59 protein-coding genes (2 of these 59 running past the window's edge) are annotated in these 53,260 nt (G+C 65.2%); 22 read left to right on the top strand and 37 right to left on the bottom strand.

Features of this window, described 5'->3' with window-relative positions; genetic code table 11:
• The 5 genes in view from ACLBKT_RS17135 to ACLBKT_RS17115 are tightly spaced (at most 38 nt apart) and all read left to right on the top strand, a layout consistent with a single transcriptional unit that may run on beyond the window.
• Window positions 1-1,060: the 3' portion of a thiolase family protein gene (locus ACLBKT_RS17135; protein ID WP_410184190.1), read on the top strand. The gene continues 95 nt to the left of window position 1, outside the view; only the last 1,060 of its 1,155 coding nucleotides appear in the window; the start codon falls outside the window, past its left edge; it ends in the stop codon at window positions 1,058-1,060.
• Window positions 1,057-1,827, top strand: coding sequence for an SDR family NAD(P)-dependent oxidoreductase (locus tag ACLBKT_RS17130; RefSeq protein ID WP_410184189.1), 771 nt, complete (start codon window positions 1,057-1,059; stop codon window positions 1,825-1,827). The genes ACLBKT_RS17135 and ACLBKT_RS17130 overlap by 4 nt, the downstream gene beginning before the upstream one ends.
• A 2-nt stretch (window positions 1,828-1,829) precedes the next feature.
• Complete coding sequence (locus ACLBKT_RS17125; protein WP_410184188.1) at window positions 1,830-2,585, top strand: ThuA domain-containing protein; 756 nt, start codon at window positions 1,830-1,832, stop codon at window positions 2,583-2,585.
• 38 nt (window positions 2,586-2,623) lie between these two features.
• Window positions 2,624-3,832 carry an acyl-CoA dehydrogenase family protein gene (locus ACLBKT_RS17120; protein WP_410184187.1) on the top strand — a complete coding sequence of 403 codons (1,209 nt, stop codon included), beginning with the start codon at window positions 2,624-2,626 and terminating at the stop codon, window positions 3,830-3,832.
• Window positions 3,833-3,843: 11 nt separating this feature from the next.
• On the top strand, window positions 3,844-4,746 hold the full coding sequence (locus tag ACLBKT_RS17115) for an SDR family oxidoreductase (RefSeq protein ID WP_410184186.1): 903 nt from the start codon (window positions 3,844-3,846) through the stop codon (window positions 4,744-4,746).
• On the opposite strand, the gene kynU is transcribed toward ACLBKT_RS17115, so the two are convergent.
• From kynU to dksA, 6 genes are all read right to left on the bottom strand, one after another.
• Window positions 4,743-5,966 carry a kynureninase gene (gene kynU / locus ACLBKT_RS17110; RefSeq protein ID WP_410184185.1) on the bottom strand — a complete coding sequence of 408 codons (1,224 nt, stop codon included), beginning with the start codon at window positions 5,964-5,966 and terminating at the stop codon, window positions 4,743-4,745. The genes ACLBKT_RS17115 and kynU overlap by 4 nt on opposite strands.
• Entirely contained in the window at window positions 5,963-6,754 is a 792-nt protein-coding gene (locus ACLBKT_RS17105; protein WP_410184184.1) for a tryptophan 2,3-dioxygenase, read from the bottom strand. Before ACLBKT_RS17105 ends, kynU begins: the two co-directional genes overlap by 4 nt.
• A 42-nt stretch (window positions 6,755-6,796) precedes the next feature.
• Window positions 6,797-7,225 (bottom strand): DUF4112 domain-containing protein, encoded by a 429-nt coding sequence (locus tag ACLBKT_RS17100; protein ID WP_410184183.1) that lies wholly within the window; start codon window positions 7,223-7,225, stop codon window positions 6,797-6,799.
• 5 nt (window positions 7,226-7,230) lie between these two features.
• Window positions 7,231-8,694, bottom strand: a complete 1,464-nt coding sequence (locus ACLBKT_RS17095) for an ABC transporter substrate-binding protein (RefSeq protein WP_410184182.1) — start codon at window positions 8,692-8,694, stop codon at window positions 7,231-7,233.
• A 77-nt stretch (window positions 8,695-8,771) separates the two neighbouring features.
• Window positions 8,772-9,149 carry a PilZ domain-containing protein gene (locus ACLBKT_RS17090; protein WP_410184181.1) on the bottom strand — a complete coding sequence of 126 codons (378 nt, stop codon included), beginning with the start codon at window positions 9,147-9,149 and terminating at the stop codon, window positions 8,772-8,774.
• 189 nt (window positions 9,150-9,338) lie between these two features.
• Entirely contained in the window at window positions 9,339-9,797 is a 459-nt protein-coding gene (gene dksA / locus ACLBKT_RS17085) for an RNA polymerase-binding protein DksA (RefSeq protein WP_410184180.1), read from the bottom strand.
• Window positions 9,798-10,075: 278 nt separating this feature from the next.
• Here dksA and ACLBKT_RS17080 point away from each other — a divergent pair, with 278 nt between their 5' ends.
• Window positions 10,076-10,420 (top strand): hypothetical protein, encoded by a 345-nt coding sequence (locus ACLBKT_RS17080; RefSeq protein ID WP_410184179.1) that lies wholly within the window; start codon window positions 10,076-10,078, stop codon window positions 10,418-10,420.
• A 6-nt stretch (window positions 10,421-10,426) separates the two neighbouring features.
• Here the strand turns inward: ACLBKT_RS17080 and ACLBKT_RS17075 are convergent, their stop codons facing one another.
• The 5 genes from ACLBKT_RS17075 to ACLBKT_RS17055 are packed head-to-tail and all read right to left on the bottom strand — an operon-like array spanning window position 10,427 to window position 13,602.
• Complete coding sequence (locus tag ACLBKT_RS17075) at window positions 10,427-11,566, bottom strand: GNAT family N-acetyltransferase (protein WP_410184178.1); 1,140 nt, start codon at window positions 11,564-11,566, stop codon at window positions 10,427-10,429.
• Entirely contained in the window at window positions 11,563-12,291 is a 729-nt protein-coding gene (locus tag ACLBKT_RS17070; protein ID WP_410184177.1) for a glycerophosphodiester phosphodiesterase family protein, read from the bottom strand. The genes ACLBKT_RS17075 and ACLBKT_RS17070 overlap by 4 nt, the downstream gene beginning before the upstream one ends.
• Window positions 12,288-12,746, bottom strand: coding sequence for a RidA family protein (locus ACLBKT_RS17065; RefSeq protein ID WP_410184176.1), 459 nt, complete (start codon window positions 12,744-12,746; stop codon window positions 12,288-12,290). Before ACLBKT_RS17065 ends, ACLBKT_RS17070 begins: the two co-directional genes overlap by 4 nt.
• Window positions 12,743-13,372 (bottom strand): HAD family hydrolase, encoded by a 630-nt coding sequence (locus tag ACLBKT_RS17060; RefSeq protein ID WP_410184175.1) that lies wholly within the window; start codon window positions 13,370-13,372, stop codon window positions 12,743-12,745. The genes ACLBKT_RS17065 and ACLBKT_RS17060 overlap by 4 nt, the downstream gene beginning before the upstream one ends.
• Window positions 13,369-13,602, bottom strand: coding sequence for a DUF3572 family protein (locus ACLBKT_RS17055; RefSeq protein WP_410184210.1), 234 nt, complete (start codon window positions 13,600-13,602; stop codon window positions 13,369-13,371). The genes ACLBKT_RS17060 and ACLBKT_RS17055 overlap by 4 nt, the downstream gene beginning before the upstream one ends.
• Before the next feature lie 96 nt (window positions 13,603-13,698).
• On the opposite strand from ACLBKT_RS17055, the gene ACLBKT_RS17050 reads away from it, so the two are divergent.
• On the top strand, window positions 13,699-14,061 hold the full coding sequence (locus ACLBKT_RS17050) for a response regulator (RefSeq protein WP_410184209.1): 363 nt from the start codon (window positions 13,699-13,701) through the stop codon (window positions 14,059-14,061).
• Window positions 14,062-14,064: 3 nt separating this feature from the next.
• Here ACLBKT_RS17050 and ACLBKT_RS17045 read toward each other — a convergent pair whose 3' ends face one another.
• The 3 genes from ACLBKT_RS17045 to ACLBKT_RS17035 all read right to left on the bottom strand — a co-directional run bounded on the left by ACLBKT_RS17045 (window position 14,065) and on the right by ACLBKT_RS17035 (window position 17,164).
• The gene (locus ACLBKT_RS17045; RefSeq protein WP_410184174.1) at window positions 14,065-14,862 is read right to left on the bottom strand and encodes a sugar phosphate isomerase/epimerase family protein; all 798 of its coding nucleotides are present in this window, start codon (window positions 14,860-14,862) and stop codon (window positions 14,065-14,067) included.
• Entirely contained in the window at window positions 14,862-15,614 is a 753-nt protein-coding gene (locus tag ACLBKT_RS17040) for an SDR family NAD(P)-dependent oxidoreductase (protein ID WP_410184173.1), read from the bottom strand. Before ACLBKT_RS17040 ends, ACLBKT_RS17045 begins: the two co-directional genes overlap by 1 nt.
• A 125-nt stretch (window positions 15,615-15,739) precedes the next feature.
• Window positions 15,740-17,164 (bottom strand): aromatic ring-hydroxylating oxygenase subunit alpha, encoded by a 1,425-nt coding sequence (locus ACLBKT_RS17035; protein ID WP_410184172.1) that lies wholly within the window; start codon window positions 17,162-17,164, stop codon window positions 15,740-15,742.
• Window positions 17,165-17,284: 120 nt separating this feature from the next.
• On the opposite strand from ACLBKT_RS17035, the gene ACLBKT_RS17030 reads away from it, so the two are divergent.
• A complete protein-coding gene (locus ACLBKT_RS17030; protein ID WP_410184171.1) occupies window positions 17,285-17,821 on the top strand; it encodes a VOC family protein in 537 nt (178 codons plus the stop codon).
• A 138-nt stretch (window positions 17,822-17,959) separates the two neighbouring features.
• Here the strand turns inward: ACLBKT_RS17030 and ACLBKT_RS17025 are convergent, their stop codons facing one another.
• Entirely contained in the window at window positions 17,960-18,769 is an 810-nt protein-coding gene (locus tag ACLBKT_RS17025) for a helix-turn-helix transcriptional regulator (RefSeq protein WP_410184170.1), read from the bottom strand.
• Window positions 18,770-18,902: 133 nt separating this feature from the next.
• On the opposite strand from ACLBKT_RS17025, the gene ACLBKT_RS17020 reads away from it, so the two are divergent.
• A complete protein-coding gene (locus ACLBKT_RS17020; protein ID WP_410184169.1) occupies window positions 18,903-20,522 on the top strand; it encodes an AMP-binding protein in 1,620 nt (539 codons plus the stop codon).
• Between the two features lie 15 nt (window positions 20,523-20,537).
• On the opposite strand, the gene ACLBKT_RS17015 is transcribed toward ACLBKT_RS17020, so the two are convergent.
• A complete protein-coding gene (locus tag ACLBKT_RS17015) occupies window positions 20,538-21,113 on the bottom strand; it encodes a Pycsar system effector family protein (RefSeq protein ID WP_410184168.1) in 576 nt (191 codons plus the stop codon).
• A gap of 136 nt (window positions 21,114-21,249) precedes the next feature.
• Here ACLBKT_RS17015 and ACLBKT_RS17010 point away from each other — a divergent pair, with 136 nt between their 5' ends.
• From ACLBKT_RS17010 to ACLBKT_RS17000, 3 genes are all read left to right on the top strand, one after another.
• A complete protein-coding gene (locus tag ACLBKT_RS17010) occupies window positions 21,250-21,492 on the top strand; it encodes an acyl carrier protein (protein ID WP_410184167.1) in 243 nt (80 codons plus the stop codon).
• A gap of 2 nt (window positions 21,493-21,494) precedes the next feature.
• Window positions 21,495-22,733: a serine palmitoyltransferase gene (spt, locus tag ACLBKT_RS17005; RefSeq protein WP_410184166.1), complete on the top strand. Its 1,239-nt coding sequence runs from the start codon at window positions 21,495-21,497 to the stop codon at window positions 22,731-22,733.
• Between the two features lie 68 nt (window positions 22,734-22,801).
• Entirely contained in the window at window positions 22,802-23,788 is a 987-nt protein-coding gene (locus tag ACLBKT_RS17000; protein ID WP_410184165.1) for a GSU2403 family nucleotidyltransferase fold protein, read from the top strand.
• A gap of 8 nt (window positions 23,789-23,796) precedes the next feature.
• Here the strand turns inward: ACLBKT_RS17000 and ACLBKT_RS16995 are convergent, their stop codons facing one another.
• Window positions 23,797-24,069 carry an usg protein gene (locus tag ACLBKT_RS16995; protein WP_410184164.1) on the bottom strand — a complete coding sequence of 91 codons (273 nt, stop codon included), beginning with the start codon at window positions 24,067-24,069 and terminating at the stop codon, window positions 23,797-23,799.
• Window positions 24,070-24,331: 262 nt separating this feature from the next.
• On the opposite strand from ACLBKT_RS16995, the gene ACLBKT_RS16990 reads away from it, so the two are divergent.
• From ACLBKT_RS16990 to ACLBKT_RS16970, 5 genes are all read left to right on the top strand, one after another.
• Window positions 24,332-24,802, top strand: coding sequence for a hypothetical protein (locus ACLBKT_RS16990; protein ID WP_410184163.1), 471 nt, complete (start codon window positions 24,332-24,334; stop codon window positions 24,800-24,802).
• Entirely contained in the window at window positions 24,799-25,374 is a 576-nt protein-coding gene (locus ACLBKT_RS16985; protein ID WP_410184162.1) for a terminase large subunit domain-containing protein, read from the top strand. The genes ACLBKT_RS16990 and ACLBKT_RS16985 overlap by 4 nt, the downstream gene beginning before the upstream one ends.
• A complete protein-coding gene (locus ACLBKT_RS16980) occupies window positions 25,319-25,447 on the top strand; it encodes a DUF2793 domain-containing protein (RefSeq protein ID WP_410184161.1) in 129 nt (42 codons plus the stop codon). Before ACLBKT_RS16985 ends, ACLBKT_RS16980 begins: the two co-directional genes overlap by 56 nt.
• A 45-nt stretch (window positions 25,448-25,492) precedes the next feature.
• On the top strand, window positions 25,493-25,666 hold the full coding sequence (locus ACLBKT_RS16975; protein ID WP_410184160.1) for a hypothetical protein: 174 nt from the start codon (window positions 25,493-25,495) through the stop codon (window positions 25,664-25,666).
• Between the two features lie 168 nt (window positions 25,667-25,834).
• A complete protein-coding gene (locus tag ACLBKT_RS16970) occupies window positions 25,835-26,971 on the top strand; it encodes an OmpA family protein (RefSeq protein WP_410184159.1) in 1,137 nt (378 codons plus the stop codon).
• A gap of 327 nt (window positions 26,972-27,298) precedes the next feature.
• Here ACLBKT_RS16970 and ACLBKT_RS16965 read toward each other — a convergent pair whose 3' ends face one another.
• From ACLBKT_RS16965 to ACLBKT_RS16935, 7 genes are all read right to left on the bottom strand, one after another.
• Window positions 27,299-28,855, bottom strand: coding sequence for a spinster family MFS transporter (locus tag ACLBKT_RS16965; RefSeq protein WP_410184158.1), 1,557 nt, complete (start codon window positions 28,853-28,855; stop codon window positions 27,299-27,301).
• Window positions 28,856-28,909: 54 nt separating this feature from the next.
• On the bottom strand, window positions 28,910-29,608 hold the full coding sequence (gene queC, locus ACLBKT_RS16960; protein ID WP_410184157.1) for a 7-cyano-7-deazaguanine synthase QueC: 699 nt from the start codon (window positions 29,606-29,608) through the stop codon (window positions 28,910-28,912).
• Window positions 29,609-29,654: 46 nt separating this feature from the next.
• Window positions 29,655-30,074, bottom strand: a complete 420-nt coding sequence (locus tag ACLBKT_RS16955) for a DUF3617 domain-containing protein (protein WP_410184156.1) — start codon at window positions 30,072-30,074, stop codon at window positions 29,655-29,657.
• Window positions 30,075-30,160: 86 nt separating this feature from the next.
• Window positions 30,161-31,060 carry an Hsp33 family molecular chaperone HslO gene (locus tag ACLBKT_RS16950; RefSeq protein WP_410184155.1) on the bottom strand — a complete coding sequence of 300 codons (900 nt, stop codon included), beginning with the start codon at window positions 31,058-31,060 and terminating at the stop codon, window positions 30,161-30,163.
• Between the two features lie 54 nt (window positions 31,061-31,114).
• Complete coding sequence (argF, locus tag ACLBKT_RS16945; protein ID WP_410184154.1) at window positions 31,115-32,065, bottom strand: ornithine carbamoyltransferase; 951 nt, start codon at window positions 32,063-32,065, stop codon at window positions 31,115-31,117.
• On the bottom strand, window positions 32,062-33,261 hold the full coding sequence (locus ACLBKT_RS16940; RefSeq protein ID WP_410184153.1) for an aspartate aminotransferase family protein: 1,200 nt from the start codon (window positions 33,259-33,261) through the stop codon (window positions 32,062-32,064). The genes argF and ACLBKT_RS16940 overlap by 4 nt, the downstream gene beginning before the upstream one ends.
• Before the next feature lie 134 nt (window positions 33,262-33,395).
• Window positions 33,396-34,163, bottom strand: coding sequence for a cold-shock protein (locus ACLBKT_RS16935; RefSeq protein WP_410184152.1), 768 nt, complete (start codon window positions 34,161-34,163; stop codon window positions 33,396-33,398).
• 269 nt (window positions 34,164-34,432) lie between these two features.
• Between ACLBKT_RS16935 and ACLBKT_RS16930 the strand changes: the two genes are divergently transcribed.
• Genes ACLBKT_RS16930 through ACLBKT_RS16915 form a run of 4 tightly spaced genes read left to right on the top strand, consistent with a single transcriptional unit; the run spans window position 34,433 to window position 37,866 of the window.
• The gene (locus tag ACLBKT_RS16930; RefSeq protein WP_301751089.1) at window positions 34,433-34,864 is read left to right on the top strand and encodes a TIGR01244 family sulfur transferase; all 432 of its coding nucleotides are present in this window, start codon (window positions 34,433-34,435) and stop codon (window positions 34,862-34,864) included.
• A 13-nt stretch (window positions 34,865-34,877) separates the two neighbouring features.
• Window positions 34,878-35,297, top strand: coding sequence for a hypothetical protein (locus ACLBKT_RS16925; protein ID WP_410184151.1), 420 nt, complete (start codon window positions 34,878-34,880; stop codon window positions 35,295-35,297).
• Complete coding sequence (locus ACLBKT_RS16920; RefSeq protein ID WP_410184150.1) at window positions 35,290-36,252, top strand: sterol desaturase family protein; 963 nt, start codon at window positions 35,290-35,292, stop codon at window positions 36,250-36,252. Before ACLBKT_RS16925 ends, ACLBKT_RS16920 begins: the two co-directional genes overlap by 8 nt.
• A gap of 24 nt (window positions 36,253-36,276) precedes the next feature.
• A complete protein-coding gene (locus tag ACLBKT_RS16915) occupies window positions 36,277-37,866 on the top strand; it encodes a GMC family oxidoreductase (RefSeq protein ID WP_410184149.1) in 1,590 nt (529 codons plus the stop codon).
• 285 nt (window positions 37,867-38,151) lie between these two features.
• Here ACLBKT_RS16915 and ACLBKT_RS16910 read toward each other — a convergent pair whose 3' ends face one another.
• The 12 genes from ACLBKT_RS16910 to ACLBKT_RS16855 form a co-directional block, all read right to left on the bottom strand.
• A complete protein-coding gene (locus ACLBKT_RS16910) occupies window positions 38,152-39,588 on the bottom strand; it encodes an ammonium transporter (protein WP_410184148.1) in 1,437 nt (478 codons plus the stop codon).
• Between the two features lie 13 nt (window positions 39,589-39,601).
• Complete coding sequence (locus tag ACLBKT_RS16905) at window positions 39,602-39,940, bottom strand: P-II family nitrogen regulator (protein WP_066531788.1); 339 nt, start codon at window positions 39,938-39,940, stop codon at window positions 39,602-39,604.
• A 186-nt stretch (window positions 39,941-40,126) separates the two neighbouring features.
• Window positions 40,127-40,702, bottom strand: coding sequence for a pyridoxamine 5'-phosphate oxidase family protein (locus ACLBKT_RS16900; RefSeq protein ID WP_410184147.1), 576 nt, complete (start codon window positions 40,700-40,702; stop codon window positions 40,127-40,129).
• A gap of 15 nt (window positions 40,703-40,717) precedes the next feature.
• Entirely contained in the window at window positions 40,718-41,587 is an 870-nt protein-coding gene (locus tag ACLBKT_RS16895; RefSeq protein ID WP_410184146.1) for an alpha/beta fold hydrolase, read from the bottom strand.
• A gap of 152 nt (window positions 41,588-41,739) precedes the next feature.
• A complete protein-coding gene (locus tag ACLBKT_RS16890; protein ID WP_410184145.1) occupies window positions 41,740-43,260 on the bottom strand; it encodes a peptide chain release factor 3 in 1,521 nt (506 codons plus the stop codon).
• Window positions 43,257-44,009 (bottom strand): SDR family NAD(P)-dependent oxidoreductase, encoded by a 753-nt coding sequence (locus ACLBKT_RS16885; RefSeq protein WP_410184144.1) that lies wholly within the window; start codon window positions 44,007-44,009, stop codon window positions 43,257-43,259. The genes ACLBKT_RS16890 and ACLBKT_RS16885 overlap by 4 nt, the downstream gene beginning before the upstream one ends.
• Window positions 44,006-46,393 carry a phenylalanine--tRNA ligase subunit beta gene (gene pheT / locus ACLBKT_RS16880; protein WP_410184143.1) on the bottom strand — a complete coding sequence of 796 codons (2,388 nt, stop codon included), beginning with the start codon at window positions 46,391-46,393 and terminating at the stop codon, window positions 44,006-44,008. Before pheT ends, ACLBKT_RS16885 begins: the two co-directional genes overlap by 4 nt.
• Window positions 46,390-47,490 carry a phenylalanine--tRNA ligase subunit alpha gene (pheS, locus tag ACLBKT_RS16875; RefSeq protein ID WP_410184142.1) on the bottom strand — a complete coding sequence of 367 codons (1,101 nt, stop codon included), beginning with the start codon at window positions 47,488-47,490 and terminating at the stop codon, window positions 46,390-46,392. The genes pheT and pheS overlap by 4 nt, the downstream gene beginning before the upstream one ends.
• Window positions 47,491-47,631: 141 nt before the next feature.
• Window positions 47,632-48,552 carry a helix-turn-helix domain-containing protein gene (locus tag ACLBKT_RS16870; protein WP_410184141.1) on the bottom strand — a complete coding sequence of 307 codons (921 nt, stop codon included), beginning with the start codon at window positions 48,550-48,552 and terminating at the stop codon, window positions 47,632-47,634.
• Between the two features lie 147 nt (window positions 48,553-48,699).
• Window positions 48,700-49,059 carry a 50S ribosomal protein L20 gene (gene rplT / locus ACLBKT_RS16865; RefSeq protein WP_160759675.1) on the bottom strand — a complete coding sequence of 120 codons (360 nt, stop codon included), beginning with the start codon at window positions 49,057-49,059 and terminating at the stop codon, window positions 48,700-48,702.
• Window positions 49,060-49,107: 48 nt separating this feature from the next.
• Window positions 49,108-49,311 carry a 50S ribosomal protein L35 gene (gene rpmI, locus ACLBKT_RS16860; RefSeq protein WP_026092007.1) on the bottom strand — a complete coding sequence of 68 codons (204 nt, stop codon included), beginning with the start codon at window positions 49,309-49,311 and terminating at the stop codon, window positions 49,108-49,110.
• A 146-nt stretch (window positions 49,312-49,457) separates the two neighbouring features.
• A complete protein-coding gene (locus tag ACLBKT_RS16855) occupies window positions 49,458-51,740 on the bottom strand; it encodes a DUF305 domain-containing protein (protein ID WP_410184140.1) in 2,283 nt (760 codons plus the stop codon).
• A 260-nt stretch (window positions 51,741-52,000) separates the two neighbouring features.
• Here ACLBKT_RS16855 and ACLBKT_RS16850 point away from each other — a divergent pair, with 260 nt between their 5' ends.
• Window positions 52,001-53,032 carry a serine hydrolase gene (locus tag ACLBKT_RS16850; RefSeq protein ID WP_410184139.1) on the top strand — a complete coding sequence of 344 codons (1,032 nt, stop codon included), beginning with the start codon at window positions 52,001-52,003 and terminating at the stop codon, window positions 53,030-53,032.
• Between the two features lie 102 nt (window positions 53,033-53,134).
• Here ACLBKT_RS16850 and ACLBKT_RS16845 read toward each other — a convergent pair whose 3' ends face one another.
• Window positions 53,135-53,260, bottom strand: the end of a protein-coding gene (locus tag ACLBKT_RS16845) for a hypothetical protein (RefSeq protein WP_410184138.1). It continues 162 nt past the right edge of the window; 126 of the gene's 288 nt are visible here — the last part of the coding sequence; its start codon lies beyond the right edge, outside the window; it ends in the stop codon at window positions 53,135-53,137.

Raw genomic sequence — 53,260 nt, 5'->3', positions numbered from 1 at the left:
CGAGGCGCTGGCCGATGCCGGGCTGGAATGGCCCGATATCGAATGCGCCTATGGCGGCAGTGCGGCGGCGGGCAATGCCGACATCATGGTCAACGAGCTGGGGCTGACCTCGCTCCCCTTCACCAATGTCGCCAATGGCTGCGCCACGGGCGGCAGCGCGCTCGCTGCCTCGCAGCAGGCCATCGCGTCGGGCATGTATGACCTCGCGCTGGCGGTCGGCTTCGACAAGCACCCGCGCGGTGCATTCAACGCCAAGCCTTCCGACTATGGCCTCCCCGAATGGTACGGCCAGACGGGCATGATGCTGACGACGCAGTTCTTCGCATTGAAGATCCAGCGCTACATGCAGCTGCACGGCATCAGCCGCACGACGCTCGGGCGCGTGGCCGAGAAGGCCTTCCGCAACGGCACGATCACGCCCCATGCGTGGCGGCGCAGTCCGGTCGATCTCGACACGATCATGAACGCGCCGATGATCAACGATCCGCTGACCAAATACATGTTCTGCTCGCCCGCCGAGGGTGCGGTGGCGCTGATCCTCGCTTCGGAAAAGAAGATGAAGGAACTGGGCGCTGACGGGGTGAAAATCCGCGCGGTCTCGGTCAAGACCCGCCCACCGAACTCCTTCGAGGTGTTCCAGGCTGGCATCAGCATCGAGGAAGGCGGAAAGCCCACCGTTCTCGCCTCGCAAGCCGCCTTCGAGAAGGCCGGGATCGGCCCCGAGGACATTTCGGTCGCCCAGCTCCAGGACACCGAGAGCGGCGCGGAAATCATGCACATGGCCGAGAACGGCTTCTGCAAGGATGGCGAGCAGGAGGAATGGCTCGCCAATGGCTGGACCGAGATCGGGGGCGGGAAGCTGCCGGTGAACACCGACGGCGGGTGCCTCGCCTGCGGGGAGCCGATCGGCGCCTCGGGCCTCAGGCAGGTCTACGAGAACGTCACCCAGCTGCGCGGCCGCGCGGGTGAGCGGCAGGTGCCCGGCAAGGTGCGCTTCGGTTACTCCCACGTCTACGGCGCGCCGGGGCTTTCGGGCGTCGCCATTCTGGAACGCGAATGAGCCGGATGGGGGGCAAGGTCGCGCTGGTCTCGGGCGGCGCGGAGGGGATCGGAGCTGCGGTCGCGCGGCTGATCGTGGCCGAGGGCGGCAGCGTGATGCTCGGCGATGTGCAGCTGGACAAGGCGCAGGAGCTCGCCGCCGAGCTGGGCGAGCGCGCGGCGGCCTGCCTGCTTGATGTGCGTGACGTGCACCAATGGGAAGCTGCCGTTTCCGCCACGCGCGGCCAGTTCGGCAAGCTCACCGTGCTGTGCAACATCGCGGGCATCTCCGAACCTGGCAATGTGCCCGACGGCGATCTCGACGTGTGGCACCGCACCATCGACATCAACCTCCACGGCCCGTTTTACGGGATGCGCGCCGCGATCCCGGCGATGGAGGCGAGCGGCGAGGCCTGCGCCATCGTCAACATTGGCTCGATGATCGCGCTGCGCCCGGCGAGCTTCGTCGCGGCCTACTCAGCATCGAAGACGGGGCTTCGGGGCCTCACGCAGTCGGTGGCTCTTGATCTGGCGGAAAGGGGCCTGCCGATCCGGGTCAACATGGTCCACCCCGGCGCGATCCGCACGCCGATGTACAACCGCTACAAATTTTCCGGTGCCGATACGCCGGAGAACATCGAGACAAATTTTGCCGCCACCCACCCGATGAACCGCATCGGCGAGCCCGAGGAGGTCGCCCGCGCGGTCGTGTTCCTGGCCAGCGATGATGCGAGTTTCACCACGGGCTGCGACTTTACCGTCGATGGCGGCGGCAGCATCAGGAGCTAAGCATGGCACAGCAACCCGCCACCCGCATCGACGCGCATTTCATCGCCGCGGGCAAGTATCACGATATCGACTTCCCGCGGATCGAGATCCTCAAGCTGCTGGCCGAACATCCCCATATCCGCACCACGGTCGCCTGCGACTATTCGGGGCTTGAGCGGCTCGACCAGTGCCGCTTCCTCATCACCTATACCTGCGATCTGATGCCCACCCCTGAACAAGCCGCGCAGATCAAGGCGTGGATGGAACAGGGCGGCAAGTGGATGGCGCTGCACGGCACCAATTCAATTCTGGTCTTCACCGCCGATGGTCTGGTGGACGCGCCCGATGACCGGCCCGATGTGATGGCAATGCTCGGCACGCAGTTCGTCGCGCACCCGCCGATCGGCAAGTTCCCGGTCGAGGTTGTGAACCCCGATCACGAGCTGACCAAGGGGATCGCAAACTTCGAAGTGGTGGACGAGCTGTACCTCTCCAAAACCACCGCCCCCATCGAAACCCTGATGCAGACGACCTTCGAAGGCGAGGCGACGGGCTTCACGCAGAGCCAATGGGACAAGACCACCGTACCTATCCTTTATACGAGGGATATCGGCGAAGGGCAGATCGTTTACAACGCGCTGGGCCATTGCCGTGGGCATTATGACCTGCCCGGCATGGCCGATTTCTATCCGCACAAGGAAATGTGCGCGTGGAATTATGATGTTTATTATGATTTGCTGCGGCGTACGATACTCTGGGCGATGCGCGACGGGGCCTGAGCGGCTGGACTGATTACGAGAAGTGGGACTGGACTGACATGGATATGGACTTCTCTCCCGAGGACATCGCCTTCCGCGAAGAGGTGCGGGCGTTTCTCAGGGACAACCTGCCCGCGCGACTGCGCGACGGGGCCCGCCGTACGCCGGGTGTCTTCGTTGAGCCCGATATCGGGATGGAATGGCACCGCATCCTCTACCGCCAGGGCTGGGTTGCCCCGCACTGGCCCAAGGAGGACGGCGGAACGGGCTGGACGCCCACGCAGAAATTCATCTTCGAAAAGGAATGCGCGCTGGCGGGCGCGCCGTCGCTGGCGATCCTCGGCCTGCGGCTGGTCGGCCCGGTGATCTGCGAATTCGGCACGCCCGAACAGAAGGCCCGCTTCCTCCCCGGCATTCTGTCGGGCGACGACTACTGGTGCCAGGGCTATTCCGAGCCCGGCAGCGGCTCCGACCTCGCCAGCCTGAAAACCGCGGCGCGGCTCGATGGTGATGAATATGTCATCAACGGATCGAAGATCTGGACCACCCATGCCCACCACGCCGACTGGATCTTCGCCCTCGTCCGCACCGATGCCACGGTGAAGAAGCAGGCCGGGATCAGCTTCCTGCTCGTGCCGATGGACCAGCCGGGGGTCTCGGTCACCCCGATCCATTCGATGTCGGGCGATCACGAAGTCAACGCGGTGTTCTTCACCGATGCCCGCACGCCGGCCGAAAACCGCATCGGCGAAGAGGGACAGGGCTGGAGCATCGCCAAGTTCCTGCTGGAAAACGAGCGCGGCGGATCGTGCTATGCCCCGCGTCTGCTCCAGAGCATCGACCGGCTGGAAAACCTCGCGCAAACCCAGCCGTCGGGCGTCAACGGCGCGCTCGCGCATGATCCGCGCTTCCGCGACCGACTGGCCCGCGTGCGGCTGGAGGCCGAGGCGCTGGAGATCACCGAACTGCGCATCCTCGCCGAACTCGCCAAGGGCCGCGCGCCGGGACCGCAGACGTCGCTGGTGAAGCTGCTTGGCTCGAACATCGGCCAGCAGGTCGATGTGCTGCGTCTGGAGCTGCTCGGGCCGGATGCGCTGCAACTGCCGCTGGAGCGCCCGCTCTACGGCAATGAAGCGCCCGAACCGGTCGGCAGCGAATATGCCCAGACCGCGATGGGCCGCTACCTCAACAACCGCGCTGCGACGATCTTTGGCGGCTCGGACGAGGTGCAGAAGAACATCATCGCCAAGACCGTTCTCGGTCTCTGAGAGGACTGAAAATGGACGCTTCGAAACTGATGTTCCGCGACGGCTTGATGGCGGGCGAGCGCATTCTCGTGACCGGCGGGGGCACGGGCCTCGGGCGCGAGATGGCGGAAGCCTTCCTCAAGCTCGGCGCCACGGTCTATATCTGCGGCCGCCGCCAGAACAAGCTGGATGAGACGGCGGCGGAGCTGACCGCGCTGAATGGCGGCAAGATCGTCGGCATGGCCTGCGACATCCGCGATGCCGATGCGATCCACGCGATGGTCGACGCGATCTGGGCCGATGGCGGCGCGCTCACCGGTGTGGTCAACAATGCCGCGGGCAATTTCATCAGCCGCACCGAAGACCTCTCGGTCAACGGCTTCAACGCCATCGCCGACATCGTGATGCGCGGCACATTCTACGTCACGCTCGACATCGGCAAGCGGCTGATTGCGGAGAAGAAGCGCGCGAGCTTCCTCTCGATCCTCACCACCTGGGTGTGGTCAGGCAGCGCCTTTGTGGTGCCGAGCGCCATGAGCAAGACTGCGATCAACGCCATGACCCAGAGTCTGGCGACCGAATGGGGCCGCTACGGCCTGCGCTTCAACGCCATCGCCCCCGGCCTCTTCCCGACCAAGGGCATGAGCGCGCGGCTGCATCCGGGCGGCGCGGGCGGCAATTCGGGGAACAACCTCAATCCCATGGGCCGCGCGGGCGAGATGCACGAGCTCGCCAATCTCGCCGTGTTCCTGATGGGGCCGGGCGCGGAATATGTGAACGGCCAGACCATCGCCATCGACGGCGCGGGCTTCCAGGCCAATGGCGGGACGTTCTACCCCATGCTCAGCGCGCTTGGCGATGCCGAGTGGGAACAGATGCGCACAATGATCAAGGGCACCAACGAGAAGGACAAAGCCGACCGAACGGTAGGTTAAGTCACGGCTGCCCGCTGGTTGAATTCCGGCCGCTGCCACTCGCCGCTCGCCAGCACCTCGGCGAGGTGGCGGGCGGCGGCAGCCATATCCGCAAAACTCAGATAGGCGGGCGCGAAGCCCAGCCGCAGCACGTCGGGCGCGCGGAAATCGCCGATCACGCCGCGCGCGATCAGTGCCTGGCAGATCGCATAGGCTTCGGGGTGGCGGAAGGAGAGCTGGCTCCCCCGGTCACTGGCGCGCGGCGGGCTGACCAGCTCGATCTCCACGCCATGCGCCATCAGGCTTTCGAGGAAGAACTCCGACAGCGCCTGCGACTTGCCATAAAGCCGGTCGACGCCGATTTCCGCGATCAGATCGACCCCCACTTCCAGCGCCGCCAACCCCAGCACCGGGGGCGTGCCGCATTGCAGCCGCTCGATACCGGGGGCGCCCGCGTAGTCGTCGGAGAAGGCGAAGGGCGCGGCGTGGCCGAACCAGCCGCTGAGCGGCTGCTGCAACTCCGCCTGATGGCGCTCGGCCACGAAGGCAAAGGCGGGTGCGCCGGGGCCGCCGCACAGGTATTTGTAGCCGCAGCCGACCGCGAAATCCGCGCCCACGCCGTTGAGGTCCACCGGCAGCGCGCCGGTCGAATGCGACAGATCCCACAGCACCAGCGCGCCCGCGTCATGCGCGGCGCGGGTGAGTGCGGCCATGTCGTGCAGCGCGCCGGTCTTGTAATGCGCGTGGGTGAGCATCAGCAGGGCGACATCGCCGTCGAGCGCCGTAGTGAGCTTGTCGCGCTCTGCCAACCGCCGCTCGGCGAGGCCCTGCGCCTCCAATCCGGCGATCATGTAGAGATCGGTCGGGAAGTTGCCCGGCTCGGACAGCACCACCTTGCGCCCGGGGCGCATCTGGAGCGCGGCGGCGATCAGCTTGAACAGGTTCACCGAGGTCGAATCGCAGGCGATCACCTCGTGCGGCGCGGCACCGATCAGCGGCGCGATCTTGCCGCCGATGCGGGCCGCCATGTCGAACCAGCTGGCGGTGTTCCACGAGCGGATCAGCCCCTCGCCCCACTCGCCTTCGATCACCGCCTGCAAGCGCGCGGGCGTTGCCCGTGGCAGGGCACCGAGCGAGTTGCCGTCGAGATAGATCACCCCCTCGGGCAGCGTGAACCGCTCGCGGAACCCCGCCAGCGGATCGGCGGCGTCGAAGTCGGCCGCGCGCGTTTCGGGGGTCATATCGCGGTCCTGACGCTGAGCAATTCGGGGAAGAAAGCCTGCTTCAGCACCCCCTCGAGATAGGGCACGCCGGGTGTGCCGCCGGTGCCGCGCTTGAAGCCGATGATGCGCTCGACGGTCTTGAGATGCCCGAAGCGCCAACGCTGGAAGTGGTATTCGAGGTCGACCAGCTTCTCGGCCAATTCATAGAGATCCCAGTGCGCCTGCGGATCGCGGTAGATCGCCGCCCATGCTGCCTCAACACTGGGGTCGGCCACATAGGGCGCGGACGGGTCACGCTCCAGCACGGCGGCGTCGATGGCGAGGCCCCTCCGCGCCAGCAACCGGATCGCCGCGTCATAGAGGCTGGCGCGGCCGCGCTCCGCCTCCAGCCGCTCGGCCCAGTCAGCGTTCGACTTGTGCAGGCGCACATGCTTCCCGTCGCGCCCGCCGAGCATGAATTCCATCATCCGATACTGCGCCGACTGGAACCCGCTCGAAGCGCCCAGATGCGGGCGGATCGCGGAGTAATCGTGCGGGGTCATGGTGCTGAGCACGTCCCAGCTCTGAATCAGCTGCTGCTGTGCCCGCGCGACCCGCGCGAGCATCTTGAAGGCGGGCCTGAGATCATCGGCCTCGATGCATTCGCGCGCGGCGGTCAGTTCATGCAGGCACAGCTTCAGCCACAGCTCGCTTGCCTGATGAACGATGATGAACAGCAGCTCGTCATGCGCATCGGACGCGGGGTGCTGGGCGGCGAGGATGCGGCCAAGGTCGAGATAGCTCGCATAGGTAACGTCAGCGCTCATGGCTGCGCTCCTAGCGCGCCCGTTGCCCCGAGGGAACTCCCGCTAGATCCGGGCCTCGATCACGCGGGTTTCCGGGTGGTGCTTGTCGATGTGCTTGAGGATGATCCTGAGGTTCTTGGTGTTTGAGCGGAACACAAGGTCCGCCGCGTCGCCCACCAGCGGGATCGCGCCAATCGCGGTGTCGAACAACACGTTCGCGCCCATCCGCGCCAGCTTCCATTTGGGCAAGCCAAGATTGCGCGCTTCCCAGATGATATAGGCGCCCATCGCGGTGGTCACGATCTCGCCCAGCACCGGCACCAGGCCGATCAGCGCATCCAGCCCGACCGGCATGTTGACGCCGGGGATGGTGAAACTGCGTTCGAGCAGCCTTTCCATCGCCACCACCCGCGCGCGCACCGATGCGGGATCGGTGCCGGTGGGCAGGGTGAAGGTCATCGGCTCGGGGCGGCGGGGCTGCTGCATTTCCATGCCCCTTAAGTGGTGGGCTCTGACAGCGGGAACAAGGGGTGCATCCCCCACACGTTGGGCAGGTAATTGCGGATTGTCCCGCGCACCAGCGACCAGCGCACGGGCGCGCCGAGCGGGATGTAGACCTCCCGTTCGACGAGTGCTGCATGGGCTTCGATGAGCAACTGTTCGCGCGCGGCGGCATCACGCTCGGTCAGGGACTGCCGGACGAGCTCGTCGGCCTTGGGTGCGCACAGGCCGGCATTGAGACCGCAATTGAACTGGTTGAGATACCAGCGCGCCGAGGTGTAGCGCGCCAGCGTGTCGCGCAGCTCCAGGTCGGCGGCCTCGCCCTTGCCGGCCCGGCGCACCGACACGCCAATCTCGCCCCAGGCCGATGCCAGTTCGCGCAGCAGGAGATCGCCCCCCGGCCCGGACGGCAGGGCAAGGCGCACGGTTGCCTCGCGCCCCGGCCCGACCCATGCGCTGACCCGCGCGGCGGCGGCGCGGCGGCGCGCCTCGATCGAAGCGCCGTTCCAGCGATCTTCGGGATAGGGGGCGTCGGTGAAGATTTCGGCGGGCACCACCCAGCTGCTTTCACGCCAGCCAGCGAGCCCGAAACTGCGGATCAGCGCCGTCCGGTCAATCGCCATCGACAGGGCTTCGCGCCGGGCGGGATCGGCGAGGAACCCGGTCTCCCGCCGCACCACCAGCCCCAGCAGGCCAAGCGCCGGGTCGACCTGGATCGTCCCGCGCGAGAGCGGCCCGACTTCGGCCAACGGGAAATCGACCAAGGTTCCGCCAAGTACCAGATCGACATCACCACCCGCGAACGCCGCCACGGCATTGCGCGCCGAGAGCGCCCGCACTTCGACCGGGCGGGCGATGTCCTCCCAATCCTCGCGCGCGGGCAGGCCGCGGGATTCGGGCGGAAGCGCCGTGAGCCGGGCGATCATGCTTTCCTCGTCGCGCGACATGGCCATCGGCCCTGCTCCGGTGCCGCCCCGCACCAGCCCGAGTTCGGGCTGGGCCAGCAGACGCAGGAAATCGGGCATGGGCGAGGAGAGCCGCACCTCGATGACCCGCCCGGTCATCGCCCGGATGTCGCGCACCTTGGCCAGATCGAGCCCCAGCGAGGTGCCGCGCAGCCTGGCGAGCCCGGCGCGCAATTGTTCGCGGACGTCAGCCGCAGTGATCTCGTCACCACCCGGCCAGGTGCTGTCGCGCAAGCGAAAGATATAGCTGAGGCCGTCCTCGGTCACGATCCAGCGTTCGGCGATGGCCGGAACCACTTGCCCCCCCGGATCAAGCGCAACCAGCCCTTCGCGGGTGGCAGCGTGCATGTGCTGCGCGGCCGGGGAAAGGCGCACGCCTTGTTCGAACGGATCGTCAGGCGTGCCGATCACCGCCACGGCGACCGGCCCGCCACCACCCGCCGGGCCGCAAGACCATGTCGCCAAGGCAGCAATCAGAGGAAACCAGAATCGCATCGCAGCCTGCCTAGCAGGTTGCAACGCGGCGGTCAGCTTGTGGTGGAACAGGCAGCGGGGCAAAGCCCGCAAGGCGTTCAGATCTTGCGCAGCGTGGTCGGCGCGGGCGGCGGCGGGGCCCGGTGGCTCCACAAGGGCTTGACGATGGCGGCCTCGTGACCTTCGGTGGACTGGAGCGGACGGCGCGCCTTCTGGGAATCAATTTCCTCATCGAATGCGACCCCGAAGCGATTGTCTTGCACCCAGGCAACGGTGCCGTTCACCGCGCCGACATTGCGCAAATCGACCACGACGCGGTGCCCGCGCTGAACGCGCAGCTGGCCTTCGCCCATCATCCCGCCATCCGAAAGGTTCCGCACCCGCACACGGTGGGTCTCCGCGCTTTGCTCGACCCGAATTTCGGCCAGCAAAAACAGGCTGTCGCGTGCGACACTGCGTGTCTCAACTCCTGTCATCTTAAGGATCGCCTCCTCAGCGGAATATCAATCAAGCAGATCAGATGGCGCAGCCTACGCTGCCACGCCACCATGCGCCACTGCTGGTGCGGCAGTCACAGTTAACGCGAGGTAAATTTTGGCCTTGGGAACCGTGGCTTGTGCTGATGCGTCCCAGCCCGGCACAGGGTTCCGAAGGGAGATTACCGCTCAATCGTCGCGCGAGATCTTTTCGCGCCGTTCGTGCGCTTCCTGCGCCTCGACCGTCATGGTCGCGACCGGCCGCGCGATCAACCGGCGCAGCCCGATCGGATCGCCGGTGACTTCGCAATAGCCATACTCGCCCGAGTCGATCCGGCGCAGCGCGGCGTCGATCTTGGAGACCAGCTTGCGCTGCCGGTCACGGGTGCGCAGTTCGATGCCCCAGTCGGTTTCGCTCGAGGCGCGGTCGGTGAGGTCGGCTTCGCGGATCGGGCCATCCTGCAAGGATTGCAGTGTTTGCCCGGCCGCAGAGTGGATGGAACGTTTCCATTCGAGCAGCAGCATCCTGAAATAGGTCTGCTGGCGCTCATTCATATATTCCTCGTCCTCGCTCGGGACGTAGTCCGGAGCCAGAAGGCGCTTGGCCTTTTCGAGGACATCGATGTCGTCAGACGCGGAAATTGGCATCAAGCTCTCTCATCCCGTGAGCCGCTGGGAAGACCTTCGCGTCCTGACGCCCTGAATTTTTTCATTGGCTCACTTGGTCCCAGCAAGCTGAAGCAATGCGCGCCCTATAGGCAAGGCCCCGAGACCGCACAAGCGGGTTTGGGAATGAAGTGGGGGCAAAAGCCGTGCCGCGACAAAGTGCAAGCGGCGTTAACTAATTTTTGACCATAACAGCCGCACTTCTTGTCGCACGGAAGGTCGCTTGGGGGCGATCTGGTGAGAGTGACGGGGACCAAATCATGACAATCATCGCAATCAGCGCGAAGGCTTCACGGAGTAACGAAGCGCTGCGGCACGCAGACAATGCGAGCGAGACCATGCTGGGCGCATGGCTGGCTGCGGCGAACCGGGGCCAAGTGGCGGCCTGCTTCGATCTGGGCGTGGCCTTCTCGACCGGCAGCAACGGCGCGACCTGCGATCTGATCGAGGCGCACAAGTGGTTCAATCTGGCTGCTGCACGCGGACATGAAGATGCCGCCCATTGCCGCGCCGATATCTCCGACGAGATGACCGCCCGCGAAATCGCCGAAGCCCAGCGCCGCGCGCGCCAGTGGCTCGCCGAAGGTCGCCAGCGCGCTGCGTAAGGCGGGTTAGTCGCCCTTCCTGAACGGCGTGCGGCTGCCGAGGTAGAGCTGATCGCTCGCCACGCCTGCCCGCTCGCGTTCGAGGAAGTCGGCGACCGCGCTGCGGAAGCCGGGATCGGCAATCCAGTGGGCTGACAGCGTCTGCACCGGCTCATACCCGCGCGCCAGCTTGTGTCCGCCTTGCGCGCCAGCCTCGACCCGCGCGAGGCCCCGGGCAATCGCAATGTCGATCGCCTGATAGTAACACAGCTCGAAATGCAGGAAGCGCACCTCGCGGGTGCAGCCCCAATAGCGCCCGTAAAGCGCGTCCTTGCCCACGAAATTGAGCGCCCCCGCAATCGCCGCGTCGCCATGATAGGCGAGGATCAGCACAATCCGGCTGCCCATGCGCTCGCCCAGCAGGCTGAAGGCCTCGCGGGTGAGATAGGGGCTGCCCCATTTGCGCGCGCCGGTATCCTGATAGAACACCCAGAAGGCGTCCCAATGCTCCTCGCGGATATCGGGGCCGGTGAGGTGCCGGATGGTCAGGCCCTCCACCGCCGCTGCGCGTTCCTTGCGCAAATCCTTGCGCTTGCGCGATGACAGCGCGGCGAGGAAGTCGTCGAAGGTCGCATAGCCCCGGTTGAACCAGTGGAACTGGATATCCGCGCGCGGCAACCATCCCGCTTCTTCAAACAGCGGCAATTGCTCGGGCGTGATGAATGTCGCGTGGGCCGAGGACATTCTGTTCTGGAGACACACCGCCTCCGCCCCCTTCAGCAGATGCGGGGCGAGGCTCGGGTCCGACAGCAGCAGGCGCGGACCGGTCGCCGGCGTGAAGGGGGCGGCGATCTGGAGCTTGGGGTAATAGCGCCCGCCCGCCCGGTGCCAGGCGTCCGCCCAGCTGTGGTCGAACACATATTCGCCCTGGCTGTGCCCCTTGGCGTAGGATGGCAGAGCGGCGAGCAGCTGGCCCGCATCATCCGTGATCGCAATCGGCGCAGGTTCCCACCCGGTGCCCGGGCCGACGCTGCCCGAATCCTCCATCGCGGTCAGGAATTCGTGGCTGACAAAGGGATTGTCGGTGCCGCCCAGCGCGTTCCAAGCGTCGCGGTCGAAGCTGCCGACAGAGGATGCGATGCGGACGGTGAGTTCGGAGGTGCTCACGCCAGCCCCGCCCCTTCGGCGATCAACGCATCCGCATGGACAAGTCCCGCCGCGCGCGTTTCGGGCGAATTGACGGTCCAGGTGAGCACGGGCAGCCCGCCCGCGCGCAGATCGGCAACCCAGCGGCTCGGCAGAGCGTTGATATGATAGGCGAGGAAATCGGGCTGGGCGATTCGCAGCGCCAGCTTGCGCCGCCAGGGTGTCTGGGTCTCGCCGCGCTCGTCCTCACGCATGACCAATCCGGCGCAGATGTGCGGCGCGCGCTTGCGAAGCCAGCGGGCGACACGCGGATCGAAGCTCATGACCGCCACCGGGCCGGGATAGGTTTCCAGCAGCCGGGCAACCGCCGTGCACGTCGCGTCGACATCATGACCGCGCTGCGATTTGATCTCGATCAGCAAGGGCACCCGGCCTGCAATCACGCCGAGAAACGTCGCCAGCCGCACAGGATGCTGATCCGTGCCGAGCAAGCTGAGCACCTCAAGCGCGTCAGCCGCGCGGCTCGCGACCATGCCGTCAGTGCCGGTCAGCCGCTCCAGCGCCCAATCGTGGAACACCATCGGCACATTGTCCGCGGACATCTGGATATCGCATTCGATCCCCAGGCCCGCCGCCATCGCGCCTTCCGCAGCCGCCAGCGAGTTTTCCGGCACGCCGTCCCGGTGCAACCCGCGGTGGGCATATTCCCACCCGGTCAACCATGCGGGAGCGCGCCCTGCCGTCATGCCTTGAGGGCGATAACCGCATCAACCTCGACCGCAGCGCCGCGCGGCAGAGCAGGGACGCCGACGGCTGCGCGGGCGTGCTGCCCGGCGCCGCCGAACACCTGCTCCATCAGATCCGACGCGCCATTGGCGACTTCGGGCTGGTCGGTGAAATCGGCGGTGCAATTGATGAAGGCACCCAGCTTGACGATCCGCTCGACCTGCTCAAGCAGGCCAGCCGCTTCCAACTGGGCGACGATCATCAAACCACAGGCACGGGCAGCAGCCTGACCATCGGCAACGCTGACATCGTCACCCAACCGGCCCTTGACCACCACGCCATCGACGAATGGGAGCTGTCCCGAAACATAGGCCATGCCGCCATGCACCACCACCGGCACATAGCTGGCAACAGGGGCTGCGGCCTTGGGCAAGGTGATGCCGAGTTCGGCAAGGCGTGCGCGGGTGGTTGTCATGTCGTTGTATCCTCCAGTCGATCCAGTAGCCACGGCAGGGCCTCTTCCCAGCGGTCAATCCGGGCTTCGGCGTGGCCTGATTTGTGCGCGCAATCAATCGCATGGGCAATCATCGGTTCGCCGCACAAGTGCAGCCGCGTAACATGCGGCGTGATCTCGGCAACCGAGGCATGGTGCTGCGCCAGATCGTCGATGAACAGCGCACGGGTCGGCGCATATTCATCAATGATCGCCTTCAGGGCCGGGCCTTTGGGGCCCTGATTGGTGAAAACGCGGGCGTTGATGCCGACCTTGGCGAGCTGCGCGGCGCGGGCATCGCGGTGGGCATCAACCAGATTGGTCAGAATGACGATATCGGCCTTCTCGGCAAGGGTGTTGATCCCCTCCACTGCGCCGGCAATCGGCATCTGGCTGTCCATCTCGTTGTCGAAGAAACTGCGCAGCATCTTCCAGATATCGGGCGGAGCGAGCAGTTCGCCACTTTCCTTCCAGCGCAAAGCCTCGGCGAAATTGTGGCCTTCGAGGTGGAAGCTCACGCCCTGCGATGCCTCCAGCCAATCCTTGAACGGGGCGACCATGTGCAGCAGCACTTCGTCGCAATCGGAGATAATCAGCGGGCGTGTCATGCTTGCAAAGCGTCCTTGGCGGCGACCAGTTCCTCAGGCGTGACAGCCAGAGCTTCGGCCGCGCGGATCAGATCGGGTTCGTGATTGGCGAGAAATTCGAGCGCGGAGGCAAGGATCATCGGATCGCCCAGCCCTGCCCGCAGAGAATCGGGATCAAGGCCGGTCAATTCAAGATAGCGCGCCGCCCTGTCCTCGCAGTCCAGCACCCAACCAAGCGCCGCCAGCGCCAGTGTCTGCGGGTTGACCGGCTCGGATGAGGGGCGAAGCGGGATTGTCCTGTCCTTCGGGCAAGGTTAATCGTAAAGGGGATGAATGCGGGGCGAGCAGTGACAAAGCGGATCATGGTTGTCGAGGATAATGACCTCAACCGGAAATTGTTCTGCGATGTGCTGCGCGCCAACGGCTTTGAGGTCGAGCCGGTGGCCGACGGCAATCTGGTGCTGCAAACCGCGCGCGATACCGCGCCCGATCTCATCATCATGGACATTCAGCTCGGCGGCATTTCCGGCGTCGATCTGATCGAAGCGGCCAAGCGCGATCGCAGACTTGCGGGCATTCCGGTGCTGGCGGTGACGGCCTTCGCCGCGAAGGGCGACGAGGAGCGGATTCGCGCTGCGGGCGCGGAGGGCTATCTCTCCAAGCCGGTCTCGATCGGGCCGTTCATGAGCGCCGTCAACGCGCTGGTCTGACCATTACCCCCGCGCAGCAAGCCAAGCGCGGCTGGTGCGGGCGCATTCGCGGGCGCGTTCATTGAGGTCCGGGAAAGCATCGCGCAGCGCGGCTGACCGTTCCTCGATGGCCATCGGCAGGTGATCGGGCAACGCATCGACCATCGCGGCGAGCGGCAATCCGCCGTGGCCCAGCGGCATCCGGCGGTTGATCGCATCATCAATGATCGCGTCAAAACTGGTGAGGTCCGGGCCGTCCGCTGGCGCGTCGCAGGGCTGGCAGTAGCTCAGCCATTCGCGCGGGATCGCTGCAAGGTCTGCGGCGGTTCCGCCCGAGCGCGACCAGTGCAGCGTGTCGACCAGCAAGGCCTTGGCCTCACCCTCGACCGCTTCGAGAACGGCGCGGGCCATGTGGATCGTCTTCACTTCGGTGAAGATGCCGAATTCGAGATTGACGCGCACGTCGGTGCCCTTGGCCGCGTCGACCATCGCCTGAAACTTGGCGGTGGTGGCGGCCATGTCGGGGTCGCTGGACACGCACAGCAGGTTCCTGGCACCGATTTCAGCGGCGATATGGACCAATTCGGTCAGCCACGGATCGGGCGCTCCGGGCATGATCCAGGCGACTTCGAGGTCGAGCAGTTCGACGCCCGCATCCCTCGCCTGTGCGCGGATCGCGCGGGTGGTGGCGGAAGTCCAGGCCTCGCGCTCGGCCCACATCCCGCCGAAGTCGAAATCGCTGGCGGCAGCGGCTTCGATCAGCTGCGCCGGGCTAGCTTCCGGCATGATCCCGGCGGCAAGCGAGATCAGGCGGCGGGCCATTAGAGCGTCTGGCCGTCGTCGAGCACGAAATCGGTGCCGGTGACAAACTCGGAAGCGTCCGAGCACAGGAACAGCATCATCGCGTCGAGCCCCTCTTCGCCCATCAAGCGGCGCTTGGGGAATTTCGCGATCTGCTTCTTGCCGGGTTCGGTATCGAACCAGACATCATTGATCGCGGTGCGGATGTATCCGGGGGAGACGGTGTTGACGTTGATCCCGGCCCGCGCCCATTCGCGCGCCAGGGTGCGGCCCGCCTGCACCACGCCGGCCTTGCTGGCGGCATAGGCGACGAGGCCGGGAGATGGTTCGGTCGCGGTGATCGAGGCGATCAGCACGATCCGCCCGTTGGGGACGCCCTGCGCCATCATCCGCTTGGCGCCCTCGCGCGCGGTCAGGATTGCGCCTTTCAGGTTGATCGCGAGGGTCTGCTCTATGTCCTCTTCCGAGATAGTGGTGGCCATCCCCGCGCCGTCCACTCCGGCATTGGCGATGACGGTGTCGACCGGGCCGAACGCTGCTTCGGCTGCGTCGAACCCGGCGATGATGTCGGCTTCCCGCGCGACATCCATCTGAACGGCAGAGGCTGCCGGGCCGATTTCGGCGGCGAGCGCGGCGAGCCGATCCGCCCGCCGCGCGCCCAGCGCCACATTCGCGCCGCTCGCCGCAAGGATGCGCCCGAAGCGGGTGCCGAGGCCCGAGGACGCGCCGGTGATGAGGGCCGTGCGCCCGGAGAGGTCGAAGGAGAAGCTCATGGGTCTTTCAGTCTTTCGTCATTGCGAGGAGCGAAGCGACGCGGCAATCCATGACCGAACCGTGCCGTCTGCGGAACCCTCGGTCCATGGATTGCTTCGCCTTCGGCTCGCAATGACGAAGGGGGCTACTTAACAGTCGGCAACTCTCCGTTCACATACTTCATCAGCGTCGTCTGGAAATGCCGCACGCGGCTGTCCTGATAATGACCGAGCTCCATCAGCCCGTCCTTCATCGCCTTCATGCCTTCCTGCACATAGGGCAGGTTCGCCATGTCCTGATCGAACACCTGTGCAAGGCCAGCGCCCATCACGTCGGTCGCCCAGGCGAAGGGTTCGTCATCGGGGATCTTCGTCATTGCCACCGCACGCGGGCGCGGTTGGCCCTTGGGGGTGGGGAACAGCAGGCGGATTTCCATGGTGCACCAGTCCGGCGTGTCGCCCGGCAGCCAGCGGTACACCAGCGTCGGCAGGAAGCCGATCCATGGCGAGAAATTGGGGAAGATGTTGTAGGTGAAATTGTCGAGGATCTCGGTGTCCGAGGCGTCCGAATAGTCATAGCCATACTGCTCGGCAAAGCCCTTGCGGCCCGCATCGGCGAGCACCTTGCGCGCGCCCAGCGGATCGTCGGCGACGTAGGCATCGTCGGTGCCGCTGGCGTTGAAGCGGCGGTTGGTGCTGGCATCGCTGCCGCCCGAAAACTCGTTCATCTTCTCGAGCACGTAGTCCGAATTCTTGCCCTTCACGTGCGGGCTGAGCACGCCCGAGGGAGTGATCGCGCGGTTGAAGTGATCGCCGATCAGATCGTAACGGGTGTTGGCATCGCCAAGGAAGGGCAAAAGCTGCGGGTGGGTGGTGATCGAGTGCCAGGCTTCCATGAAAGCTTCGGCGGTCGCCTTCCAGTTGGCGGGAATCCGCTTGTGCACCCACATGCCGGTATAGCGGTTGGCGAAGTCATACTTCTCGTAATGCGAGGCGGCCGGGCCAAGCCAGGTCTTGAAATCGGGCAAGGCATGGTTCTCGGTGATCATCACGAAGCCCTGCCACAGCTCGACGCGGGCCTGCGGCAGGTCCATGTCCTTGCCTTCGAGGTGCTTGAAGTCCCACGCGCAGGGGATTTCCTTCAAGGACCCGTCATTGCGCCAGGTGAAGCCGTGGAACGGGCAGCGCAGCTGCACCGACTGGCCGCTCTCGGTGCGCAGCTTGCGGCCGCGGTGGAGGCAGGCGTTGTAGAAGGCCTTCACCCCGCCGTCCTTCTGGCGGATCAGCAGGAAGCTCTTGCCGGCGATGTCGAACACCACGGTGTCGCCCGCGTCCGGCATTTCGTCCTCGCGCGCGGCGAAGAGCCAGACATTGGGCCACATCTTCTCGCGCTCCAGACGGGCGAAGTCCTCCGAGATATAGGGCGCCACCGACAGCGGCTCGTCCCCCATTTCGATCGTGGTTTCCTCGAACAGGTAATCGGGCGGACGCCGCGTGTCGCCGTTGAGCATGTCGGTGTAGCTGATCCCCGGGCAGCGATCAGCGCGGGCAATATCCTTGATCTCGTTCATCGGCCTTCGATGTCCTTTCGGGGGTGTCCCCGTCCTCATCCTCGCACTTTGTGCAGTGTCTCGTGCAGGGAATATCACACAGTCTCGGCGAGGGGTCACCCTAGCGGATTGGAGAGGAAAATGGCTTTGCCGGGAAAGATCGCCGCGCTGGGCGACATCATGCAGCTGGCTTTCGTGCCGGAGGATTTCGATGCGGCGGTGGCGCATTGGACGCAGGTGATGGGCGTCGGGCCGTTCTTCATCATCGAGGGTATCCACCTCGATGGCATGAAATATCGCGGCCAACCGACTGATGCGGTGTTCGATCTGGCGCTGGCCTATTGGGGCGACCTGCAGATTGAGCTGATCCGTCCGCGTGACGAGCACCCGTCGATCTATCGCGGCGAATATGGGTCGACCGGCAACGGGTTGCACCATGTGTGCATTCTCGTCGACGACATTGCCGAAGCGCGCCGGGTTTGCGACGAGGCGGGCGCGGAAGTGGTGATCGAGGGCAATTTCGGCACCAGTCAGGTGATCTATGTCGATGCCGGGGGCGGGCCGGGGACGCTGGTGGAGATTCTCCAGCAGGCGAAGGATGGCCCGGACCTGTTCGGGATGATCAAGGCGGCGGGTGTGGGCTGGGATGGCAGCGAGCCGCTCAGGAAACTGGGATAAGTGGGGACGGCTCGGGCATCGGGAACGCCCCTCCCCGCCCCGGGCTTGACCCGGGGTCCCGCTCTCTTGCTTCCTAAGTGAACCGCTGAAGAAGGAATAGCTGGGCCCCGGGTCAAGCCCGGGGCGGGGGAATGAAAATCAGTCGCTGGCTCCAAGATACCCCAGCTGACCCGCCTTGAAGATCGTCTGTGCGCGGTTCACCGAGTCGAGCTTCTCGCCCGCGCGGTGGATGTGGTAGCGGATCGTGGCGTGCGACCGGTTGAGGATCATGCTGATCTCCTTGTCGGTCTTGCCGATCGCGGCCCAGCGCAGGCATTCCACCTCGCGCTTCGACAGCACGCAGTCCGACGGGATGCGCCGCTTGGTGCGGTTGGCCTGCACATAGCCCGCAACGAAGCAGCGGGTGACCATCGCGAACAGCGCGCCATATTCGGCGAATTCAGCCGAGAGATCCTCCTTCTCGCGTTCCATCGAAATGAAGCTGCTCGCCGAAATCTGGCCGAACGGCAGATGCACCGGCACCACGATGGCAGCCTTGCACAAGGAGCGCTTTTCGAAGTCGTTGAGGTCGATCTCGGCGAGATAATGATTGCGCCAGCGGGTGTTGAAGCCATGCTGGTTCACCCAGAAGGGCTCGCTTTCATAGCGGCAGGCGCGCGGCAGGGGTGAATGGAGAGCCAGGCGGTGATCCTCCCACCAGCGCGCGCCGTCATCCAGCCAGCGGAAGATGTCGGCATTGAGGATCGTGCCGTCGGCATCGACCATCGGTTCCTTGGAGGAAATGTCATCGCACACTGCGATCTGCATCCCCCGCTCCTGCGCGATGCGCGCGAGGTTCTGCGCAGCATCATGAATATCCTCGGGGCAGGTGATGGTGACGGAATCGAGCAGCCGTTCAAGCGACTCGCGGCCTTGCGGCGTGCGCAGTTCGACAACATTAGTAGCCATTGTCAGGCCTTGCTCCTCTCATTGTTTTCTGATTCGGGACACTAGCGCAATTTCTGCGTTTGTCCTCATTATTTACGTAGGGGAAACGACCGGCCGGCGGGGCTAGCGAAAGTGACAAAGGAGAGTGCAGTTCATGGCTTTTGCGGGCGCGAATTTCGGGTTGGTCCTGAAAGCTTTGGCAGCGGCAGTCCCACCCGACCGGCCTGCGCTGGTTCACGGCGCGCGGGTGGTAAGCTGGGGTGATTTCGATGCCGTGACCGACCGGATCGCCGTCGGGCTGAGAGCACGCGGATTGCAGTGCGGTGACATCGCCGGGCAGATGCTGCGCAACACGCCGGACTATATGCTCGCCTATTTCGGCTGCGTGAAAGCGGGGCTGGTGCCGGTCAATGTGAATTACCACTACAAGGCCCGTGAGCTCGCCGACATATTCTCGCGCTTCGGGCTGAAGGCGCTGTTTACCGAGAGCGACTTTGCCGGTTCCGCTGCCGACGCGATGCCCGAGGGCGCTTTAACCGTGGACGTCGGCAGCGATGCCTGGGCTGACCTGTGCGCCGGCGATATCCCCGCAGGCTTCGCCATCCACGATGATCCCGAAGCCCTGTTCCTGACCGCGACCGGCGGGACGACCGGAATGCCCAAGGCGGTCATGTGGCCGATGGATCAGGCCTGGGGCGCGTTCAATATCGGGGTATGGCAGCGCCCGCCCGGCACGCCGCCACTGGTGACGACGAGCCTTGATGAACAGGTGGCTGAAGCTGCCCGGATCGGCCCGGATCATCCGGCGAGCACTTCGCCGATGCTGCTGCTCTCCCCGCTGATGCACGGCGCAGGACAGTTCACCGCGGTGATCCACCTGCTCAAGGGCGGTACGTTGGCGCTGCTGCCGGGCCCCAAGTTCGATGCCGATCTGGCGCTGGACGAAATCCAGCGCATTGGTGCGCGGGGGATTTTCATCGTCGGCGATGCTTTCGCCATGCCTCTGGCCGACCGGTTGGATGCGCGGGGCGATGGTGCGGAGGTGCTGGCGAGCCTGCGCTCGATCACCTCGTCAGGCGCTGTGTTCTCGCCCGCGGTGAAAGCCCGTCTGATCGCGCATCATCCCTCGCTGATGATCGTCGACGCCTTGGGTTCGTCGGAAAGCTCGGGCACGGGCATCGTCATCACCACGGCCGCCGGATCGAGCGGCGGGGGCAAGTTCCAGCCGCTGCCCGGGCGCGAGACCAAACTGTTCGACGAGAACCTCAAGGAAATCCCGCGCGGCACCGAAGGCGTCGGCATCGTCGCACGCACCGGCCCGTTGCCGCTGGGTTATCTCGGCGAGGACGAGAAAAACCGCCAGACCTTCCCCGAGATCGGCGGCCAGCGCTGGCTGATGACCGGCGACCGCGCGCGCTGGGCATCGGACGGCACACTCGAATTCATCGGCCGCGACAACATGTGCATCAACACTGGCGGCGAGAAGGTCTTTCCCGAGGAGGTCGAAGCCGTGCTGCTCGAGCACCCTCAGGTGCAGGACGTGCGCGTCGTCAGCCTGCCCGATGCGCGGTTCGGGCGCAAAGTGGTGGCGGTGGTCCAGCCCGAAGGCGACGCCGAGGGCCTGCGTGAGGCGCTGGATGCCCATGCCCGCGCCGGGCTGGCTGGCTACAAGATCCCACGGCTCTACCTGCTGACCGACACCTCGCTACGCCTCAACAACGGCAAGCCCGACTACAAAACCGCCCAGGCCCTCGCCGATGCAGCGGTGACCTGAGTTCGGGCGCAAGCGTCAGGCAAACCGCGCCGCATATTCCACTGCGAATGTGATCGCCGTGAGGGTCAGGCCGGTCATGAAGCTTGTGTAGGCATAGGCGAGGAATTTGTACTTCTTGCGCTGGAGCACTTGCCCGTTCTGGTAGATGTCATGCAGCATCGCGCGGAACAGGGTTTCGTCGGCGCGCAAGTCGTCAAGCACGCTGTCGGTCCATTCGGCCTCGTCCATCTGGGTGAAATAGCCAAAGAACAGCTTGTTGTGATCACGATTGCTGTTCTGCCCCCGGTCCGGACCGCTGACCGACGGCAGCACGGCGAACACCGCGCACATGGCCGAGACGAAAGCGAACAGCGCCAGCACGCCCAGCGACCATGGCAAGGTGCCATCCCGCGCCTGTCCCACAGCGATGGTGAAGACGAGGAACGTCGCTCCCATCAGGATCGAAGCCTTGGTGTCGGCCATCTGGCTCAGCATCATGTTGATTTGCTGGGTGGTGCGCAGCAGATGGATCGCGTGGCTCGAAAATCCCGGGGACGATGGCAGTACAGGCGATGCCTTGATCGGTTCAGCCTGCGGTAAATCTTCGGCCATCATATCCCCCCGGACAGGCCGCCTCGCCCCTTGCGGCGCGGCGAAAACTTGACAAGCTGCATCATCCGCCGCTTTGCAGCCGTATTACGGGGTGATAGCCCCCCCGACAACCGACGCACAGAAAGCATAGCTGCCCATGACCCCCGCCGAAGTCGAAGATCGTATTCGCACCCTGATCGAACCCTTCAACAAAAAGGGCGTCACCATCGCAGACGCGACCACCTTTGCTGGCGATCTCGAGTTCGACAGCCTCACCGTGATGGATTTCGTCGCCGAGATCGAGGACGAATTCGACGTGATCATCTCCATGAACCAGCAAGCCGAGATCGAAAACTGGGGCCAATTGGTGGCGGCAGTCCACAAGCTGCAGGATAGCTGATAATGGCAACCGCCATGAACGACATGACCACCGCAGCCGAACCGGTCGACCTGCTCGCCAAGTTCGATCCGATCATCCAGACCCGCGAGCAGCTGCTGGCTGCCGGGGTGGAAGATCCGTTCAACCTCGTCATGGAGCAGGTGCTCTCGCCCACCCGCGCGATCTGCAACGGGCGCGATACGATCCTGCTCGGCACCTACAACTACATGGGGATGACCTTCGACGATGACGTGATCGCCGCAGGCAAGCAGGCGATGGAGGATTTCGGCGCGGGGACGACCGGCAGCCGCGTGCTCAACGGCACCTTCCGCGATCACCGCGATGTCGAAGCCGCCTTGCGCGATTTCTACGCCATGGACCACGCCATGGTCTTCTCGACCGGCTACCAGGCCAATCTCGGGATCATCTCGACGCTGGCCGGCAAAGGTGACTACATCATCCTCGACATCGATAGCCATGCTTCGATCTGGGATGGCTGCGCGATGGGCAATGCCGAGGTCGTGCCGTTCAAGCACAACGACGTCGAGGCGCTGGAGAAGCGCCTCAAGCGCATCCCCGAAGGCGCGGGCAAGCTGGTCGTGCTTGAGGGCGTCTATTCGATGATGGGCGATGTTGCGCCGCTCAAGGACATGGTCCGCATTGCCAAGGAAAACGGCGCGATGGTCCTGGTCGACGAGGCACACTCGATGGGCTTCATCGGCGAACATGGCCGCGGTGTCGCCGAAGAGCAGGGCGTGCTTGACGACGTCGATTTCATCATCGGCACCTTCTCCAAGAGCGTCGGGACCGTCGGCGGCTTCTGCGTCTCGAACCACCCGAAATTCGAAGTGCTGCGCCTCGTGTGCCGCCCCTATGTCTTCACCGCCGCGCTCCCGCCCAGCGTCATGGCGAGCTCGGCGACCTCGATCCGCAAGCTGATGCACGGCGGAAACAAGCGCGCGCATCTGTGGGAGAACAGTCGCACGCTGCACAAGGGGCTGCGCGACCTGGGCTTCCAGCTCGGCACCGAGACCCCGCAGAGCGCGATCATCGCCGTCATCATGCCCGAGCTCGAAAAGGGCGCGATGATGTGGGAGGCGCTGCTGAAGGAAGGCCTCTACGTCAACCTCGCCCGTCCTCCGGCGACGCCTGCGGGCATGACCTTGCTGCGCTGCTCGCTGTGCGCAGAGCACTCGGCCGAGCAGGTGCAGACCATCCTCGGCATGTTCGAACGGGCCGGGAAGGCGATCGGAATTATCTAAGTCTATGAGATAAAACGATTTGTCCTGCAAATTTGCGTTTTCCGTATTTTGCAGGATAAATGCTGCCTATGGCCGCTGGAATCACCGCTTTCACCGACGAGCAGCTGCGCGCGCTGATCAACCTTCGGCCGCGCTATGAAAACCAGATCGAGGCCGAGCGTGAGCTGGCACGCATGCCCTACAATCTGGTGCGCAAGCAGAGCGCCGGGCGGGAATACCTGTATGAAGTGACCGACCGGGCCAATAACGCAAAGAGCCTCGGGCCGATGACGCCGGAGCGTGAAGCGCAGCTCGAAGACTACCACTCCGCAAAGGCTGCCTTGAAGGCGCGCGTGACGGCCAGCAGGAAAGGCGTCGATGAAATCGCGCGGCTCGCCCGTCCGCTGCGTTTGCCGACTTTTCCCGCCCCCGCAGGCGCAATCCTGCGCGAACTTGACCGGCGCGGCCTGCTTGACGGGACGCTTTTGGTGGTGGGAACCAACTGCATCCCTGTCTATTCGCTCGAGGCGGCAGGGGCCATTGCCGATGCACCGGCCGAGACTGAGGATTTCGATCTCGCCTGGGCCGCCGAAACCGTGGCAGAGGATGCCGCACTCTGGAACGCATTGAAGGCCGTCGATCCGACCTTCACTATGAATGCGGAACGCGAATTTCAGGCGCGCAATCGCGAGGCTTACGAGATCGAGTTACTGGTCGCGCCGTCGCGGGTGGCCACCATGAGCCCGCGCGAAAAGCCGCGCCCGATTCCGCTGCCCGAACAGGAGTGGCTGTTGCTGGGCCGCCCCGTTGATCAGGTGATACCTTGCCGCGACGGCAAGGCGGCGCGCGTGGTCGCGCCCGATCCGCGGTGGTTCGCACTCCACAAGCTGTGGCTGGGCAGTCAGGACAAGCGCAATCCGCTGAAGCGCCGCAAGGATATTCAGCAAGGCAACGCCGTCCTTGCCGCCGTGGCCGAGGCGATGCCGCACTACAGGCTCGATGCGGATTTCGTCGCATCGATCCCGCCGGAGCTTCAGCCCTATTGGCAGGCGTGGACAACGTCGCGGGGGCGCTGAGCCCACTTTCAGTGGATCGCGATGATCCCGTCCACCGCGCGCCATTCCTGCGGGCCGATCAGGTGCTTGTGCGCAACCCGCACCGAATGGAGCACCGCATCGATCTCGCGCCGCCAGAAGGCCAGGAAGCGATCGAGCTCGGGGAACTGCGGCGCGACATCATACTGCTGCATCACGAATTGCTGCAGCAGGCTGCGGTGATCGGGCATATAGTAATGGATCTGGACCGTCGTCAGGCCGTAGCCTGCCATCTGTGCCAGAAACGCGCGGTCTGTCGTCATCACTCCTCCTCGCAAACGACATGAAGAAAAGCTTGATCTGAAAATCGCACGAATCCGTGGGTCGTCAATGGGTCAATTGCCAGATGGCCACACAATCCTCCGCCGGTAGCGCGTGACTGTGATAACCAGAATGGTTATTTATCTTGACATCGTCACGCTATATGGTTAGAAAGGGGCATCGTCGAGAAATTGCGATTCGCCAGCAGGCGGCCCTCCGATCGGGAGAGCCGCCTTTTTAGTCTGTGCGCGAGGAGAACCCGACATGGCCCATGCCAAGCGCGTCACGATCCGGCCGAGCCTGCGGCAGGGCGAGGCCGATCACGTCAACAAGCAATGGCGCACGACATTCCTCGACCATCTGGCCGAAAGCTCCAATGTCACCACTTCCGCGGCCGCCGCGGGGATCAGCCCGGGCCGCGCCTACAAGGTGCGCCGGGAAGACCCCGAATTTGCGCGGCAATGGGGCGTGGCCTTGGCCGAGGGCTACCTGCATCTCGAAATGGACGTCGTGCGGCGCTTGCGCGAAGGCGACACGAAGACGGCCGACGAGGGCAAGTTTGACTTCGCCAATGCCATCCGCCTGCTCGCAGCGCACCGAGACACTGCCGCCCGCGGGGCCAGCCAGGTGCGCGATGTCAGTGCCGAGGAAGTCCGCGCCTCGATCGACCGCAAGATCGAGGACATCCGGCGGCGCATGGCGCGCCAGGATGCAGCCAAGGGAAAATTCGGATGAGCGAGCCGTTCGAATGGATGATCGACAAGGACAACGAAAAGGGTCCCAAAGTCCGCCATGCCCTCAGCGAAAAGCTCGATCAGACGGAACGGAACGCCTTCGAATATCTCTGGGACTATGTCGCCCGGCCCGAGCAGCTGCCGCCAGAGGGCGACTGGCGGGTGTGGATGATCATGGCGGGGCGTGGCTTCGGCAAGACCCGCTCGGGCGCTGAATGGGTGCGGATGATCGCCGATGCCAACCCTGATGCCCGCATCGCGCTGGTCTCGTCCTCGCTGGCCGAGGCGCGCGCGGTGATGGTCGAGGGTGAAAGCGGGTTGATGGCGATCTGCCGCCCGGGGCACAAGCCGGTGTTCGAACCCTCGCTCCACCGCATCCGCTTTGCCAGCGGGGCGCAGGCGCAGCTGTTCTCCGCCGCCGAGCCCGAATCGCTGCGCGGGCCCCAGCACAGCCACGCTCCCGGGTCAGGCCCAGAAGGAGTTTTTCGTCAACCAGGCCCTTTGCCTGCTCGACGCCTTGCACCCGCGCGCTGTCGCGGCTTCTCAGACCGAACCGCCGCAGAGCCCGTATGAAGGTGACTGCTTCCGAGTCACCGCCCCGGCTGCGGGCGTGTGGGCCGGACACGCGGGCAAGCTCGCGGTATGAATCGGCGGGGATTGGCACTTTGTCGCACCGCGTGAAGGCCTGCAGGTGTTCGACCGGTCGGCGGGACACACCATCATCTACCAGTCAGAGTGGGAAAGCGCCGCCGCTCCTGCGGAGCTTGCCGGCGGAACCATTATCGACACCCAAGCCCGGGCCGCCATCACGTCTTTGATACAGGCGTTGCTGGCCATGGGCATACTGGCAACTGAAGCGCCTTAAACACACAGATTGGCGGAATCAGGCCTGTTTTACGATTGCATTTTTGTCCACAGGCATGTCTTCGCGACATTCTTGCAACACCAATAGGCCATTGATTGCTTGCCTCATGCAAGGGGAAAAGATAGAGACGGCCGGTGCCTCAAGTCCAATACAAAGGGGAATTTTAGAATGCGCAAACTCGTCATTGGGATGGCGATGGCTTCGACCGCGCTGACCACACCTGCCATGGCCCGTGAAGGCCAGTGGTACATTCAGGGTGATGGCGGCGTCATGCTCGTCGAAGACCAGAGCCTCGATGTTAACGGTGTCGCCGACAACGCGGTTGCCAACTATGACACGGGTTACGATTTCGGCGGTATCGTAGGCTACGATTTCGGTGCGTTCCGCCTCGAAGCTGAAGCCAGCTATCGCGCAGCGGACCTGAGTGATGTGCAGGCTGGCAACCAGGGTCTTGTGGTTGTTCCGCAGACCGCCGGTTCCAGCACGTTCACCGGGACCCGTATTGCGGCCGGCGAAGTCAATGCGCTGAGCTTCATGTTGAACGGCCTGTTCGACTTCGGCTCCGATGATGGCATCCAGGCCTTCGCTGGCGGTGGTGTCGGTGTGGCCCGCGTCGATATGGAAGGCCGCGTCAATCAGCAGGGCCCGGGCGTGTGGAACGATTCGGACACTGGCTTCGCGTGGCAGCTGCTCGCAGGCGTTCGCGCTCCCCTGAGCGATTCGTGGGACGTCGGTCTGAAGTATCGCTACTTCAACGCTCCCGACGTGGGTCTCGTCGACCCGATTGGCCGCTCGCTGGAAACCAAGCTGAGCAGCCACTCGATCCTCGGCTCGATCACCTACAACTTCGGTGGCGAAGCTCCGCCGCCGCCGCCCCCGCCGGTTGTGGCTCCGCCGCCCCCGCCGCCGCCCCCGCCGCCGCCCCCGCCGCCTCCGCCGCCCCCCAAGGCTGCGTGCAACACGGGTCCGTATGTGGTGTTCTTCGACTTCGATAAGTCGGACATCACCCCGCAGGCTGCGAGCATCCTCAATAGCGCCGTCACCGCTTACGCGAACTGCGGCACTGCCAGCGTGATGCTGGCCGGTCACACCGACCGTGCGGGTACGCCGAAGTACAACGTGGCTCTGGCCGAACGTCGTAACGCTGCTGTCAGCGCGTACCTGAGCGGTCGCGGTATCCCGGCTGCTCGCATCACTGGCGAAGCCTTCGGGGAAACTAAGCCGCGGGTGCCGACCGCCGACGGTGTGCGTGAAGCGCAGAACCGCCGCGTGGAAGTGACCTACGGCCCGGGTTCGGGCATGTAAGTCACTGTTCCCAAGGAACATGAAGAGGGGCCGGAGCAATCCGGCCCCTTTTTTGTTGCGCGCCAATCAGGCGAAGGGTCGAAGGCGGCCATGGCTGTCGGCAGGCTCGCCCCTTGGCGCCGCCCGTCGATGGGGCCGATGGGGTGAAGTACTACTCTTTGGTAAGGGCACCGGGCAGGGCCGAGCCTCGCATAGCCGCGCCCGTTCTAGCGTGAACCATCGGACCCCAACGCCATGATTCGCCATGCCGACAGTTCAGGCGGCGCGCGCTGTCACCATCACCGGGAGCGGAGTTGGCCGGCCCAGCCGCCCAACTCCGCCCCTGAATTACTCGCCAGCGGCGGCCCGCGCTCGCTCCGCCATGGTCGCCTCGGCCTGTGGCAGGGTGCGATAGGCGTAGATCAGCAGCGCTAGCGAGATCGGCGCCACCCCGATCAGCGACAGAACACCGATCCGCATGCTCCCGCTCAGCTCGGAAATCTGCCCGACCATATAGGGGCCGAGCCCAAGCCCGACCAAGGTTGTCGCGAGGAAGAAGGAGGCCGTCGCCGTGCCCCGCATCCGCGGCAGCACCAGATCCTGCGTCGTCGCAGCAGCAGCCCCCAGCGCGGTGGCCGCGAACATCCCCGCGAGGAAGTTCATCAGGTAGAACAGGACGGGGACCTCGGTCGTGAAACCGATCCAGATCGGAATGACCGGCGCGACAATGCCGAACATGATAACGAGGATCCGCCCCGACGGATTGCGCGACCGCAGCCAATCCGACAGCCGCCCGCCGAGAATCACCCCAAGAAAGCCCGACACCGCACCACTGCCGCCCAGCACGAAGGCCAGTTCGTCCTTGGGCAGTTTGAGCACGGTCTCGGCATAGGGTGCCGACCAGAAGGCCAGTGCATAGGCACCGAGCGAGACCAATCCATAGCCCAGCGCCGTGCAGATGAAAGCGGGAGTGCCCCAGATCAGGCTGAAGGTCGCCGGATCGTGCCGGCGCAGTGTCGATGCCCAGGAAAACACCGCATAGTAGCCGAAGGCGATCGAGGACCATTGCGGCAGATTGCCGGTCAGCTCGATCATGATCAGCGCAAAGCCAACCATCGCCGCCGCCATCGCGATGTTGACCACCGCCGCCATCGGGCCCCGGCGCATCGCGTGGTACAGCGTGAACGGTGGCAGCAGCATCGACAGGTCGATGAAGAAATCGACCAGTGGATGACGCCCGCCCGCCGTCTCGACGGCGGGCCGTGCCGGTTCACGCAGCGAAGCAACCCAGATCGCAAGCAGGATGCCCGGAATCCCCACGGCGAGGAAAGCAGCCTGCCAACCCACCAGCCCGCCGATCCCACCGCCCGGATAGGCCGCGTCCCACACCTTCGAAATCTTGGCTCCGATCAGCAGCGACACCCCGCCGCCGAGATAGAGGCCCGAGGAATAGATCGCCAAGGCCGTGGCACGCTTTCGCGCCGGGAAATAATCCGAAATCAGCGAATAGGCCGTCGGGCTGGCCGTCGCCTCGCCCACGCTGACGCCCATGCGCGCCAGTGACAGGGTCAGATAGTTGCGCGCAAAGCCGGACAGCGCCGTCATCGCCGACCACAGCAGCAAACCGAGAGTCAGCAAGCGCACCCGGTGCCAGCGGTCCGCCAAGCGGCCCAGCGGAACGCCGAACAGCGCATAGAACACGGCAAAGGCCGCCCCGCCGAGAAAGCCGAGCTGGCCGTCAGTCAGCTGAAGATCGCGCTTGATGTCGACCGCCAGGATCGAAAGGATCTGCCGGTCGATGAAGTTGAGGATATAGACCACAACCAGCACCCCGAGCACATACCAGCTGTAGGCGGGGACGGAATCCTCGCTGCGGCTCTCGGCCGCTTCGGCTTTATCGCTCAATGCTGATCCCCTATCCCGGATGCTCTGTTTATCGACCGGCGCGTAACAGGCCGATCACGCCTTATAGCGCGTGCTATCGACAATCCCCGCCTCGGCAAAACCCTTTTTCCTGAGGCGGCACGAATCGCATAGCCCGCAAGCGAGCCCCTCGGGCGTCGGATCGTAACACGACCAGCTCCAGGCCGGATCAAGCCCCAGTCGCGCACATTCGCGGGCGATGTCGGCTTTGGTCATGTGTTGCAGGGGCGCGTGGATCGTGAAAGGTGCGCCTTCGACCCCGGCTTTGGTGCCGAGCCGCGCGGTTTCCGCAAAACTCGCGATGAATTCGGGACGACAATCGGGATAGCCCGAATAGTCGAGCGCATTGACGCCGATGAACACATCGCGCGCGCCCGCTGCTTCAGCGCAGGCGGTGGTGAGCGCAAGAAACACGAGATTACGGGCCGGGACGTAGGTGACCGGAATGTCGTCCCCCACCCCGCCCTTGGGCACATCGATCGCATCGGTGAGCGCCGATCCGCCAAATGCCCGCAGATCGAGCGCGATTGGGGTGTGGCGGACAAGCCCCAACTGATTGGCGATGCGCGCAGCGGATTCCAGCTCCAGTCGGTGACGCTGCCCGTAATCGACCGTCAGCGCATGGACCGCAAATCCGGCTTCCTGCGCCAGCGCTGCCGTCACCATCGAATCCAGCCCGCCGGACAGCAGCACCACCGCCATCGGCTGCGCGCGCGTATGTTCAGAACCGCTCATGCCGCGCACCTAACACGCACGCGGACAAAGGCAATCGCGGCGGGTTTCAGCAATCGCCGGTGCGGCGCGCTTCAGCGGTCAGTTGGAACGGCATGCCACTATGGATGCCCTGGCTTTCGAGCTGCACCAGCGCGCCCGTCTCGCGGCGGATGCTGGTGCGGCCATAGCCGTTGCCCGGGCAGGTATACTGCACCGTGACGCGGGTGGCGCCATCTTCGACCACGAACTGGCTGCACCCGCTTTCCCGGTGCATCAGCTGGATCAGCTCCGCCCCTGACTTGACGCAGATCTTGCGATCCCGCGCCACGCCGCGCTGCTTGATGGTCCACTCGCCCTTGGTCAGCGTGCCGAGCATCGCAAGGCCATTGCCCTGCGCCACGACCGGCACGGCAAACCACAGCGCCGCCCCGGCCGCCATCACCCCCAACGCAAGTACGCGCATTCTGCTGTCGGTTTGATCGGTCATGCCTGTCCTCATGGCAGCTTTCTGTCCCGCCCCATTGCACATTTTGGCCTAAATACGCGTGACGTGGTGATTTTTTCGACGAAACGTCAGATCGATAGCGTGAAAATGCGCGAACAGAAGGCGCAGTCGACCGCGATCCGGCCATCGGGGCCGCGCATCTCTTCCTGTTCATCCGGCGGGAAGCGCGCGATGATCGTTTCGTAATGCGCCGCGCTGCACCGGCATCCGCGGGAGAGTGCCGCACCGGGCACGACCCGGACCTCGTCTTCCTCATGGAACAATCGCCACGCGATCGCCTCCAGCGAGAGCGACCGGTCGAGCAGTTCGTCATGGCTGATCGAGCCCGCCATCACCGCAACATGCTCCCAATCGGGGTGGTCGAGGCGGACATGCAGCCGTTCGCGCCCCTCTTCGCCGTCGGCCAGATGCTGGATCAGCAGCCCTGCGGCCATCCGCCCGCCTGCACCGGCGCGGCTGGCGACGCGAATCAGCGTGGGGATTTGTTCGGACTGGCTAAAATAGCTCTCACACGCTTCGGCGAGGCTATCGCCTTCCAGCGGAACGATCCCCTGATAGCGTTGCTTACCCTCGGTCTCGAACGTGATTGCGAGATAGCCTTCGCCAAACAATGTCTGGAGCGCGGGATTGGACCCCAGCTTCGCGAGCCGTTCAGCATCGAAATCCACATAGCCGCGCACCGCGCCGTCGCGATAGTCGACCACCAGCAGCTTCACGATCCCGCCTTGGGTCTGCGCCTGCATTGTGAGCTGCGCGGCCTCGCCCTTCAGCAGTCCGCCCATCAGCGCGCCCAGCACCAGCGCTTCGCCCAGCAGGTGCGTGATTGGCGCGGGGTAATCATGCGCCGAGAGCACGTGCTCCAGCACGCTGTCCATCCGCACGATTCGCCCACGCGCGCTGCGGCCAGGCAGGGTGAAGCCCAGCAGGGTGTCGGCGAAGGTCTCGGTCATGTTGGTCGTGTCAGTCATGTCGGGCCATATGGGGATCGAACACGAACTGCGAAAGACCCCCGCAGACTCGCCCTAGCTGCCGAGCAGCCCGAAACTCCACAACAGCACCGATTTCTGCGCGTGAATGCGATTTTCCGCCTCGTCGAACACCACCGATTGCGGGCCCTCGAACACCTCTTCGCTGACCTCCTCGTCCACATGGGCGGGGAGGCAGTGGAGGAACACCGCATCGGGCTTGGCCTGCGCCATCAGCGCGGCGTTCACCTGATAGGGCGCCATCGCGGCGAGCTTGGCCTCGGCATGGGCCTGCCCCATCGAAATCCAGGTATCGGTGACGATCACATCCGCGCCCTTTGCCGCCTCGGCAGCATCCTGCGTCAGCGTGACCGTGGCCCCGCCCGCGCGCGCCAATTCGACGAAGGCCGGGTCGGGCTCGTAACCCGCCGGGGTCGCCACGCGGACGTTGAACTTCATCAGCCCCGCCGCCTCGAGGATCGAGTGCAGCACGTTGTTGCCGTCCCCAAACCACGCGACCTCGAGCCCCGGCAGCGACTTGCCATGCTCGATCACGGTGAGCAGATCGGCCATGATCTGGCAGGGGTGCGACATGTCGGTGAGGCCGTTGATGACCGGCACCGTGGCGTGGGCTGCCATTTCCTCGATCTTGGCGTGATCGTCGGTGCGCAGCATGATGCCGTCGACCATGCGGCTGAGCACGCGGGCGGTGTCGGCGATGCTCTCCCCCCGCCCGAGCTGGCTTGAGGCCGAATCGAGCGGCAGCACACTCCCGCCGAGCTGGCGCATCGCGATATCGAAGCTGACGCGGGTGCGGGTCGAGTTCTTCTCGAACACCAGCGCCAGCACGCGGCCCTTGAGCGGGGCATCGGCATCGGGCGCGCCTTTGGGCAGGCCCGCGCGCGCCGCCTTGCGGTCGATCGCGTCATTGATCATCGCCGCGATGTCATCGCCGCCCGCATCCCCCAGATTGAGGAAGTGGCGGAACGCCCCCGTGCCCCCGGTCATGCTGCCTCGGGCACCTTGAAGCTCGCCGCGCCGGCCGACAGCTTGTCGAAGAATTCGTCGATCTCGGCATCGCCGATCACCAGCGGCGGGATGATGCGGATGGTGTTGTCGCCCGCCGCCACGGTCAGCAGCTGGTGATGATCGCGCAGATGGACGTAGAACGGGCGGCTCTCCATCTTCATCTTCAGGCCGAGCATCAGACCCTTGCCACGCACCAGTTCGAACAGTTCGGGATAATTGCCGATGAACTGCTCAAGCCGCGCGCGCAGGCGTTCGCCCTTCTCAGCGACCGAATCGAGGAACTCGTCGTTGGCGACAGCCTCCATTACGGCCATCCCGGCCGCCATCGCCAGCGGGTTGCCGCCATAGGTCGATCCATGGGTGCCGAAGGTCATGCCGCGCGCGGCGTGTTCGGTGGCGATACAGGCCCCGAGCGGGAAGCCGCCGCCGATGCCCTTGGCGGTCGCCATGATGTCGGGGGTGATGCCGTAATGCTCATAGGCATACAGCTTGCCGGTGCGCGCGACGCCGCACTGCACCTCGTCGAGGATCAGCATCAGCCCATGCTCGTCGCACAGCGCGCGCAGGCCAGCCATGAACTCGGGCGAGGCCGGGCGGATTCCGCCTTCGCCCTGGATCGGCTCGACCAGAATGCCCGCCGTCTGCGGCCCGATCAGCGCCTTGGCCGCTTCGAGATCGTCGAAGGGCGCATACTTGAACCCTTCGAGCAGAGGCGCGAAGCCGTGGTGCATCTTGGTCTGGTTCGAGGCGCTGATGGTCGCCATCGTCCGGCCGTGGAAGGCATTGTGGAAGGTGATGATCTCGAACCGCCCGGCATCGCCCGCCTCACCCGCGTTCTGGTGGAACGCACGTGCGGTCTTGATCGCGCATTCGACTGCCTCGGCGCCCGAATTGGTGAAGAACACCGTGTCGCCAAAGGTGGTGTCGACCAGCCACTGTGCCAGCTTCTCGCCCTGTGGGCTGCCATAGAGGTTCGAGACGTGCATCAGCGTCGCGGCCTGTTGCTGGATCGCGCCGATCAACCCTTCATGCGAATGGCCGAGCAGGTTCACCGCAATGCCGCTGGCGAAATCGAGATAGCGGGTGCCATCCTCGTCGATGAGATGGCAGTGCTCGCCGCGCACCGGCCGGACACCGCAACGCGGATAGACGGGCATGAGCGGGGTAATCGACATGGGCTTTGTCCTGAATTGTGAGAATCGGGGGGGCTCGAAACGCAAATGGCGGCCCTGAACCAGAGCCGCCATCTACAATCCGGTAATCTTCCGCTGACCCTGCGTCAAACCGCGGGGCGCGGTTTCGGCCGAGGTCAGCCTTCGATCGGTGCCAGATTGACGGCGGAATATTTTCCGCGTCGATCGACTTCGAGATCGAATTCGTAGCGTTCGCCTTCGTTGAGGGCCGAAAGCCCCGAACGCTCGACCGCGCTGATGTGGACGAAGGCATCGGGCTGGCCGTCATCACGGACGAGGAAGCCGAAGCCCTTCATCCCGTTGAAGAACTTGACCGTACCCTTGGCGCGCTCACCCGTCAGCTCGCGCGCCGGAGCAGCGGGCTTGGCCGCCACGGCGATCACATCACCGACAACCTGAAGATCCTGCGCCGACACCTTGCCGCCGCGATCCACGAGATTGTACTGGAGCTCCTGTCCTTCAGCGAGGCCTTCAAGACCAGCACGTTCGACCGCGCTGATGTGAACGAACACATCTTCGCCGCCGCCTTCTTGCTGGATGAAGCCAAAGCCCTTCTGCGTGTTGAAGAACTTCACCGTACCCTTGCCGGTGCCAACGATCTGGGCGGGCATGCGCGGCGCACCGCTGAAACCACCGCCACCACCGCCGCCGGAACCACGCGGGCCGCCGCCAAAGCCGCCACCGCCACTGCGCGGGGCACCGCCGCCGCCATAGCGATCACCGCCGCCGCCGAACCGGTCGCCACCGCCACCAAAGCGATCGCCGCCACCAAATTCGCGCGGAGGCGAGAAACCATCATTCCCACCGCCAAACGGATCGAAGCCATCTTCGCCGAAACCGTCGCGCTTATCGCGTCCGCGCCGGCGTCCCCTATCGTAACCCATAGATCAGTACGTACCTTAGCCACACTGCCCGGCCTCAATCGCGCCGATGTCGTGGACAGTGAGCCGCACCGGAGCCGGACGCGCCGAGTTAGTGGTCCGGCGCGCACGTGTGAAACACATAGCGCACAAAAGCTTGCTTTGCGAACGATTTTACCGGCCCCCCATTTGGCGGGCCGACGCCGCGCAGCGGTGCTTGTGCGCCAGACCCGCTTTCGGCATGAAAGGCGGTGACAATATTGGACCAGCCACTGGGGAAAGCAGGACGTATCATGAGCGATTTTCGCCAACTGACCGAAAATGTGTTGGTGAGCCCGCAACTTGCGCTCGAGGATATCGCGGCGGCGGCGGCGCTGGGCGTGGGTCTCATCGTCAACAACCGCCCTGATGGCGAGGAACCTTCGGCCCCTCAGGGAGACGAAATCGCAGCGGCGGCGGCAGCAGCGGGGATGAATTATGTCGCGATCCCGATCGGACATTCGGGCTTTAGCGAGCCGCAGGTCAACGCGATGATCGACGCGCTGGAGCAGGCTGAGGGCCCGATTCTCGCCTATTGCCGCTCGGGCACGCGCTCGACCTTGCTGTGGGCGCTGGCCGCCGCCAAGCAGGGCGTCGAGCCGGACGACATCGCCCGGACAGCGGCACGGGCAGGCTACGATGTGAGCCCGATTCGCGCGATGATCGACATGCTCGCCGCGCGCTGAGGCGCTGCCGCCCGTGGCCCTGCTGACTCAGACCGCCGGTTCGCTGGTCGCGATCCTCGCGCTGGCGGGGCTCGCGTGGTGGCTGAAGCTTGGTGGCGCGCCGCGTCTCGACAGCGCCGAGGCGGTCGCGCGTGCGGCGGGTGAGGTCGAAGACGGGTTCGCGCCGGTCGCCACCTCTCACGACGCCGAGGGTGCGAGTGCGCTCGCCCGCGACGGCGCGGGGCGGATCATGGTGATCAGGCGCCACGGCAACCGCTTTGCCGGACGCGTGCTCGGCCCCGGTGCGACCGCGCGTCCCGACGTCCAGCCGGGCGAGTTCAACCTCGTTGTTGATCCGGGCGAGCCGCGCTTCGGCAAGGTGTTCCTCACCCTCCCCGACGCGCAGGCTTGGGCCGAGGCGATCAATCGGCTAAACGCAGGCAAGGATGCCTGACTTCAACCCCACCCAATATGCCGTGCCACTGTTCGTGGTGGCGGTGCTGGCCGAGATGATCTGGGCCAAATTCCGCGCGCCCGAGGCCTACGAGCCCAAGGACACGCTGGTCAGCCTCGCCTTCGGCCTCGGCTCGACCGTGGCGGGCGCTGTGCTCGGCGGCTTCGCGCTGACCGTGTTCCTCAAGGCCTACGAGTACCGCGTCTTCGACTTCGGCCCCGAATGGTGGGCCGTGTGGTGGGCCTGGCCGCTGTGCTTCGTGCTCGACGACCTCAAATATTACTGGGTCCACCGCGCCGGGCACCGCATCCGCTGGATGTGGGCGAGCCACGTGAACCACCACTCCTCGCAGCACTACAACCTCTCCACCGCCCTCAGGCAGACGTGGACGGGGATGTTCACCTTCGGCTTCCTCTTCGCGGTGCCGCTGGTGCTCCTGGGCTTCCACCCGGCGATGATCGCGATCTGCGGCGGGTTCAACCTCATCTACCAGTTCTGGATCCACACCGAGGCGATCGACAAGATGCCGCGCTGGTTCGAGGCGGTGATGAACACCCCCTCGCACCACCGCGTCCACCACGCCACCAATCCGCGCTATCTCGACACCAATTACGCGGGCGTCTTCATCGTCTGGGACAAGCTGTTCGGCACCTTCACGCCCGAGGTCGGTGAAGAGAAAAACCGCTACGGGATCGTCAAGCAGCTGGGGAGCTTCAACCTTCTGTGGTCGGTGTTTCACGAATGGATCGGGATGCTCACCGACATCTGGCGCGCGCCGTGGCAGCATAAGCTCAGCTACCTGCTGCGCGAGCCGGGTTGGAGTCATGACGGCAGCCGCGAGACCTCCGACATGATCCGGGCAAAGTGGCAGGCCCGCACGGGCATCAGGGTTGCGCCCGCTGCAACTTCAGTGGCTGATCGAAACCCGATTGCAGGCAGCAAAGAAGCTGCCTAATCTCCCTCGCCAAAGGGAGAGATCATGGAAAGTTTCGACTACATCGTCATCGGCGGTGGCAGTGCCGGTAGCGCTGTCGCAGGGCGGCTCGCGGTGGATGGCACGCGCCGGGTGTGCCTGCTGGAAGCGGGCGGGCGCAACGACAATGTCTGGATCAAGACGCCGGGCTTCATGCCCTTCATCCCCGAAAAGTCGAACTACCGCTACGAGACCGTCCCGCAAAAGGGCCTGAACGGACGCACCGGCTATCAGCCGCGCGGGCGTGGACTCGGCGGGTCCTCCGCGATCAACGCGATGGTCTATATCCGCGGCAACCGCTGGGATTATGACAATTGGGCCGCGATGGGCTGCACCGGCTGGGCCTATGACGACGTGCTCCCCTACTTCAAGCGCGCCGAGGCCAACGAGCGTGGGGGCGATGAATTTCATGGCGCGGGCGGGCCGCTGTTCGTGTCGGATCAGACCGCCGCCAACCCGGCCAGCCACGCCTTTGTCGATGCGGCGGCATCGCTCCAGCTGCGCACCAATCCCGATTTCAACGGCGAGCGGCAAGAGGGCTTCGGCCTTTATCAGGTCACCCAGCGCAAGGGCGAACGCTGGTCGGCGGCGCGGGCTTACGTGGAGCCGATCCGGGGCGCGGGCAACTTCGCGGTGCGCACTGATACGCTGGTCGAGAAACTGCTGATCGAGGGCGGGCGTGTCACAGGCGTGCAGGTTCGTCGCGGGGGCGTTGCCCAGTCATTGCTGGCCCGTCGCGGGGTGGTGCTCAGCGCTGGGGCGTTCAATTCGCCGCAAATCCTGATGCTGTCGGGCATCGGCCCGGCGGATCACCTGAAGGCGCACGGGATCGACGTGGTGCTGGATCGCCCGGCGGTGGGCGGCAACCTTCAGGACCATATCGACTATGTCTCCGGCTGGGAGACGGAGAGCGACATTCCGATCGGCAGCACGCTGAAAGGCACGCTCAAGATGGCGGCGGCCATGGTCGAGCACCGCCGCAAGCGGACCGGGGTGATGACCACGCCCTATGCCGAGGCGGGCGGGTTCTGGACCGTGATGCCCGACGCGCCTGCGCCCGACGTGCAATGGCACTTTGTCCCCGCCGTGCTGGAAGATCACGGGCGCGAAAAGGTGAAGGCGCATGGCTTCTCGCTCCACGCTTGCGTGCTGCGGCCCGAAAGCCGGGGAACTGTCCGGCTGGGCAGCGGCGACGCGGGCGCTGCGCCGGTGATCGATCCCAACTTCCTCGCCGATGATCGCGACATGGCGGTGCTGCGCGCCGGCGTGCGCCTGTCGCACCGCATTGCCGAAGCCCCCCCGATGCAGGCCTTTGGCCCCAGGGACCGCCATCCGGTCGACCTCAATGACGACGCCGCGCTGGACGAATTGATCCGTGCGCGGGCGGACACGGTCTACCACCCGGTCGGCACCTGCCGCATGGGGAGCGATCCTGACGCGGTGGTCGATCCGACGCTGAAGCTCAATGGGCTCGAGGGGCTGTGGGTGGCCGATGCCAGCATCATGCCCAAGCTCGTCAGCGGCAACACCAACGCGCCGAGCATCATGATCGGCGAGAGGTGTGCCGACTTCGTGATGGCGGCGGAGCGGGCCTAAACCTTACCGCAGGAAGCGCGATGATCCGGCCCGCCAAAGGACGGGCCGCGAGCGCACGCGCGCGAGCCGCAGGCGATCAGGCCCGCAGGGCCTGAGACTCGCCGAGGACGACCCCGCGGAGGCGGGGTCGCAACACAAACAACAAACAACAAACAAAAAAAGGCCGGAGAGCTTGCGCTACTCCGGCCATATTCAGTCTGTTCGTTCGCAGGAGGAACAAGGTGAGGCGGGGGGAGGGGAGAGGGAGAGAGAGGCCTCCCCCCGCCAAGCTTGGTGGAGAGGGGCTTAGTTGTAAGCCCGCTCCCCGTGTTCGGAGATGTCGAGGCCGTTGGTTTCGGCTTCGGCGTCGGGGCGCAGGCCCACGGTGACCTTGAGGATCAGGAACAGCGCGGCCGAGACAACGCCGGTCCACAGGATGGTGGTGCCCACCGCCCAGCACTGGGTGATCACCTGACCGACGAGGTCGTATTCGCCAGCCACGGCCACCGGAGCGGTGTAGTCGATCCAGCCCTGGCCGCCGAGCGCCGGGTCAGCGACGATGCCGGTGCCGATCGCGCCGACGATCCCGCCCACGGCGTGGATGCCGAAGACATCGAGGCTATCGTCGTAGTTCAGCTTGTTCTTCACCGTGGTGACGAAGAAGTAGCACACCACCGAAGCCACAGCGCCGAGGATGATCGCGGTGCCGGGGTGGGCAAAGCCCGCCGCCGGGGTGATCGCCACAAGGCCGGCCACCACACCCGAGACCCCGCCGAGCAGCGAAGGCTTCTTGTGGGTGATCTGTTCGATGATCGCCCAGGCTGCACCCGCTGCCGCGGTGGCGACGAAGGTGTTGATGAAGGCGAGAGCGGCGAAGGCGTTGGATTCGAGCGCCGAGCCGGCGTTGAACCCGAACCAGCCGATCCACAGCAGGCTGGCACCGATCATGGTCATCACCAGGCTGTGCGGGGGCATGGGCTCCTTCTTGTAGCCGATGCGCGGGCCGATGATGAGGCAGCCGATGAGGCCAGCGATCCCGGCGTTGATGTGCACCACGGTGCCACCAGCGAAGTCGAGCGCACCCCAGCCCCACAGCAGACCCATGTCAGTGGGCGCGGTGTGCAGGAAGTCCGGGCCGGCCCAGTACCACACCATGTGCGCGATCGGGAAATAGGCGAGCGTCATCCACGCGACCACGAAGATGATCAGGGGCGTGAACTTCACGCGCTCGGCAAAGGCGCCGACGATCAGGGCCGGGGTGATGCAGGCGAAGGTCATCTGGAACATCACGAAGACCAGCTCGGGCAGGTAAACCCCGTTCGAGAAGGTAGCCGCGAAGGTGCCCGGATTGACCCCGGCCAAGAAGGCCTTGTCGAGTCCGCCGAACAGCGCCGGGAACGGCGTGCCAGTGGAGGTGAAGGCCATCGAATAGCCCCAGCCGAACCACACCAGCGCCGCGACGCAGACGATGGTGAGCACCTGCATCAGCACGCTCAGCATGTTCTTGGCGCGCACCAGACCGCCGTAGAACAGCGCAAGGGCGGGAACACTCATCATCAGAACCAGCGCGGTCGAGACCATCATCCAGGCGACATCGCCCTTGTTGACCATCTCGGCGGTGGGGGTGAAGACGGCAGGCGCGGCGGCGGCGGCGGCATCAGCCGCAGGCGCGGCGAAAGCCGGCGCAGCAAGGAATGCCGCTCCGGTCGCGACCGTCGCAAAAGTGGAGAGAATGCGCTTCATCGATTGGGTCCCCTTACAGCGCGGTTTCGCCGGACTCGCCGGTGCGGATGCGGGTGGCGGAGGCGAGATCCAGAACGAAGATCTTGCCGTCGCCGATCGCGCCCGTGTTGGCGGTCTGCTGGATGGTTTCGACCACCTGCGCGGCGATTTCGTCGCTGGCAGCGATCTCGAGCTTCACTTTGGGAAGCATGTTGGTGGAGTATTCGGCACCGCGGTAGATTTCGGTCTGACCCTTTTGCCGACCGAAACCCTTGACCTCGGTGACGGTCATCCCGGCAATGCCGATGCCGCTCAGCGCTTCACGAACGGTGTCGAGCTTGAACGGTTTGATAATGGCGATGATGAACTTCATCTGTGGCCCCTATTGCACCGGATTGGCCCGGCTACGGGATACACAGCAACAAGCGTGCCACATTTGTGTAACGAGGCTGACGCAACGGAATCAGCACCTTTCTTCGCACTTGCGAAAGAATTTCTGCCTAACAATTAGGCAAGTGATTAACGATTGTGCAAGATTTGCGCTGAAGCGTGCCGCAGTTCAGCTCTCGTCGCCTGCGATATAGCGGTCCGTCGCACGGGTCGGCAGACCGTCGATGCTGCGGGTGCGTAGCGCCATCTTGGCCTCCCACTGCGCCGGGTCGGACTGGCGATGCGCCTTCTTCAGCGTATCGCGCTCGCTCTCCAGCGTCATGAAGGGCACGCCCCAGCCGCAGGAGGACTGCACGCTTTCGACCGCGATATCGAAGATTTGCCGTGTTCCGGGCATCAGTGTGAAATGCGTGGCCAGCCCCTCCCACGCGGAATCCTGCGGCAACACCGCCTGTCCCCGTCCGTAAATGCGCAGGATCAGCGCGGGCTGCTGAAAATTGCAGAACATGAGCGTGATCCGCCCCTGATCGGCCTGCTCCGCGGCAAGGTGCGCGTGAGTCTCGTTACCCGATCCGCCGAGGTCGAGATAGGCAACGCGCGTGGGCGAGAGCACGCGGAAGGCGTCATAGCCCTTGGGGCTGAGATTCACCCGCCCCTCGGCCGCTGCCGTGGCCACGAAAAACACCGGCTGCGCGGCGATCATGGCGATGTGCTTGTCGTTCAATGCCTCGAAGAACTCTGCCATCGCCGTCTCTCCGGTTTAGAGGAAATCGCGCAAGGTGGCGATGAAGCGGTCGAACTGGTCGTGGTGCAGCCAGTGGCCGGCCTTTTCGAACTCGATCACGCTGGCGGTCTTGAAGTGCGCGATGCGACCGTCCTTCTCCGGGTTCGAGGCCCAGGAATCCGCGCCGTAAAGCAGCAGCGTCGGGCAGGTGATCGCGCCCCACAGCTGCTCGATGAACTCGTCGCCGATGTCCTCGACCGGCCAGACATTGAGGTGCGGATCGAACTTCCAGCTATAGGTGCCGTCCTCGTTGCGGTTGACCCCATGGACGGTGAGATGGCGCGCCTGTTCCTCGGTGAGGTAGGCGTTTTCTTCGATCATGCGGGCAAAAGCCGCCTCGATGCTTTCATATTTGCGCGGGGTGCGACCGGCGGCCTTGCGCTTCTTCTCGATCCATTCGGCGAGGCGCTCGGGATAGGGCTGGCTGCGCTGCTTGGCGCGCCATTCGGGCGAGGGGCCGAGGCCTTCGATCGCGACCAGCTTGGTCACCATGTCCGGGAAGGCCCCGGAATAGCGCAGTGCGACATTCCCGCCCATCGAATGCGCCACCATCCGCACCGGGCCGACGCCCAGTTGGTGGATCAGTTGCGCAAGGTCATAGACCATGTCGCCCGCCGAATAGACCCCGTCCGAGACCCAGTCGGAATCCCCATGCCCGCGGTGGTCCATGGCGATGACGTGGTAATCCTCGCTGAGCGCCTCGGCGGTCCAGTCCCAGCTGCGCGCGTGATCGCGGCCGCCATGCACCAGCACCAGCGGTGGCTTCCCCCTGCCGCCCCAATCGAGGTAATTCAGGCGAAGGCGCTGCGAAATGAAGGTCTGCGAGGTCGGGCCGGCGGTGTGCATGGGTGATGCTTTGGCTAAACTGCGGGGTTTGGGCAAGTGTCAGACCCCACACCGTTCGCCCCGATCCTGTCGAAGGGCCGTTCTTTTTGAGAGCGGACCTCCAGAAGAAAAGGCGGTGCTTCGACAAGCTCAGCACGAACGGAAAGGGGTTCTTACCGTTCCTTGGTGGCCGAGAAAGTCAGCTGCGGGTTCTTCTCGACCTGATAGCTGACATCCCAGGGGCTCTTGGCCAGGAACACGTAATCGCCGTCCCGGTCACGGGCGAGGTTGGCGCGGTTGAACCCGGCGAATTCCTCCAACGTCTTCTCGTCACCCTTGATCCAGCGCGCGGTCGCAAAGGGAGAGGGTTCGAGCACGGCTTCGACCTTGTATTCCGCCTCAAGCCGCGAAATCAGCACTTCCAGCTGAAGCTGCCCGACCACCCCAACGATGTGGGCCGAGCCGATATCGGGGTAGAACACCTGGATGACGCCCTCTTCCGAGAGGTCGTCCAGGGCCTTGCGCAATTGCTTGGTCTTGGTCGGATCGCGCAATTGCACCCGGCGCAGGATTTCGGGCGCGAAGTTGGGCAGGCCCGTGAAGCGCACCTGATTGCGCTCTGACAGGGTGTCGCCCACGCGCAGGGTGCCGTGGTTGGGGATGCCGATGATGTCGCCCGCTTCGGCCGTGTCGGCGAGCTCGCGGTCCTGCGCGAAGAACAGGATCGGCGAGTGGACCGCGATGGGCTTGCCGAGGCCGCTCGGCGTCAGCTTCATGCCGCGTTTGAACGTGCCCGAGACCTGCCGCATGAAGGCGATGCGGTCGCGGTGGTTGGGGTCCATGTTGGCCTGCACCTTGAAGATGAAGCCGGTGACCTCGTCGCGCTCCGGGCTGATCTGCTCCGCGCCGGCGGGCTGCGGGCGGGGCGGCGGGGCGAAGCGGGCAATGGCGTCGATCAGCTCGGTGACGCCGAAGTTCTTGAGCGCCGATCCGAAATAGACGGGCGTCAGGTCACCGTGGCGGAAGGCTTCGAGGTCGAATTCGGGATAGCCGCCGCGCGCTAGCTCGATCTCGTCGGCGAAGCGCTCGGGGATGGCGGCGGTGTCGCGGGTGCCGAGGAACTCGCGGCTCGGGCCTTCGGGGCGGCTGATGGTGTCGGTGGCGAAATCGAGCAGGCCCTCGAACTCGCCGCCCATGCCGATGGGCCACATCTGGGGCGAGACGTCGAGCGCCAGCATGTCGGCGACCTCGTCCAGCGTCTCGAAGGGATCGCGGCCCTCGCGGTCGACCTTGTTGACGAAGGTGAGGATCGGCACCGAGCGCAGGCGGCAGACCTCGAACAGCTTGCGGGTCTGCGGCTCGATGCCCTTGGCCGCATCGATCACCATCACCGCCGAGTCCACCGCGGTCAGGGTGCGGTAGGTGTCCTCCGAGAAATCCTCGTGGCCCGGGGTGTCGAGCAGGTTAAAGACGATCCCATCCTTCTGGAAGGTCATCACGCTCGACGTGACCGAGATCCCGCGCTGCTGCTCGATCTTCATCCAGTCCGACCGCGCCCGCCGCGCCGCGCCGCGCGCCTTGACCTCGCCGGCCAAGTGGATCGCGCCGCCCTGAAGCAGGAGCTTTTCGGTCAGCGTGGTCTTACCCGCGTCAGGGTGCGAGATGATCGCGAAGGTGCGGCGATTGGAGGTCACTGGTTGTCGCGCGCGACGCGGAAGCCCGCGAAGTCCTGGTTGACCGGCATCAGCTCGATCCGGTTGATGTTGAGATGCGGCGGCAAGTTCGCGATCCACAGGATCGTGTCGGCGATGTCCTGCCCGGTCATCGGATGGACCCCGCGATAGAGATCGTCCGACGCCTGCTGGCTGCCGGTGCGCACCAGCGTGAACTCGGTCTCGACCATGCCCGGCTCGATGCTCGTCACGCGCACGCCGGTGCCGTGGAGGTCAGCACGCAAGGCCAGCGTGAAGTGGTTGGCAAAGGCCTTGGAACCGGCATAGACGTTGCCGCCGGGATAGAGGTAGCTCCCCGCGACCGAGCCAATGGCGATGATCGCGCCGCGCCGCTCGATCAGCAGCGGCAGCAGCTTGCGGGTCAGCACCACCATCGCGGTGATGTTGGTATCGATCATCGTGTGCCAATCATTCAGATCGGCGTTCTGCGCGGGCGAGAGGCCCTGGGCGAGACCCGCGTTGTTGACCAAGAGGTCGATCTCACGGAAGCCCTCGGGCAGCGCGGCGAGTGCGGCATCGAGCGCGGCGGTGTCACGCACATCGAAGCAGGCGGCATGGACCTTGTCCGCGCCCAGCTCGGCAACCAGTGCGTCAAGCCGCTCCTGCCGCCGTCCGGTGGCAACGCAGCGCCAGCCGTCCGCCACCAGCGTACGCACCGTGGCAAGACCGATACCGGCGGTGGCGCCGGTGACGAAAGCGGTCTTGCTCATCCGCGCAGCTCCCCGCCCAGCTTGGCCGCCGCCGCGACGACCTTCTCGGCGATGGCCTTGAGGTCGGCGTCCTTGAAGCTCGCCTCACCCGGCTGGAGCGTGACTTCGACCGCGATGGACTTGTGGCCCTCGGGCACGCCCTGCCCGGCGAAGACGTCGAACACGCGCACGCCGGTGATCACTGCCTTGTCCGCGCCTTGGACAGCGCGCACCAGATCGCCCGCCGCGAGGCTCGCGGGGACGAGGAAGGCAAAGTCGCGCGTCACGGCTTGCAGCGCGGGCGGGGTGAAGCCCGGACGCGCAAAGGCCGCGCCCTTCTTGGCGGGGATTGCGTCGAGGAACAGCTCCACGGCGGCAATCGGGCCGTCAACGTCGAAGGTCTTGAGCGTCGCCGGATGCACCATCCCGAAGCGCGCCAACACCACCTTCGGGCCGAGGCGCAGGGTGGCGGACTGGCCGGGATGGAACTGCGGCCCCGCCTCGCCCATCACCATCAGGTTGGCCACAGGCGCGCCCGCCGCTTCGAGCAGCTGCATTGCCAGCGCCTTGGCGTCATAGGCGTCGAAGCTCTTGGCCTTGCCGCTCTGCCAGCCACGCGCGGTCTTCTCGCCCGCGAGCACGATGCCGAGGGTGGGCTTTTCGTCGCTGAGGCCGTCGCTCCCGCGGAAATAGCGCCGCCCGATCTCGAACAGGCGTGATGACGCCGCGCCGCGATCCGCGTTGCGCTTGGCCGCCATGAGGAGGCCGGGGAGCAGCGCGGGGCGCATCGCCTTCATGTCCTCGCTGATGGGGTTGGCGAGCACCCACAGGAGCTGGTCGCTGGCGAAGTGGTTTGCGGCCCATTCGGGGAGGAAGCTCCACGTCACCGCCTCGTTGAGGCCGCTGGCGGCGGCGGCGCGGCGCAGGCCGCGCTCGAGCTTCTGCTGCGGCGTAGCGGTCGGGCGGGCGACGCCCTCCGCGCGGGGGAGCGCGACGCTCGCCACCTTGTCGAGGCCGTGGATGCGCACGACCTCCTCGACGAGGTCAGCCGGGCCTTCGATGTCGTGGCGGCGCAGCGGGCAGGTCACCTGCCAGTTGGCGCTGACGCTGAAATCGAGGCTTTCGAGGATGCGCTTCTGCTCTGCCTCCGGCACCTCCACCCCGCCGAGGCGCAGCGTCAGGCCGGGATCAAAGGCGATCACCTTGGGTTCGCTCGGCGGCGAACCAGCGCGCATGATGTCGCTGGGCGTGCCGCCTGCCAGATCGACGATCAGCCCGGTGAGCAGGTCGAGGCCCTGTTCCAGAAACGCGGGGTCAACCCCGCGCTCGAACCGCGTGCGCGCGTCCGAGGACAGTCCCAGCTTGCGCCCCGTCGCGCCGATGCGGGCCGGATCGAAATAGGCGATTTCGAGCAGGACGTCGGTTGTGCCCTCGGTAACGCCCGAATGTTCGCCGCCCATGATCCCGGCGATGTCGTGCACGCCGTTGTCATCGGCGATCACGACCATCTCGCTGTCGAGCGTGTAGGTCTTCTCGTTGAGCGCCAGCACTTGCTCGCCGTCCTTCGCCCGCCGCGCGACGACCGCGCCCTGCAATTTGGCGAGGTCATAGGCGTGGGCCGGACGCCCGAAGCCAAGCATCAGGTAGTTGGTCAGATCGACCAGCAGCGAGATCGGACGCTGGCCCGCGCTCTTCAGGCGCGCCTGCAGCCACTCGGGCGAGGGGCCGTTCTTTACGCCGGCAATGACGCGGCCATAGAAGGCCGGGCAGCCCTCGGGATCGTCTGTGCGGATTGCCCCCGGAATGGCGCGCGAGCCAGAGAAGGTCGGAATGGTGATCGGCTTCAGCGTCCCCAGCCCCTTGGCCGCCAGATCGCGGGCGATGCCATAGACGCCCATGCAGTCCGGGCGGTTGGGCGTCACCGCTACCTCGATCACCGGATCGGCGCCGTGATAATCGGCGAAGGCGGTGCCGACCGGCGCATCGTCGGGCAGTTCGATGATCCCGTCGTGATCCTCGCCCAGCTCTAGTTCGCGGGTCGAGCACATCATGCCGTTGCTCTCGACGCCCCGGATCGCGCTCTTGCGCAGCACCATGCCATTGGCGGGAACGACCGCGCCGGGCAGGCCAAGCACGCCCTTCATGCCCGCGCGCGCATTGGGCGCGCCGCACACGACTTGCAGCGGCTCGCCCTCGCCCGTGTCGACGGTCAGCACCTGCAGCTTGTCGGCATCGGGGTGGCGCGCGGCCGTCAGCACGTGGGCGATGCGGAAGCCCGCCAGCTTCTCCGCCGGGTCTTCCACGCCCTCGACCTCAAGCCCGATGGCGTTGAGCGCGTCGCAGATTTCCGCCACCGAAGCGGTCGTATCAAGGTAATCCTTGAGCCAGGTCAGCGAGAACTTCATGCCTTTGCTCCCACGCCAGCGGAAAGGGTGGGCTGGTCGAAGGGCGAAAAGCCGTAATGCGCCAGCCAGCGCGGATCGCCGTCGAAGAAGGCGCGCAGGTCGTTCATCCCGTATTTGAGCATCGCGATCCGGTCGATCCCGAGGCCGAAGGCGAAGCCCTGCCACTCCTTGGGATCGAGCCCGGCGAATTCGAGCACGCGGGCGTTGACCATCCCGCTACCGCCGATTTCCATCCACGCATGGCCCGGCGCATCGCCGTGCCCGCCGACCACCCGGCGGCCGCCTTCGTTCGAATAGCCGACATCGACCTCGACGCTCGGCTCGGTGAAGGGGAAGTAGCTCGGGCGCAGACGCAGAACGATGTCCTCACGCTCGAAGAAGGCCTTGAAGAAGGTCTCCAGCGTCCACTTGAGGTGACCGAGGTGAATATCCTTGTCGATCACCAAGCCTTCGACCTGATGGAACATCGGCGTGTGGGTGGCATCGCTGTCCGAGCGATAGACCCGGCCCGGCGCGATGATGCGGATCGGCGCGCCCTGATCGAGCATCGCGCGGATCTGGACGGGCGAGGTGTGGGTGCGCAGCAGAATCTCGCGGCCCTCCCCGGTCTTGTCAGGGAAGTAGAACGTATCATGCATCGCCCGCGCCGGGTGGGTCTCGTCCATGTTGAGCGCGGTGAAATTGTGCCAGTCGTCCTCGATCTCGGGACCGGTCGCGACTGCGAAGCCGAGGTCGGCGAAGATCTCGGCCAATTCGTCCATGACCTGCGAGACGGGGTGCACCGAACCCTTGGGTGCGGCGGGCGCGGGGAGCGTCAGGTCGACCGTCTCACGCGCCAGCTGCTCTTCCAGAGCGGCGGCTTCGAGCGCGGCCTTCTTCGCATCCAGCGCCTCGGAAATGCTCGCCCGCGCGGACTGGATCGCGGGGGCGGCGGCGCTGCGCTCCTCGGGGCTCATCCCGCCCAGCGTCTTCAAGGCAAGGCTGACCCAGCCCTTTTTGCCGAGCGTTTCGAGCCGCTGCGCTTCAAGCGCATCGAGGGTGGCTGAGGCCGCAATCGCGGCCAGCGCAGCCTCTGTCTGGGATGGTATGTCGGTCATGGCCTCGGGTGATCTACGCAGGAAATGTGCCGCCGCCCGCTAGCGGCAAATCGCCCGCATTGCAAAGCGCCTGTCTGATGATCGGGCAGCAGCGCCGTTTCGGCCCCACCGGATCGGCCTCGGCCGAGGGCCTGCGCCAGATCACCGCGGCGCAGGCGGGTCCAGGGTCTGCGCCGCGCTGCCCCTCGCCCGCGCGCGCGCCTCCATGAACGATGTCAGGATCGGGTGATCCAGCGCGGCATACTCGCTCGGGTTCATGGTCATGAATTCGCGGAACTCGCGCGTGAATTGCGCCTGATCGTGGTAATGCGCGTCCATTGCCTCGGTCCAGGGGCGGCCGCGCTGGAGCATATAGGTCGTCAGGCTGCGCATGAACCGCTGGCGGCGCATCAAGAGCTTGGGCGCAAAGCCGAAATAGCGTGTGCACACCCGCTCAAGCGTACGGATACTCATCGCGCAAGCCTCGGCAAGATCGTGCACCGAAGCGTGATCGCCGTTCACCAGCGCAGCGTGGACACGGGCAATGCGCGCTTCCTCCCGATTGGGCCGCATCGCGCGCTCCATCGCCGTGACCAGCGCCTGGAACTGCTCGTCAAGCGTGGCCTGAGGATCGCACAGGACATCGGTCAGTGCGCCGAAGTGGGCGAAGGCCGGGTGCGTGGTTCCGTCGCAGATCACATTGGCGCAATCGCTCGCATCGGCGTCGAAGAACCGCGACCAGCCCAGCGGGAGGAAGCCGACGCCCCACATCCGCACCGGCCCGAGCGTGAAGCGGCACGGCAAGGTGCTCGGCCCGGTGCCGACAAAGGGTGCGCCGCTGACCTTGTGCGTGGCAATCTCCGCCTCGGGCGCGGTGCCGCAGAAAAAGCGGATATTGGCCCACTCGGGCTGGAGATAGTCGGTCACCACCGCGCCCGTTTCGGGCAGATCGAGCGTCAGGTGGTAGAAGGTCGTAAAGCACCCCGCGAACTGCGCCGGCGGTTCGCGGAATTCGGCTGTCAGCCGCTGGCCCACCGGCGGCCCATGCCCGCCAGCGGCTTGCTGGTATCCTCCATTCCCCACCGCGTCAGTTAGCCGCAGGTGGCGCGGTTTTACAAGAAGGATGGCGAATTCATACAATTCGCGGCCGCATACCGCGCAACAGAAAGGGGCGGCTGCCGCAATGGCAACCGCCCCTGATCTGATGTTCGGGCCGAGGCCACGAGAGGCTTACGCGGGCAGAGCGGCCTTCGCCTGAGCAATCACGGCCTTGAAGGCGCCGCCTTCGTTCATTGCGAGATCGGCCATCGCCTTGCGATCGAGTTCGATGCCCGCCAGCTTGATGCCGTGCATGAACTGCGAATAGGTCAGGCCTTCCATGCGAACGGCCGCGTTGATGCGCTGGATCCACAGGGCGCGGAAGGTGCGCTTCTTCACCTTGCGGTCGCGGTAGGCGTACTGGCCGGCCTTTTCGACCGCCTGACGGGCGACGCGAATGGTGTTCTTGCGGCGACCGCGATAGCCCTTGGCCTGTTCGAGGATCCGCTTGTGCTTGGCGCGGGTGGTAACACCGCGTTTGATGCGAGTCATATCAGTATATCCTTATTGTGAAGACGCGTGGGCCAGAGCCCGCTCGCATCAATCCAGCCCGTAGGGCGCCCACTTCTTGATCGTCGGCGTATCGTTGGCCGACAGGACCGAGGTGCCGCGGTTGGTGCGGATATACTTGGCGTTGTGGCTGATCAGACGGTGACGCTTGCCAGCGACGCCGTGCTTGACCTTGCCGGTGGCGGTGATCTTGAAGCGCTTCTTCACACCGCTCTTGGTCTTCAGCTTGGGCATTTTCATCTCCTGAGTGAGACACGTCGGAACCGGCCATGGCAGCCCTTGTCGCCAGGCCGGCTGATTGATTCGTGTCAGTGAAGTGCGCGCGCTTAGGCGGGAAGGCACGCAAAGGCAAGGGGGATGGGACTAATTCCCGGTGCCCCTCACCCGCCCTTGCGGCTTGCCTCGGCGGCTTCGATCACGCCCTTGTCCCATGTCACGCGGGTCTGGGTCTGCGGATTGAAGCGGTTGTCTTCGTACTTCGCGGCCCCGGCAGCAGCGATTTCCGCTTCGGTGAGGTGCTCGCTCGGCTTCAGGGTGAAGACGTCGATCCCGCGGGTGATCTCGGTGCCGTAGATGTGGCCCTTGTACCAATAGACCGACCAGTAACCGCCCACGATCATCTGCTTGGTGTCGATCGGCCCGCGATCGAAATAGGCGATTTCCTTGGGGCTCGCGCTGTCGGTGAAGTCCATGATGCTGAGGCCACCCTGATACCAGGCCTGCACGAACAGATCGCGGCCCGGCACCGGCACGATCGAGCCGTTGTGCGCGACACAGTTTTCCTTGTCGGTCTGGGGCGCGGGCATCTTGTAGTGGGAGCGGAAGACGAGCTTGCGGTCGACGATGTCGTAGATCGCGTTGGCGCCCCAGGTCTTGGGATCGGAGGCCTTGCAACGCGGGCGCCCGCCGCCGCCCCACTCGTCAGTGAAGATCACCTTGGTGCCATCATTGTTGAAGGTGGCCGAGTGCCAATAGGCAAAGGTGGGGTCGGTCACCGCGTCGATCCGCTTGGGATCGAGCGGGTCGGCAATGTCGAACAGCAACCCGTTGCCCGAGCACGCACCCGCCGCCATCTTCAGCGCCGGGAAAACCGTGATGTCGTGGCACTGATCGGTGGGGGCGGTGCGCTGGGTGCCGTCGCCATGATCGCCGCCGGTCCACAGGCCCGCGATCGAGCCGGTCTTCTCATCCGCGAAGACGCGCGGGCTTTTGACGATGCGCGCCTTGGACGGATCGGCCAGCGGGATCTCGATCACGTCGATCGAGAACAATGCCGTGCGGGTGTCGCCCGGAATTTCGCCGACGCAGCCCGCCAGCTCCTCGCTCTCGCGGATGCCGGCCGTGCCCGAGTTATAGACCACGATCCGGGTCGCATCGGCGCTGACGATCGAGTGGGTGTGGCTGCCGCGGCAGGTCTGCACCCCGCCGACCTGCACCGGCCGGGTGAGATCGGAGATATCGAAGATGCGCAGGCCGCGGAAGCGTTCCTCATTGACCTTGCCCGGCGCGCCTTCCAGCCCGCAATCGACCCGCCCGCGGGTCTGCTCGACGCTCATCACAAGGATGTTGCCGACCACCGAGACGTCGCCCTGCCCGCCGGGGCAGACGACGCTGCTCATCAGGTTGGGCACGCCGTCGGTGCCGAGCTTGTAGATGTTGAACCCGTGGTAGGAGCCGGCCACCATCACATCGTCGAAGAAAGCGATGTCGGTGTTGGCGAAATCGAGCAGCGGGGAGCGTTCGGCAAATTCGGTGAGGTCTTCCTCTTCGCGCCCGGGCGTGGCGGCGGCAGGGTCAGCCGCGGCGACGGCGGGTGCAGGCGCGGCTTCGGGCTTGGCCTCCTCCTTCGCCGCGTCCTTGTCCTTCTTGGGCGGCACCGGCGGGCGCAGATCGGCCGGGTTGGCGGGGTTGAAGAACCCGGCGGGCTTAGGCAGACTCGCCACCTTGGTGAGGTTCAGGATCGCCTCGCCCGCGTTGTCGAACCCGGCCGCGAGGCCCGAGCGCGGATCGCCCGACAGGCCGGCCAGCAGCTTGTCCATCCGCGTGATCTCGGTGGTCTGCTCGCTGTCGATATCGCCGACGAACTGGTAGAGCACGGGGTCTGCCGCCGTGCCGTCTTCGTCGAGCAGCTTTTCGACCATGTCCACCGCGCCTTCATGATGCGCGATCATCAAGGTCAGGAACTGGCGGTCGAACTCCACCCCCTTGGCCGCCGCCAGCGCCTTCATCTGATCGGGCGAGGCCATGCCCTTCATCATGTGGTGCATATGTTCGCCGTGACCCTTCATCATCGGGTCTTCCACCGGCTCGCCCCGCTCGCTCAGCCAGGCCTTCATGAAAGCAATTTCGTCTGCCTGGCTCGATTCGATCCGTCCCGCGATCGTGACCAGCTCAGCGGTGTTGGTGCGATCCTTCACCAGCACCGCCATCTCGACCGCCTGCTGATGGTGGACGATCATGTGCTGCATGAAGGCGACATCGGACGCGGTGTAGCTCGCCTGCGCCAGCTTGGTCGCCTGATCGGCGGTCAGCGTCTTGCTGGCCTGCCCCGGCGCGCCCGGCTGGACGATCTGCACTGTCTGCGCATAGGCGACGCCCGAGGTGGACAGCAGCAAAGCGGCAAAGGCAGCGCGCGCGGCGCTGCGGTGAGCGGTGTCGGTCATGATTGTCCCCTTGGAGAAATGCTTGACCCGCAGACTGCCGCCTTGGCGGACGCAGTCAAGCCCATGTGATGGTGGGCAAGATGGCTTTCGACGAACCTCCGATTGCGGTCGAGGAGACGCATGGCGTTGCGGCGTGCGGCTCTGTCGCGTGCGCCGCACCTTTCGTCGCATGCGCCCGGATGAGCGCTTGCCGCGGCGAATCGGGCGTGGATAAGTGCATCGTTAAGCCCCAAGAAACCCTGTTGGAGTAGCTTGTCCGCATGACACGCCCTCGCTTTCTCGCTGCCTTCACCGGCCTTGCCGTCTCGCTTGCGGTGATGGCCAGCCCTGCTGCGGCAGGCCCAGAGGATCTTGAGGATACCTTCGCGGCAACCTTCGGCACGCAAGCGCGCCAACCTCCCAGCTTCGAAGCGCTCTATGCCGGCAATTGGCAGCAGCGCATCGCTGAACTCGCCGATCCGGCTCAAGGGCGAATCGGGGTCGCTGCGGTCGATCTGGCCACAGGCGAAGAAGTGATGGTGCTGGGCGACCAGCTGTTCCCGATGGCCTCGACCAGCAAGGTCGCGATTGCCGCCACCTTCCTCGAAATGGTCGAACAGGGGCGCTACACCCTGACCTCGGAATTTCCGCTGCTGATGCCGGTCGCCTCGGCCAAATATTCCTCGGTCAAGGCGCCGGTGCGCGCGGGCCAGTACATGCCCGCGATCGACCTGATCGAGATCATGATCACCCGCTCGTCCAACCCGGCCACGGACGCGCTGCTGGCGGCGGTCGGCGGGCCGGCGGTGGTGAACGACTGGATCCGGCGGCAGGGGATCACCAACTTCTCGATCAACCGCGACATTGCCACCCTGGTGCGCGATGACGGCGAGTACAACCCCGCCGTCCACATCGACACCCGCGATGCCGCAACCCCGCGCGCGATGGTCCGGCTGCTGTCCGGGCTCTATCGCGGCGATTTCCTGTCCGATCAGAGCCGTCAGGTGCTGCTCGCCGCGATGAGCCGCACCGTCACCGGCAAGCGCCGCATCCCGGCGCACATCCCGCTCGAAGCCCGGGTGAGCCACAAGACCGGATCGCTCAACAACACCTCCAGCGATATCGGCATCATCGAATGCCCCGATGGCCGTACGATTGCCGTGGCGATCTATGTCACCGGGCAAGGCAGCAAGCAGGCCCGCGAAGAACGCATCGCCGCGATTGCGCGCGCGCTCTACGATGGCTTTGCGGTCCGCGCACAGGCCCATCCGACCCGGAATTGGGCGAACGCGCCTTATGCCACCGGTGGCTGAGCCTTCGCCATGACGACAGGCAGCAAAAAGGGGCGGCGCCGGATGGCACCGCCCCTTTTTTCGTAACCCGCGCCGCCTGAGCAGCGCTGGGCCTCGCGCCGATTACTCGGCGGCGTCTTCAGCTTCGGCAGCGATGTTCGCGGCAGCTTCACCGATTTCGTCGGTGGTCTTCACGGCTTCATCGGCGGCTTCGTCAGCTGCGGCATTGATGTCTTCGGCCGTCGCGTC

The organism is Erythrobacter sp. W302b (assembly GCF_046452395.1).
Lineage (GTDB): Bacteria > Pseudomonadota > Alphaproteobacteria > Sphingomonadales > Sphingomonadaceae > Erythrobacter.
Note: the sequence above shows the minus strand (reverse complement) of the source record. Positions and strands in the feature narration are given on the sequence as shown.

Excerpts from the sequence above, each read along its gene's own strand:
- ACLBKT_RS17130 (WP_410184189.1), top strand. The coding sequence starts at position 1,057 with ATGAGCCGGATGGGGGGCAAGGTCGCGCTGGTCTCGGGCGGCGCGGAG.
- ACLBKT_RS17125 (WP_410184188.1), top strand. The coding sequence starts at position 1,830 with ATGGCACAGCAACCCGCCACCCGCATCGACGCGCATTTCATCGCCGCG.
- ACLBKT_RS17120 (WP_410184187.1), top strand. The coding sequence starts at position 2,624 with ATGGATATGGACTTCTCTCCCGAGGACATCGCCTTCCGCGAAGAGGTG.
- ACLBKT_RS17115 (WP_410184186.1), top strand. The coding sequence starts at position 3,844 with ATGGACGCTTCGAAACTGATGTTCCGCGACGGCTTGATGGCGGGCGAG.
- kynU (WP_410184185.1), bottom strand. The coding sequence starts at position 5,966 with ATGACCCCCGAAACGCGCGCGGCCGACTTCGACGCCGCCGATCCGCTG.
- ACLBKT_RS17105 (WP_410184184.1), bottom strand. The coding sequence starts at position 6,754 with ATGAGCGCTGACGTTACCTATGCGAGCTATCTCGACCTTGGCCGCATC.
- ACLBKT_RS17100 (WP_410184183.1), bottom strand. The coding sequence starts at position 7,225 with ATGGAAATGCAGCAGCCCCGCCGCCCCGAGCCGATGACCTTCACCCTG.
- ACLBKT_RS17095 (WP_410184182.1), bottom strand. The coding sequence starts at position 8,694 with ATGCGATTCTGGTTTCCTCTGATTGCTGCCTTGGCGACATGGTCTTGC.
- ACLBKT_RS17090 (WP_410184181.1), bottom strand. The coding sequence starts at position 9,149 with ATGACAGGAGTTGAGACACGCAGTGTCGCACGCGACAGCCTGTTTTTG.
- dksA (WP_410184180.1), bottom strand. The coding sequence starts at position 9,797 with ATGCCAATTTCCGCGTCTGACGACATCGATGTCCTCGAAAAGGCCAAG.
- ACLBKT_RS17080 (WP_410184179.1), top strand. The coding sequence starts at position 10,076 with ATGACAATCATCGCAATCAGCGCGAAGGCTTCACGGAGTAACGAAGCG.
- ACLBKT_RS17070 (WP_410184177.1), bottom strand. The coding sequence starts at position 12,291 with ATGACGGCAGGGCGCGCTCCCGCATGGTTGACCGGGTGGGAATATGCC.
- ACLBKT_RS17065 (WP_410184176.1), bottom strand. The coding sequence starts at position 12,746 with ATGACAACCACCCGCGCACGCCTTGCCGAACTCGGCATCACCTTGCCC.
- ACLBKT_RS17060 (WP_410184175.1), bottom strand. The coding sequence starts at position 13,372 with ATGACACGCCCGCTGATTATCTCCGATTGCGACGAAGTGCTGCTGCAC.
- ACLBKT_RS17045 (WP_410184174.1), bottom strand. The coding sequence starts at position 14,862 with ATGGCCCGCCGCCTGATCTCGCTTGCCGCCGGGATCATGCCGGAAGCT.
- ACLBKT_RS17040 (WP_410184173.1), bottom strand. The coding sequence starts at position 15,614 with ATGAGCTTCTCCTTCGACCTCTCCGGGCGCACGGCCCTCATCACCGGC.
- ACLBKT_RS17035 (WP_410184172.1), bottom strand. The coding sequence starts at position 17,164 with ATGAACGAGATCAAGGATATTGCCCGCGCTGATCGCTGCCCGGGGATC.
- ACLBKT_RS17030 (WP_410184171.1), top strand. The coding sequence starts at position 17,285 with ATGGCTTTGCCGGGAAAGATCGCCGCGCTGGGCGACATCATGCAGCTG.
- ACLBKT_RS17025 (WP_410184170.1), bottom strand. The coding sequence starts at position 18,769 with ATGGCTACTAATGTTGTCGAACTGCGCACGCCGCAAGGCCGCGAGTCG.
- ACLBKT_RS17020 (WP_410184169.1), top strand. The coding sequence starts at position 18,903 with ATGGCTTTTGCGGGCGCGAATTTCGGGTTGGTCCTGAAAGCTTTGGCA.
- ACLBKT_RS17015 (WP_410184168.1), bottom strand. The coding sequence starts at position 21,113 with ATGGCCGAAGATTTACCGCAGGCTGAACCGATCAAGGCATCGCCTGTA.
- ACLBKT_RS17010 (WP_410184167.1), top strand. The coding sequence starts at position 21,250 with ATGACCCCCGCCGAAGTCGAAGATCGTATTCGCACCCTGATCGAACCC.
- spt (WP_410184166.1), top strand. The coding sequence starts at position 21,495 with ATGGCAACCGCCATGAACGACATGACCACCGCAGCCGAACCGGTCGAC.
- ACLBKT_RS17000 (WP_410184165.1), top strand. The coding sequence starts at position 22,802 with ATGGCCGCTGGAATCACCGCTTTCACCGACGAGCAGCTGCGCGCGCTG.
- ACLBKT_RS16995 (WP_410184164.1), bottom strand. The coding sequence starts at position 24,069 with ATGACGACAGACCGCGCGTTTCTGGCACAGATGGCAGGCTACGGCCTG.
- ACLBKT_RS16990 (WP_410184163.1), top strand. The coding sequence starts at position 24,332 with ATGGCCCATGCCAAGCGCGTCACGATCCGGCCGAGCCTGCGGCAGGGC.
- ACLBKT_RS16985 (WP_410184162.1), top strand. The coding sequence starts at position 24,799 with ATGAGCGAGCCGTTCGAATGGATGATCGACAAGGACAACGAAAAGGGT.
- ACLBKT_RS16970 (WP_410184159.1), top strand. The coding sequence starts at position 25,835 with ATGCGCAAACTCGTCATTGGGATGGCGATGGCTTCGACCGCGCTGACC.
- queC (WP_410184157.1), bottom strand. The coding sequence starts at position 29,608 with ATGAGCGGTTCTGAACATACGCGCGCGCAGCCGATGGCGGTGGTGCTG.
- ACLBKT_RS16955 (WP_410184156.1), bottom strand. The coding sequence starts at position 30,074 with ATGACCGATCAAACCGACAGCAGAATGCGCGTACTTGCGTTGGGGGTG.
- ACLBKT_RS16950 (WP_410184155.1), bottom strand. The coding sequence starts at position 31,060 with ATGACTGACACGACCAACATGACCGAGACCTTCGCCGACACCCTGCTG.
- argF (WP_410184154.1), bottom strand. The coding sequence starts at position 32,065 with ATGACCGGGGGCACGGGGGCGTTCCGCCACTTCCTCAATCTGGGGGAT.
- ACLBKT_RS16940 (WP_410184153.1), bottom strand. The coding sequence starts at position 33,261 with ATGTCGATTACCCCGCTCATGCCCGTCTATCCGCGTTGCGGTGTCCGG.
- ACLBKT_RS16935 (WP_410184152.1), bottom strand. The coding sequence starts at position 34,163 with ATGGGTTACGATAGGGGACGCCGGCGCGGACGCGATAAGCGCGACGGT.
- ACLBKT_RS16930 (WP_301751089.1), top strand. The coding sequence starts at position 34,433 with ATGAGCGATTTTCGCCAACTGACCGAAAATGTGTTGGTGAGCCCGCAA.
- ACLBKT_RS16920 (WP_410184150.1), top strand. The coding sequence starts at position 35,290 with ATGCCTGACTTCAACCCCACCCAATATGCCGTGCCACTGTTCGTGGTG.
- ACLBKT_RS16915 (WP_410184149.1), top strand. The coding sequence starts at position 36,277 with ATGGAAAGTTTCGACTACATCGTCATCGGCGGTGGCAGTGCCGGTAGC.
- ACLBKT_RS16910 (WP_410184148.1), bottom strand. The coding sequence starts at position 39,588 with ATGAAGCGCATTCTCTCCACTTTTGCGACGGTCGCGACCGGAGCGGCA.
- ACLBKT_RS16905 (WP_066531788.1), bottom strand. The coding sequence starts at position 39,940 with ATGAAGTTCATCATCGCCATTATCAAACCGTTCAAGCTCGACACCGTT.
- ACLBKT_RS16900 (WP_410184147.1), bottom strand. The coding sequence starts at position 40,702 with ATGGCAGAGTTCTTCGAGGCATTGAACGACAAGCACATCGCCATGATC.
- ACLBKT_RS16895 (WP_410184146.1), bottom strand. The coding sequence starts at position 41,587 with ATGCACACCGCCGGCCCGACCTCGCAGACCTTCATTTCGCAGCGCCTT.
- ACLBKT_RS16885 (WP_410184144.1), bottom strand. The coding sequence starts at position 44,009 with ATGAGCAAGACCGCTTTCGTCACCGGCGCCACCGCCGGTATCGGTCTT.
- pheT (WP_410184143.1), bottom strand. The coding sequence starts at position 46,393 with ATGAAGTTCTCGCTGACCTGGCTCAAGGATTACCTTGATACGACCGCT.
- pheS (WP_410184142.1), bottom strand. The coding sequence starts at position 47,490 with ATGACCGACATACCATCCCAGACAGAGGCTGCGCTGGCCGCGATTGCG.
- rplT (WP_160759675.1), bottom strand. The coding sequence starts at position 49,059 with ATGACTCGCATCAAACGCGGTGTTACCACCCGCGCCAAGCACAAGCGG.
- rpmI (WP_026092007.1), bottom strand. The coding sequence starts at position 49,311 with ATGCCCAAGCTGAAGACCAAGAGCGGTGTGAAGAAGCGCTTCAAGATC.
- ACLBKT_RS16855 (WP_410184140.1), bottom strand. The coding sequence starts at position 51,740 with ATGACCGACACCGCTCACCGCAGCGCCGCGCGCGCTGCCTTTGCCGCT.
- ACLBKT_RS16850 (WP_410184139.1), top strand. The coding sequence starts at position 52,001 with ATGACACGCCCTCGCTTTCTCGCTGCCTTCACCGGCCTTGCCGTCTCG.